The 57,671-nt window shown below is 43.6% G+C and carries 49 protein-coding genes (2 of these 49 only partly in view); 25 read left to right on the forward strand and 24 right to left on the reverse strand.

Annotated features, from left to right (window positions below; all coding sequences use genetic code 11):
• The 3 genes in view from J8L84_RS03675 to J8L84_RS03685 are tightly spaced (at most 3 nt apart) and all read right to left on the reverse strand, a layout consistent with a single transcriptional unit that may run on beyond the window.
• Window positions 1-254, reverse strand: partial view of an ATP-binding cassette domain-containing protein gene (locus J8L84_RS03675; protein WP_211069501.1) — the 5' portion only. Its footprint begins 520 nt before the window's first position; the window shows 254 of its 774 coding nt (coding positions 1-254); the start codon lies at window positions 252-254; its stop codon lies off the left edge, out of view.
• Window positions 251-1,249, reverse strand: coding sequence for an iron chelate uptake ABC transporter family permease subunit (locus tag J8L84_RS03680; protein ID WP_247670543.1), 999 nt, complete (start codon window positions 1,247-1,249; stop codon window positions 251-253). The genes J8L84_RS03675 and J8L84_RS03680 overlap by 4 nt, the downstream gene beginning before the upstream one ends.
• A 3-nt stretch (window positions 1,250-1,252) precedes the next feature.
• Window positions 1,253-1,720 (reverse strand): low molecular weight protein-tyrosine-phosphatase, encoded by a 468-nt coding sequence (locus J8L84_RS03685; RefSeq protein ID WP_211069502.1) that lies wholly within the window; start codon window positions 1,718-1,720, stop codon window positions 1,253-1,255.
• Between the two features lie 94 nt (window positions 1,721-1,814).
• Here J8L84_RS03685 and pepE point away from each other — a divergent pair, with 94 nt between their 5' ends.
• Complete coding sequence (gene pepE, locus J8L84_RS03690; protein WP_211069503.1) at window positions 1,815-2,537, forward strand: dipeptidase PepE; 723 nt, start codon at window positions 1,815-1,817, stop codon at window positions 2,535-2,537.
• Here pepE and bioD read toward each other — a convergent pair.
• The 4 genes from bioD to bioB are packed head-to-tail and all read right to left on the reverse strand — an operon-like array spanning window position 2,508 to window position 6,419.
• Window positions 2,508-3,179, reverse strand: coding sequence for a dethiobiotin synthase (gene bioD / locus J8L84_RS03695; RefSeq protein WP_211069504.1), 672 nt, complete (start codon window positions 3,177-3,179; stop codon window positions 2,508-2,510). The two genes, pepE and bioD, sit on opposite strands and share 30 nt — an antisense overlap.
• On the reverse strand, window positions 3,176-4,051 hold the full coding sequence (locus tag J8L84_RS03700) for a methyltransferase domain-containing protein (RefSeq protein WP_211069505.1): 876 nt from the start codon (window positions 4,049-4,051) through the stop codon (window positions 3,176-3,178). The genes bioD and J8L84_RS03700 overlap by 4 nt, the downstream gene beginning before the upstream one ends.
• Complete coding sequence (locus J8L84_RS03705; RefSeq protein WP_211069506.1) at window positions 4,048-5,301, reverse strand: 8-amino-7-oxononanoate synthase; 1,254 nt, start codon at window positions 5,299-5,301, stop codon at window positions 4,048-4,050. Before J8L84_RS03705 ends, J8L84_RS03700 begins: the two co-directional genes overlap by 4 nt.
• The gene (gene bioB, locus J8L84_RS03710) at window positions 5,301-6,419 is read right to left on the reverse strand and encodes a biotin synthase BioB (RefSeq protein WP_062086808.1); all 1,119 of its coding nucleotides are present in this window, start codon (window positions 6,417-6,419) and stop codon (window positions 5,301-5,303) included. Before bioB ends, J8L84_RS03705 begins: the two co-directional genes overlap by 1 nt.
• 98 nt (window positions 6,420-6,517) lie before the next feature.
• Between bioB and bioA the strand changes: the two genes are divergently transcribed.
• From bioA to J8L84_RS03725, 3 genes are all read left to right on the forward strand, one after another.
• A complete protein-coding gene (bioA, locus tag J8L84_RS03715) occupies window positions 6,518-7,798 on the forward strand; it encodes an adenosylmethionine--8-amino-7-oxononanoate transaminase (protein ID WP_211069507.1) in 1,281 nt (426 codons plus the stop codon).
• A 79-nt stretch (window positions 7,799-7,877) separates the two neighbouring features.
• Window positions 7,878-8,399 (forward strand): DUF2937 family protein, encoded by a 522-nt coding sequence (locus tag J8L84_RS03720; protein ID WP_211069508.1) that lies wholly within the window; start codon window positions 7,878-7,880, stop codon window positions 8,397-8,399.
• 184 nt (window positions 8,400-8,583) lie between these two features.
• The gene (locus tag J8L84_RS03725) at window positions 8,584-8,865 is read left to right on the forward strand and encodes a hypothetical protein (RefSeq protein WP_211069509.1); all 282 of its coding nucleotides are present in this window, start codon (window positions 8,584-8,586) and stop codon (window positions 8,863-8,865) included.
• Window positions 8,866-9,057: 192 nt separating this feature from the next.
• Here J8L84_RS03725 and J8L84_RS03730 read toward each other — a convergent pair whose 3' ends face one another.
• Together J8L84_RS03730 and J8L84_RS03735 are read right to left on the reverse strand one after the other, a co-directional pair.
• Complete coding sequence (locus J8L84_RS03730) at window positions 9,058-10,269, reverse strand: GNAT family N-acetyltransferase/peptidase C39 family protein (RefSeq protein WP_211069510.1); 1,212 nt, start codon at window positions 10,267-10,269, stop codon at window positions 9,058-9,060.
• Between the two features lie 2 nt (window positions 10,270-10,271).
• Window positions 10,272-11,771: a RimK family protein gene (locus J8L84_RS03735; RefSeq protein WP_211069511.1), complete on the reverse strand. Its 1,500-nt coding sequence runs from the start codon at window positions 11,769-11,771 to the stop codon at window positions 10,272-10,274.
• 339 nt (window positions 11,772-12,110) lie between these two features.
• Here J8L84_RS03735 and J8L84_RS03740 point away from each other — a divergent pair, with 339 nt between their 5' ends.
• Window positions 12,111-13,079 (forward strand): calcium/sodium antiporter, encoded by a 969-nt coding sequence (locus J8L84_RS03740; RefSeq protein ID WP_211069512.1) that lies wholly within the window; start codon window positions 12,111-12,113, stop codon window positions 13,077-13,079.
• On the opposite strand, the gene J8L84_RS03745 is transcribed toward J8L84_RS03740, so the two are convergent.
• Window positions 13,072-13,467 carry a hypothetical protein gene (locus tag J8L84_RS03745; RefSeq protein ID WP_211069513.1) on the reverse strand — a complete coding sequence of 132 codons (396 nt, stop codon included), beginning with the start codon at window positions 13,465-13,467 and terminating at the stop codon, window positions 13,072-13,074. The genes J8L84_RS03740 and J8L84_RS03745 overlap by 8 nt on opposite strands.
• A 292-nt stretch (window positions 13,468-13,759) precedes the next feature.
• On the opposite strand from J8L84_RS03745, the gene asnS reads away from it, so the two are divergent.
• Window positions 13,760-15,157 carry an asparagine--tRNA ligase gene (gene asnS / locus J8L84_RS03750; RefSeq protein ID WP_211069514.1) on the forward strand — a complete coding sequence of 466 codons (1,398 nt, stop codon included), beginning with the start codon at window positions 13,760-13,762 and terminating at the stop codon, window positions 15,155-15,157.
• Between the two features lie 145 nt (window positions 15,158-15,302).
• Here the strand turns inward: asnS and J8L84_RS03755 are convergent, their stop codons facing one another.
• Entirely contained in the window at window positions 15,303-16,328 is a 1,026-nt protein-coding gene (locus tag J8L84_RS03755; RefSeq protein WP_211069515.1) for a hypothetical protein, read from the reverse strand.
• Window positions 16,329-16,677: 349 nt separating this feature from the next.
• On the opposite strand from J8L84_RS03755, the gene J8L84_RS03760 reads away from it, so the two are divergent.
• The 6 genes from J8L84_RS03760 (at window position 16,678) to J8L84_RS03785 (ending at window position 25,585) form a co-directional block, all read left to right on the forward strand.
• On the forward strand, window positions 16,678-17,673 hold the full coding sequence (locus J8L84_RS03760) for a paraquat-inducible protein A (RefSeq protein WP_247670544.1): 996 nt from the start codon (window positions 16,678-16,680) through the stop codon (window positions 17,671-17,673).
• Window positions 17,670-19,304: an intermembrane transport protein PqiB gene (pqiB, locus tag J8L84_RS03765; protein WP_211069517.1), complete on the forward strand. Its 1,635-nt coding sequence runs from the start codon at window positions 17,670-17,672 to the stop codon at window positions 19,302-19,304. The genes J8L84_RS03760 and pqiB overlap by 4 nt, the downstream gene beginning before the upstream one ends.
• 54 nt (window positions 19,305-19,358) lie before the next feature.
• Complete coding sequence (locus J8L84_RS03770; protein WP_211069518.1) at window positions 19,359-19,979, forward strand: ABC-type transport auxiliary lipoprotein family protein; 621 nt, start codon at window positions 19,359-19,361, stop codon at window positions 19,977-19,979.
• A 5-nt stretch (window positions 19,980-19,984) separates the two neighbouring features.
• Window positions 19,985-21,094, forward strand: a complete 1,110-nt coding sequence (locus J8L84_RS03775; protein ID WP_211069519.1) for a GGDEF domain-containing protein — start codon at window positions 19,985-19,987, stop codon at window positions 21,092-21,094.
• Between the two features lie 169 nt (window positions 21,095-21,263).
• Entirely contained in the window at window positions 21,264-22,418 is a 1,155-nt protein-coding gene (locus J8L84_RS03780) for an efflux RND transporter periplasmic adaptor subunit (RefSeq protein ID WP_211069520.1), read from the forward strand.
• Window positions 22,419-22,429: 11 nt separating this feature from the next.
• On the forward strand, window positions 22,430-25,585 hold the full coding sequence (locus J8L84_RS03785; protein WP_211069521.1) for an efflux RND transporter permease subunit: 3,156 nt from the start codon (window positions 22,430-22,432) through the stop codon (window positions 25,583-25,585).
• Window positions 25,586-25,767: 182 nt separating this feature from the next.
• Here J8L84_RS03785 and J8L84_RS03790 read toward each other — a convergent pair whose 3' ends face one another.
• Window positions 25,768-26,133 carry a DoxX family protein gene (locus tag J8L84_RS03790; protein WP_247670546.1) on the reverse strand — a complete coding sequence of 122 codons (366 nt, stop codon included), beginning with the start codon at window positions 26,131-26,133 and terminating at the stop codon, window positions 25,768-25,770.
• Window positions 26,134-26,261: 128 nt separating this feature from the next.
• Between J8L84_RS03790 and J8L84_RS03795 the strand changes: the two genes are divergently transcribed.
• Window positions 26,262-27,164: a LysR family transcriptional regulator gene (locus J8L84_RS03795; RefSeq protein ID WP_211069522.1), complete on the forward strand. Its 903-nt coding sequence runs from the start codon at window positions 26,262-26,264 to the stop codon at window positions 27,162-27,164.
• 45 nt (window positions 27,165-27,209) lie between these two features.
• On the opposite strand, the gene J8L84_RS03800 is transcribed toward J8L84_RS03795, so the two are convergent.
• Window positions 27,210-27,839, reverse strand: a complete 630-nt coding sequence (locus tag J8L84_RS03800; RefSeq protein ID WP_211069523.1) for a TetR/AcrR family transcriptional regulator — start codon at window positions 27,837-27,839, stop codon at window positions 27,210-27,212.
• A 156-nt stretch (window positions 27,840-27,995) separates the two neighbouring features.
• Between J8L84_RS03800 and J8L84_RS03805 the strand changes: the two genes are divergently transcribed.
• Window positions 27,996-29,069 (forward strand): efflux RND transporter periplasmic adaptor subunit, encoded by a 1,074-nt coding sequence (locus J8L84_RS03805; protein ID WP_211069524.1) that lies wholly within the window; start codon window positions 27,996-27,998, stop codon window positions 29,067-29,069.
• A gap of 3 nt (window positions 29,070-29,072) precedes the next feature.
• On the forward strand, window positions 29,073-32,117 hold the full coding sequence (locus J8L84_RS03810; protein WP_211069525.1) for an efflux RND transporter permease subunit: 3,045 nt from the start codon (window positions 29,073-29,075) through the stop codon (window positions 32,115-32,117).
• Between the two features lie 111 nt (window positions 32,118-32,228).
• On the opposite strand, the gene J8L84_RS03815 is transcribed toward J8L84_RS03810, so the two are convergent.
• From J8L84_RS03815 to J8L84_RS03825, 3 genes are all read right to left on the reverse strand, one after another.
• Window positions 32,229-32,651, reverse strand: coding sequence for a CBS domain-containing protein (locus J8L84_RS03815; RefSeq protein WP_061997571.1), 423 nt, complete (start codon window positions 32,649-32,651; stop codon window positions 32,229-32,231).
• Between the two features lie 92 nt (window positions 32,652-32,743).
• Window positions 32,744-33,754, reverse strand: coding sequence for an NAD(P)-dependent alcohol dehydrogenase (locus tag J8L84_RS03820; protein ID WP_211069526.1), 1,011 nt, complete (start codon window positions 33,752-33,754; stop codon window positions 32,744-32,746).
• 379 nt (window positions 33,755-34,133) lie between these two features.
• Window positions 34,134-35,129 (reverse strand): zinc-dependent alcohol dehydrogenase family protein, encoded by a 996-nt coding sequence (locus J8L84_RS03825; protein WP_211069527.1) that lies wholly within the window; start codon window positions 35,127-35,129, stop codon window positions 34,134-34,136.
• 110 nt (window positions 35,130-35,239) lie between these two features.
• On the opposite strand from J8L84_RS03825, the gene J8L84_RS03830 reads away from it, so the two are divergent.
• Window positions 35,240-36,157 carry a LysR family transcriptional regulator gene (locus tag J8L84_RS03830; protein WP_211069528.1) on the forward strand — a complete coding sequence of 306 codons (918 nt, stop codon included), beginning with the start codon at window positions 35,240-35,242 and terminating at the stop codon, window positions 36,155-36,157.
• A 103-nt stretch (window positions 36,158-36,260) separates the two neighbouring features.
• Here J8L84_RS03830 and J8L84_RS03835 read toward each other — a convergent pair whose 3' ends face one another.
• The 4 genes from J8L84_RS03835 to J8L84_RS03850 all read right to left on the reverse strand — a co-directional run bounded on the left by J8L84_RS03835 (window position 36,261) and on the right by J8L84_RS03850 (window position 41,477).
• On the reverse strand, window positions 36,261-36,821 hold the full coding sequence (locus tag J8L84_RS03835; protein WP_211069529.1) for a cytochrome b: 561 nt from the start codon (window positions 36,819-36,821) through the stop codon (window positions 36,261-36,263).
• A gap of 417 nt (window positions 36,822-37,238) precedes the next feature.
• The gene (locus tag J8L84_RS03840) at window positions 37,239-39,308 is read right to left on the reverse strand and encodes a catalase (RefSeq protein WP_211069530.1); all 2,070 of its coding nucleotides are present in this window, start codon (window positions 39,306-39,308) and stop codon (window positions 37,239-37,241) included.
• A gap of 349 nt (window positions 39,309-39,657) precedes the next feature.
• The gene (locus J8L84_RS03845; RefSeq protein ID WP_211069531.1) at window positions 39,658-40,464 is read right to left on the reverse strand and encodes an SDR family NAD(P)-dependent oxidoreductase; all 807 of its coding nucleotides are present in this window, start codon (window positions 40,462-40,464) and stop codon (window positions 39,658-39,660) included.
• Window positions 40,461-41,477, reverse strand: coding sequence for an LLM class oxidoreductase (locus J8L84_RS03850; protein WP_211069532.1), 1,017 nt, complete (start codon window positions 41,475-41,477; stop codon window positions 40,461-40,463). Before J8L84_RS03850 ends, J8L84_RS03845 begins: the two co-directional genes overlap by 4 nt.
• A gap of 292 nt (window positions 41,478-41,769) precedes the next feature.
• Between J8L84_RS03850 and asd the strand changes: the two genes are divergently transcribed.
• A complete protein-coding gene (asd, locus tag J8L84_RS03855) occupies window positions 41,770-42,894 on the forward strand; it encodes an aspartate-semialdehyde dehydrogenase (RefSeq protein ID WP_211069533.1) in 1,125 nt (374 codons plus the stop codon).
• Window positions 42,895-43,074: 180 nt separating this feature from the next.
• Here asd and J8L84_RS03860 read toward each other — a convergent pair whose 3' ends face one another.
• Window positions 43,075-43,431 (reverse strand): VOC family protein, encoded by a 357-nt coding sequence (locus tag J8L84_RS03860; RefSeq protein WP_211069534.1) that lies wholly within the window; start codon window positions 43,429-43,431, stop codon window positions 43,075-43,077.
• Window positions 43,432-43,555: 124 nt separating this feature from the next.
• Here J8L84_RS03860 and J8L84_RS03865 point away from each other — a divergent pair, with 124 nt between their 5' ends.
• Both J8L84_RS03865 and J8L84_RS03870 read left to right on the forward strand, forming a co-directional pair.
• Window positions 43,556-45,328, forward strand: a complete 1,773-nt coding sequence (locus J8L84_RS03865; protein ID WP_211069535.1) for a hypothetical protein — start codon at window positions 43,556-43,558, stop codon at window positions 45,326-45,328.
• 49 nt (window positions 45,329-45,377) lie between these two features.
• The gene (locus J8L84_RS03870; protein WP_211069536.1) at window positions 45,378-46,223 is read left to right on the forward strand and encodes a DUF6279 family lipoprotein; all 846 of its coding nucleotides are present in this window, start codon (window positions 45,378-45,380) and stop codon (window positions 46,221-46,223) included.
• Window positions 46,224-46,233: 10 nt separating this feature from the next.
• On the opposite strand, the gene J8L84_RS03875 is transcribed toward J8L84_RS03870, so the two are convergent.
• Both J8L84_RS03875 and glpT read right to left on the reverse strand, forming a co-directional pair.
• Complete coding sequence (locus J8L84_RS03875) at window positions 46,234-47,289, reverse strand: 2-dehydropantoate 2-reductase (RefSeq protein WP_211069537.1); 1,056 nt, start codon at window positions 47,287-47,289, stop codon at window positions 46,234-46,236.
• Between the two features lie 69 nt (window positions 47,290-47,358).
• A complete protein-coding gene (glpT, locus tag J8L84_RS03880; RefSeq protein ID WP_211069538.1) occupies window positions 47,359-48,717 on the reverse strand; it encodes a glycerol-3-phosphate transporter in 1,359 nt (452 codons plus the stop codon).
• A gap of 401 nt (window positions 48,718-49,118) precedes the next feature.
• Here glpT and J8L84_RS03885 point away from each other — a divergent pair, with 401 nt between their 5' ends.
• Window positions 49,119-51,647: a response regulator gene (locus J8L84_RS03885; protein WP_348771802.1), complete on the forward strand. Its 2,529-nt coding sequence runs from the start codon at window positions 49,119-49,121 to the stop codon at window positions 51,645-51,647.
• Between the two features lie 70 nt (window positions 51,648-51,717).
• On the opposite strand, the gene J8L84_RS03890 is transcribed toward J8L84_RS03885, so the two are convergent.
• Complete coding sequence (locus tag J8L84_RS03890; protein WP_211069539.1) at window positions 51,718-52,494, reverse strand: CmcJ/NvfI family oxidoreductase; 777 nt, start codon at window positions 52,492-52,494, stop codon at window positions 51,718-51,720.
• A gap of 323 nt (window positions 52,495-52,817) precedes the next feature.
• Between J8L84_RS03890 and J8L84_RS03895 the strand changes: the two genes are divergently transcribed.
• The 5 genes from J8L84_RS03895 to J8L84_RS03915 form a co-directional block, all read left to right on the forward strand.
• Window positions 52,818-54,587 carry a DUF6152 family protein gene (locus J8L84_RS03895; RefSeq protein ID WP_247670547.1) on the forward strand — a complete coding sequence of 590 codons (1,770 nt, stop codon included), beginning with the start codon at window positions 52,818-52,820 and terminating at the stop codon, window positions 54,585-54,587.
• 11 nt (window positions 54,588-54,598) lie between these two features.
• The gene (locus tag J8L84_RS03900; protein ID WP_211069540.1) at window positions 54,599-55,117 is read left to right on the forward strand and encodes a hypothetical protein; all 519 of its coding nucleotides are present in this window, start codon (window positions 54,599-54,601) and stop codon (window positions 55,115-55,117) included.
• Window positions 55,118-55,834 carry a HupE/UreJ family protein gene (locus J8L84_RS03905; protein ID WP_247670548.1) on the forward strand — a complete coding sequence of 239 codons (717 nt, stop codon included), beginning with the start codon at window positions 55,118-55,120 and terminating at the stop codon, window positions 55,832-55,834. It begins immediately after the preceding gene.
• 161 nt (window positions 55,835-55,995) lie between these two features.
• A complete protein-coding gene (locus J8L84_RS03910) occupies window positions 55,996-56,673 on the forward strand; it encodes a hypothetical protein (RefSeq protein WP_211069541.1) in 678 nt (225 codons plus the stop codon).
• Window positions 56,674-56,815: 142 nt separating this feature from the next.
• A protein-coding gene (locus J8L84_RS03915) for a cell division protein FtsZ (protein WP_211069542.1) crosses the window boundary here: on the forward strand, window positions 56,816-57,671 show its 5' portion. It continues 272 nt past the right edge of the window; only the first 856 of its 1,128 coding nucleotides appear in the window; the start codon lies at window positions 56,816-56,818; the stop codon falls past the right edge of the window.

Consider the following 57,671-nt stretch of genomic DNA (forward strand, 5'->3'; position numbering starts at 1 on the left):
GCCTCACTTTGCTGTGCTAACAAAGTCCTAAATGTTGCTAATGCACTTAAAGGCCATTGTTGAAGAGACTGTTCTAACAGCGAAGCTTCTCCCCGTTCTGTTTCCAACAACCCAGCCATTATCGACAACAGCGTAGACTTTCCAGCGCCGTTAGGGCCAAGAATATGAACGCAATCGCCTTTATTGATATCAAGGCTGATATTGGCTAAACGCTTATTCACACTAATATCGCGCAAAGAAATAACCAGGCTCATCGAAGCTGGCCTTTTAATAGTGCCCAAATGAGCAAAGGGCCGCCTAAGGTGGCAGTGATCATAGACACAGGTAGGGTAATCGCACGGGTTAGTTCAGACATCAGCACCACAATAAGCAATAAACTGGCGCCACATAGCGCGCTTGCTGGTAACAGCAACTTATTATCATGTCCCAGAATAAGCCGAAGGATGTGAGGCACTAACAGTCCGACAAAAGCAATCGCTCCCGCAATAGACACTGCCGCTCCTACCCCCACGGCGGTAGCAATAAGGCTACGCTCGGTAAGTTGTTGCACATGCACACCACTGCTTAACGCAGCTAAATCACCGGCATACAACCTATTAAACTTGGCAGATTGGCGCATTTGATACCACAAACTACCAATAATAAGTGGGCCGCTTACCCACAAAATAGGCCAAGTGGTTTGATACACGCTTCCCATCAGCCAAAACGTTAAATTACGTAGTGATTGGGCATCACTAAACATGTACAACCAAGCAATAACAGCCCCGCTCAAAGTAGAAATAGCGATACCCGATAGAATGACAGCAACTGCTGAGCCCAGCAGTTTTCGAGCAAGGCGATAGATAACAAACGTTGTTATTAACGCACCAATGAAGCAGCCCAAAGGAAGTATGTAATGAAGATAAGGCTGTGCCCACAAGGGTGTAAGCAATAAGAGGGTTGCAGCCACTAAACTGGCGCCGCTGGTGATACCTATAATACCTGGGTCAGCCAACGGATTGCGCAGTACTATTTGAAGCGTGGCGCCACTTACGGCCAATACACTACCTACTAAAATGGCGGTAATGATCAGCGGAATTTGAAGTTGTAATGTGATGTGTTGTTTTAATGCAGTGGGTGAATCGGTTAGCCATACTGTGGCTAACACGCCAACGATGAGCAGAAAGGTAATACTGCAAAGTAGGAAGATGGCTGCGCTTCCTTTTCCCGCACCGTCCTTGACCGCCGCGCCCCTTAAAACCGTGTGCATAGCTTAGCTCTGTTGAATATGTGCAATCAGCCCGTCAGAGGCCTCTTCTATTAAGTCTAACACTAATTCAAAACCCCGTTTTCCGCCATAATATGGGTCTGGCACTTCTTTATCTTCACTGTCAGCGAAGTCTAGAAATAAGTGGATTTTTCCGTGGTGTTCCGGCGCAGACATTTCACGTAGATTGTCTAAATTACTGTTATCCATCGCCAGAATATAGTCGTACTTTTCGAAATCTTTGTCATCTACTCGTCGGCACTTTAAGCCTTTAAAGCTATAACCTCGCTCTACACCAACCGCTTGCGAGCGTTTATCTGGCTGTTTACCAATGTGATACCCATGGGTTCCGGCAGAGTCTATGATTAGTTTTAACCCTGCGTCAGCCGCTTTGCGAATAAACACAGCTTCGGCCGTAGGTGAACGGCAAATGTTACCCAAACAAACGAATAACACCGATGTGTTCTGACCCATATAAAAATTCCTTTAAAACCAATAACGGCACTAAGCTAAACTTTATGTTAACTTTCACGTAAATAACGCCGTTTAAAAAAATTGTGGAGCAGTAATGACCGCACATGTATTAATGTTAAGTAGTTCTCGTCAGGGCGACGAAGCGTACCTTGAACATGCGAGAAGTCTTATTCTTGCACACTTAGGTAGCATTCGCGACCTACTATTTATTCCCTATGCAGCAGTGACACAAAGCTATGATAACTACGTGTCGGCTGTCGCTTCAGCCTTGCCAGAATGTAATGTGACAGGGCTTCATACTTTTGATAACCCTATACAGGCTATCAGTAATGCAAAGGCAAACAATCAAGCTATAGTAGTAGGCGGCGGAAATACCTTCCATTTGATGCATACTATATACCAACAAAACTTATTGGTATCACTTCAACACGCTATTGCTGAAAGCACACCCTATATTGGCTGGAGTGCAGGCTCTAACATTTGCGGGCAAAGCATTCGAACAACCAATGATATGCCAATTGTTGAGCCGAAAAGCTTTAATGCGCTGAATGTAGTGCCTTTTCAGTTGAATCCGCACTACAGCGATTATCACCCGCCTGGTCACAATGGCGAAACGCGAGACCAACGGCTAGCGGAGTTTACGGTGTTAAACCCCAGCACACCTGTGGTGGCCATTCGTGAAGGAACCGCCCTTTCTTTGTCTCCGCAAAAGTTAACGCTAATGGGTGAAAAAGGCGGGTTTATCTTTTTAGGTGATGAAAAGCGCCCAATCGCGCCCAATGAAGATTTAACAGAGCTTCTGAATAGCCGCCTGTAGCGCATCGACACTTGGCGCGCTTGAAAAAGGCACTTCCAGCAGTAATGGCGCTGGCATGACATTTTTAAGCGTAGCCAAATTGTCATCGTATCGAGACATACTACCGGTGATATCGTTAGCTACCCAACCTACAATATTTAGCCCGTCGTTTTGAATAGCTTGCGCGGTGAGCAGTGCATGATTTAAGCAGCCTAGCTTCATACCCACTACTAAAATAACATCCATTTTTAGCTCGCTAACGACATCTGAAAGAAACAGCGTATCGGTTAACGGTAATCGCCAGCCTCCTGCCCCTTCCATTAATAAAAGATCTGGCGTTTCTTGTTGCAGGCGAACTAGCCCTTCAATCACTGCATTACTCGTTAATTCAACACCCGCTTCTTTTGCGGCTATGTGCGGTGCAATGGGCGGGAGAAAAGCAATTGGGTTGATGGTACTAATAGGAAGCTTAATGCTACTTGCTTGTTGAATTTCTGATGCATCTTCGTTTACCCAGTCGTTGCCTACTTTTTCACAGCCTGCCGAAATAGGTTTGTAACCTAGGCTTGTTTTTTGAAAGCTTTCAGCGGCTTTTAGTAGGTGACAGGTAACGTAGGTTTTACCTACTTCGGTATCGGTTCCGGTAATGAAATACTGCTTCATGGTTTCTCTAATCTGAAATGACACACTTTGTAAGTAAGCGGTAGCACGCCATCGACAGCACTACTATTTTTATAGGCTAACGACAACTTTTTAATGTCACTACGTGACAGCGATTGCTGTTTAGCTCCGGTTGCCCCCGCCCCTACGTTTTTGATTGAACGAAGCAAGGAAAGTACATCTTGGTGCTCATCAACATAATCTTTATTGATAAGGCGGCTAACCCGCAGCCCTGCCCCGAGGAACGAATTAAGCCACAACTGCGCTTCGGGCAAACTTGTTACCGCAGCAGGTAATTGGGCAATACTTCTCGCTTTATGAAGCTCAGAAAAAGAACCACTGACCATTATGGCAATTTCCGCCATACCCGAAGGCTTAAGTACGCGGTAAATTTCACTGGCAACAGTTTGCGGACTTGAACACCACTGCAACGCCATGGAAGAAAAAACAGAACTGAAGCTGCTATTGTCGAACGGTAACGACTGGGCTGAACCTTGTTTGAAATTAACATCAGGGAAGCGCGCTTGTGCTTTGTGCACCATACCTGGTGCAATATCTAACCCCATAACGTTTGCGCCACGTTGCTGTAACGTGTGGCTATGAGTGCCCGTAGCACAGCCAATATCAAGTAGTTCGCCATGCAAGGCGTTAGGTAAATTGTTTAACCCTGCCTGTGCAATTTCGCACTGAATATGTGCTTCGTTATCGTACTTATTTGCAGCTTTTGAAAATTGTTTCGCAACAACCGCTTCGCTTATTCCGCTTTCTGATTGAAGACCTAATTGAAGATTCGAATGGTCATTTAATTGCACTGCAACAGCGCCTTGATGGCAAAGCTGCTGAGGCACTTGTTTAGCGAAAGATTGCGGACTCATGCTATCGACTCCATCGCAAGGGCAATAGCATCAACAAGTACATCGATATCTTGCTGAGTGTGGGTAGCGCTTAGTGTTATGCGCAATCGGTCTTCCCCTTTGGGTACGGTAGGATAGCGAATAGCAGGTATCCATATGCCACGAGCTTTTAGCGCATCACTTAATGCTAACGCGCGCTCAGGGCTACCTACAATAATGGGTTGAATTGCACTACTTGAATTCGCCAGTATTAAATCGCCGTTTTGATCATTGCCAATTTGGGCGCCAAAGCGCTCGCGAAAATATGCAACATTGTCATTTAACGCGTCTGTCCGACTGCTATCTGCGGCAATGTGCGTCAGTGAATACAAGGTGGCAACTGCTTGGGCTGGCGGCATCGCAGTGGAATAGACATAATGTTTTGCATAGTTAACCAAGTAATCAATTAGCGCTTGGCTACCAGCAATAAACGCGCCTGCGGTTCCTACGGCTTTACCAAAGGTGCCCATGACTATGGGTACATCTGATTGAGATAACGCTTGCGCTTCAATGCTACCTAATCCGTTTTCACCTAATACACCCATGCCGTGTGCATCGTCTACCATCAGCCATGCATTGTGTTGCTTCGCTATACCCGCCATATCACGAAGGGGGGCGCTGTCGCCGTCCATACTGAACACACCTTCAGTGACTACCAACTTGTCACTGTTATTGGTGGTATCAACCTTTTCTAATAAATTGGATAGGTGAGCTAAATCGTTATGCCTAAAGCGACGCAGCTTGGCTTTGGTTGCCATTGCACCTTCAAGGAAGGACGCATGCATAAGCCGATCTGCGAAAATTTCACCGGAATGTTTAATGCCGGCTGCGGCACTTGGGGTTTGATTACAAGCATCTTGATTATGAGCCCCACTAAACAGCGCCATACATAAGGCTTGGTTAGCCGCAAAACCCGAATTAAACAACAACGCAGATTCCCGATTTAAACCATCAGCGATATACGCTTCTAGGGCTAAATGCGCTTGCGTATGACCCGTAACTAATGGCGAAGCGCCACTACCACCACCAAATTGTGCTAAGCCTTCTACCCAGCTTTGCAGCACACCTTCATGCTGACGCATACCAAGGTAATCATTACTGGCAAAATTTAAATAGTGCTCGCCATCAATGCAGATGATGTTGTCTTTTTCGTACTGCTGGCATACTCGCTTTCGCAGGTATCCTTGCTGAGCCCGCTCACTTAAGCGGGCTTCAAGCCAATCGAAGGCCATTATGCCTCCGCGGGCTGCTGTTTTTGTTTTCGCGGTGCACTAGCATCGTAAAATAAATCGCTGGCATCAGAACCTTGTTCTTGTTGCTGCGCAATTTCTTCTTCTAATACTTGCTGATGCGCTTCATCAGAAAAATCGCGAGTACGTTCTGTGTTTATGCCTAACTTTTTAAACAGTATGACGTCTTCGTGGGTGTCAGGGTTAGACGTAGTAAGCAACTTACAACCGTAGAAAATAGAGTTCGCACCGGCCATAAAGCACAGCGCTTGCATCTGTTCATTCATGGCTTCGCGGCCTGCTGATAAACGCACGTGAGATTTTGGCATCATGATACGGGCTACCGCGATGGTGCGGATAAACTCGAAGTAATCTAAATCTTCCAAACTAGCAAGCGGCGTACCTTTTACTTTAACCAACATGTTAATAGGTACACTTTGCGGCTGTTCAGGCAAGTTTGCTAATTGGATTAGCAAGCTGGCTCTATCGCCTGCGGTTTCGCCCATTCCCACAATACCGCCAGAACACACATTCATACCTGCTGCGCGAACGTTTTCAAGGGTATTTAGTCTGTCTTGATAGGTACGAGTGGTAATAATATCGCCATAGTATTCAGGCGAGGTATCAAGGTTATGGTTGTAATAATCTAGACCAGCTTGTTTGAGTGCGACGGCTTGATCTCGCGTTAACATGCCAAGTGTCATGCAGGTTTCAAGGCCAAGTTGTTTAACCTCTTCCACCATTTTTACAATATAAGGCATATCTCTGTCACGTGGGTTACGCCACGCAGCCCCCATACAAAAACGGGTAGAGCCTACTTGCTTGGCTTCTTTGGCTCGCTCAATCACTTTTTCGATTTCAAGCAAACGCTCTTTTTCTAAGCCGGTATCGTAACGCGCGCTTTGTGGACAGTATTTACAATCTTCCGGGCATGCACCGGTTTTAATCGACAACAAGGTGCTTACTTGTACTTCGTTTGGGTTGAAGTGTTGTCTGTGAACAACCTGCGCTTGAAACAGCAAGTCGTTAAATGGCAAGGCATAAAGCGCCTCTACTTCGGCTTGTGACCAATCGTGACGAATTGTATTATTTTGCGCGTCAGGCGCGAAAGCCAGAGTCATTGACTGTCCTTTACTAATTTAGAATGCTGGCTTAGTCTATGCTCCAAACACGAGTTGTCAACTCTGACCATTTAAAAAGCTTTACTAACGGTTGAATTTTGAACAATATAGATTTTGATAAAAAACATATCTGGCACCCTTATACCTCAGCAACTAACCCACTTCCCTGCTATGAAGTAGTAGGTGCCAAGGGGGTTGAGCTTACCCTTTCAACCGGCGAGGTATTGGTTGATGGCATGTCTAGTTGGTGGGCAGCCATTCATGGTTACAATAACCCTGTATTAAACCAGGCTGCGCATAGCCAAATTGAGGCTTTCTCTCATGTTATGTTTGGTGGTATTACTCACCAGCCTGCCGTTGATTTATGTCGCACGCTACTGGAAATGGTACCTGATGGCCTTGAACGGGTATTTTTAGCCGACTCGGGCTCGGTCTCAGTAGAAGTGGCTATCAAGATGGCCATTCAGTATTGGGCCTGCCAAGGCCGCCCCGAAAAATCGCGCATCGTCGCTCCACGTAATGGTTATCATGGCGATACTTTTGCGGCTATGTCGGTATGCGATCCGGTAAACGGCATGCACAGTTTATTCGAGAGTGTATTAAGCAAACAGCTTTTTGCCCCTGCTCCGCAAACCCGTTTTGGTCAAACGTTCAGCGAAGACGATATTTTGCCTTTAGCTGAACTGTTCGAAAAACATCATCATGAAATGGCGGCGCTTATTTTAGAGCCTGTGGTTCAAGGCGCCGGTGGTATGCGTATTTATCACCCTGAATATTTAAAACGCTGCCGCCAACTTTGCGATAATTACGATGTATTGCTGATTTGTGATGAAATTGCGACTGGATTTGGACGAACAGGCAAGCTATTCGCCTGTGAACATGCAGGTATCTCACCCGATATAATGTGTTTAGGGAAAGCTATTACCGGCGGCTACATGACCTTAGCGGCTACGTTATGTACTGAAGATGTTGCCTTAGGTGTTTGCCAAGGTTCGCCCGGTGTATTCATGCATGGACCCACTTATATGGGTAACCCGCTCGCGTGTGCAGTCGCCAATGCCAGCTTATCGTTAATAAATGAAAATCACTGGCAGCAACAAATCCCTGCCATTGAGAAACAATTACACACTGAGCTGTCAAAATGTGCCAATTTGCCCAACGTTGCCGATGTGAGAGTACTAGGTGCCATAGGTGTGGTTGAAACTGTACACCCAGTGAACGTAGCCGATATTCAGCGCCATTTTGTAAAACAAGGCGTGTGGATACGACCATTCGGTAAGCTGGTATACATTATGCCTCCGTATGTTATTAGCCCAGACCAGCTCAGTAAACTCACCCACGCTATTTACACCTATTTAAGCGGTAATACCGTAGGCTGAAAATAGATATGAATTGACTGGTCTAATGTAATTTCTACGCCGCTTAATCGCTGAAAATAACACTAGGTCAGTCATTTATATGTTCATACGCATTTTTGATAAAGTCGTTTTCGCAACGCTGTTTGTTGCAGCACTACAAGTTCCTATTTTAGCCGATCATTATCGCCAGTATTTGAGTGGCTATTACGATGCTACTCGAGAGGAAGTCTCTGCCATGTCGGCGTTAGCAACGCAACACGGCTATGCATCAGTGGGCGCAATGTTAACGGCGTTAAAGCAGAACAGCGAGGCCGTGGTTAGGGCTGATGCAGAACGTAAATCGGCGCTATTCACCAAGCTTGTCCATATAGAACAAGGGATCAAGACCCTAGAGCACGGTCACTATTATGAAAAAGCTTGGTATATGGTCACTCCATCAAATACGTCCACGCTGCAGAAGGTACTAAGCAATTTCAGCCCGTCGGTGCCACTTACCCCATCATCAATTATTTTCAGCTTTATTACTGCTTTACTGATTAATTTATTATTGTGGAGCCCTTATCTTTGCTACTGCCAAGTTAGGCATTTGAAGCACAAGCCTAAGCACGCTAGCTATCGCTAACGTGCTTAGCTTATAGCTTACCCTCTCCCCTGCCCAAAATGCGCTTTGAATAACTTCTATGCAAATTTGGCACTTTCCATGCAACAACCTTAATACGAGTTTTCTTTATTTAGCGTAAAAATATCGCGCCAATTAAAAAAAAACGTAAATATTATAGTTAGTTAAATAGTAAGGAAGAATAATTATGCCTACTGACGCACAATTACTTATTGGGAAAGTGTTGCAAATAAAAGACAAGATTAGTGCAAAACGTCATTGCATCCCTAACGAGCTACAAACTGAGTGGGACGCACTTAATAAGAAAACAGCTTGCTTTGAAAGCACAGCCATTTTTAAATCTGCGGTAAAAGGCCAACATACCAGTAAGCAACTTGCCTACTCTGGTTCAGTTAAAGAACTATCAGGTTTAGTTAGCCGCTTGAACGCGTTGAATGAAGAAGTAACGATTGCGCAGGTTAGGCACTAAAAAGGCGCTGCTTTTTCCTAGCTCAAGGCTTTTAAACTTAGGCTTTTTAAGTCGACCTTAAGTTTGCGTGCCTTAGCGTTATGAAACAACCGCGCCTTTTATTGTTAGTGTGACCGTGGCTACTCAGTTACTCCTGTATAGTTACAGAGTCTTTAGAAATAAGTTTTCAAGCAGCCGCTTTTAAGCAGAAGTTTAGCTAGCAGCTTTTGTAGACAGTAGCACCAATGTACGAACTTTACGTGTACCGTAACTGGCTAAACGAACAAAGTCGTCTCGTGCCACCGGAATGTGTTGAAATTCAACACGTTGACTCTCGTTCTGGCTATCGCCCTCGTCGGCATCTGGATCGTGCAAATAAAAGCATTGCTCATCGTAACTCGTAATAGCCACCCAATGTGGTGCTTTTTTCTTATCAAATGCATAAGTGCTTATTAGGCACAACACCGCTTTGCCAGCATCTAGCGCTTGCTCAATGGTTTCAACTCGCCACTCTTCGGTAGTAATAGCCATTTTACTTTTTTGCGCCTGACGCAAAAAATCAGCTTCTACTTGCCCAACAATATGCTTTTTGTGCTCACTTCTTACGCCGTCTGTAAATAATGGTAACGGTTGGTTGATTAACACTTCTACCGTAAACCCTTCTATTTGCGCTGCCAGCGCCAACCCAATAGGGTGGCAACCACCATGGCCTGACGTCATAAATATTGTGGTCGCTGTTCGCCAAATCGACAGTTCTTTTTGTTGGTTCATTACATAGGTATCTTGCAAGGAACACATGGCCATCATTAATGCCGATGGCCCGCAGGTAAATTCAGTCGTTTGCTGATACCAAGGGTATATAGCTTGAGACAAGGCTTTCGATGGCACTAACACCTTTTGCATACGCAATGCGTTTGAATGATCATCGTAGTAATCTACGTACATGCCAAACTGTTTGAAACTTAGACGTTGGTAAAGTGAAATAGCGCCCTTATTGTCCGCAGACACTTCTAGACGCATAAAGCGCTTTCCCTTGGCTAACGCCTGCTCCCCTAGTCTTGTTATTAACTTTTCAGCTATTCCCAAACCACGGGCTTCTGGTAACACGGCAATTGAATACAGCCGAGTGAGTTGCGTGCCTCTACGAAGTAACAATAATCCATAACCCGCTAGGGTAACTCCTTGCGCGGTGTGATGCTCGGCAATATAAAATTCAGCATGTTTAGCCGTAACGTAAAAACGAAAGCGACGAACATTCAGCTTATCGCTTTTAAAACACGTGTTTTCGATGTGCTGTATTTGTTTCACATCCTCTAACGTGGCTTTTCTCAACTGAATGGTTATAGCTGCATTCATTTCAGCCTCACGATCACTTTTATATTCATGCGCCAGCCCACTGCTTTCAAACGCAAGTGCACTTTTCATGCTTATCGCCCTCGTCGCTCTAGTCTGTCCGCAAACTCCTGCATAATTAACTCATACAAGGCTTTGCCCAAGTATTTATCTTCCACCCCAACATCTATACTTGGGTTGTCGTTAACTTCAATCACGTATACCTGATTGCCTGAATGTTTGATGTCTACACCGTATAAGCCATCCCCCACAACTTTCGCTGCTTTAATGGCTGCCTGTAACACGGGCTTAGGAACTTCAAAGGTTGGCATTGTTGTAAAGCCACCGGATGAAAAACGCTCGCCTTGATGGTGATAAATTTGCCAATGATTACGCGCCATAAAATACTGACAGGCATAAATCGGCTTACCGCCCAACATACCAATACGCCAATCAAATTCGGTAAATATATACTCTTGAACCAGTACTAAGGCCGATTCAGCCAACATTTCAACCAAGCGAGCTTTTAACGCATCGCGGTTTTCTGCTTTGTGCACACCACGAGAAAACGAGCTTTCCGGTAACTTCAATACCAAAGGTAAGCCGAACTCTTCAATAAGCTTATCGCAGGTTTCATCATCAGAATTCGACACAAACGTAGCTTTCGGTGCCGGTACTTTTTGATACGTAAACGCATCTTGTAAAAACACTTTGTTGCAACAGCGCAATATAGATTGAGTATCATCCATCACTATCACCCCTTCTCGTTCAGCCGCTCTGGCTAAACGGTAGGTGTGATGGTCTATTGCCGTAGTTTCACGAATAAATAATGCATCATAGTGCCCCAAATTTTCAGGCGACAAACGTGAAACCACATCGGCTCTAAACCCCATCTTTTCAGCGGCTTTTACAAAGTGGCGAATCGCTTTTTCATCGCTAGGTGGCGTCGACTCATCAGGGTTAACCAAAATAGCCATATCCCAACGAGTGCGCTTACTTGCTTTAGTCGCACGCCATTGTTTCGTGGTGTAGCTTTCTAATTGTGCAATACACAACTGCTGTTGTTTGCTATCTAGCGCAGTAAAGGGCTTAGCCGCAATGTCAGCAAAGCCAACCACGTTGTGTTTGCCACTTACCTTTTTACTGTCCTTTTTGTCCGCAAGGGAATCAGTCGCAGTCAGAGTAAGTAGCAAAATCGGACATGGATACTTTTCAAACGCTTGACGCGCTACACGCTTAAACCGCTGATCTTTAACTTCACCAAAAAGTACCAATAAAGGCGCAGCAGGAATGTCAATATTATCAACGGGTAATGACAACGCAAAAGGCAGTCTATCCACACTGCGTGCTTCTGCTAGTCGAAGGTCGTTAATGGTATTTACGCCGGGCAATACCAAGTGATTGCGCGCCTGTGCTAACAATGAACAGTAATACCCTTCGCTTAAATAACGGGTGGTGTCACACAGGTTTATTACCCGTATTTTCGGTTCATTAAGTTTCGGAAACTCCGCCAAGTAATCTTGAAAGGTAAGTACCGTTAACGCTGTTTCGCTAAATGGCGTAACATCGTCAGCCACAATCAACGTATTGTGCATGTAATTCGCTTCTAAATAATATTAAGTAAGTTACAATTCGAGTAGTGCAGCATGAGGAATAATACTCACCACCACTCAAGTAAGAATGGCGCTGAGTTTACGCCTAAAGTGAAAATTGCAAAGTGAATTGAGCACGGCTTTTTTTCATCGTTAAGACAACAAAAACTAATCTATCTCGCAGGGTTATTTGTGGCGAAGCGCAGTCGCTTGTTAGAAAGCGCTAGGCGATGATTCAAGCTCAGCTAAAATAAGACGATAGCCGAAGATAATTGTCGTTTTCACTTAGCTTTTTTATAAAAAAACTGCGAACAGATTTCAGAAAAACAAGTAGGAGATTGTATGTTATTAGCCAGTTTAGCCATTCTTATTGGGCTACCGGTTTTGCTATGGAGTGCAGGGAAATTTGTAGGTGGCGCAGCATCCGTCGCCAATCACTTTGGGTTGTCTCCGCTTCTTATAGGTATGCTCATTATTGGTTTTGGAACATCAGCACCTGAAATCATTGTCTCAATCTTCGCAGCCATTCAAGGTAACTCAGGTATTGCGCTAGGTAATGCCTACGGCTCGAACATCGCTAACATACTGCTTATTTTAGGACTAACCGCGCTTATCAGCCCTATAGCGGTTAAATCGAACATTATTAAAAAGGAAATTCCTGTATTGCTGGGCATTACCTTTTTCGCCTCATGGCAGGTGCTAGACCAATCGGTTTCAAAGGATGATGCTTTTTCATTACTTGGCCTTTTTGTACTGCTCATTTCGTGGAGTATTTGGCATGGTATGCAAGGCAGTAAAGACAAACTTGCCGATGAATACAGCGAGGAAATAAACGCATCTGAAGGTACAATCAAAACCCATATAATATGGCTTCTTACCGGTCTATTACTGCTAGTAGCCAGTTCTCGCATGTTGGTGTGGGGCGCTGTTGAAGTGGCTACCTACTTTGGCGTTAGCGATACCATCATTGGCTTAACCGTTATTGCGATTGGAACCTCGTTACCTGAACTTGCTTCATCGCTTATTGCAGTGAAAAAAGGTGAACACGATTTAGCATTAGGTAATGTTATTGGCTCTAACATGTTTAACACATTAGCCGTGGTGGGTATTGCAGGTACTATTCAGCCTATGACCGTAAGTGCTGACTTCTTATATCGCGATGTGGTCGTGATGTTGGCAGCAACCGTAGCACTGTTTATATTTTGCATAGGCTACAAACGCCAAGGGCGCTTAAACCGAGTAGAAGGCGGAGCATTTGTGGCAGCTTATGCCATTTACACCTATTGGCTCATTAGCATCGCCTTTATGTAGCGACTCTCATGGTAGTGGCCAGCGTAATAAGGCTAATAACAGCGATGCTGGCCAATACGAATAAATTAAAACCAAACTGATCACCCTGCCGCCTGCTGCGGCGGGCGCGCATTACAATACTAACCAAACTTACCAACAAACATACTTGCAGCATGATTTGCATGGCTTTTACATATTCAGCCGACCATCCTGTGTCGCCTTCAATGCCCCAATATTCTTGAACACCGCTGATAAAATCGGGGCGAGCAAAGTGAAATAGAACCAAGGTGACTACTAGTGCTAACCACCCTATTACATTGAGGGCCAGCATCACGCGAAAGAAATTCGTTTCGGTTCTAGGTCTTGAACGTCGCTCTTCGACACCGTACGGATTATATTTATTTCCCATTTGTCACTCTGTTCTCTGGCATCCCGCTTTAGGTTGAGTATACTAGCGTGCTATTGGATTATGCGTTATTAGCGGTATTTATTTTTAGTCTTCTCGTAAACGCCACTCTCGCGTTTTTGAAATGACTAAGTGCTATCTCGCTTTTTCAGGATGAAAATTCTAAAACATGCTGAATTATCGGCAGAAAATCCAAAAGATTGACGTAAAAACCATTATTAGTGCAAATGCACATTGTTGTTGCTTGTGGACAATGACACAAAACAGCATAAATCAGTGAGACGGAGAAATTAACATGACGCATGCGCCCGTTGTCGACGTACTTAAAGGTAAGTACGCAGTTGGCGAATCGGTAACCGTTAAAGGTTGGGTAAGAACACGCCGCGACTCTAAGGCTGGGTTATCTTTTATAGCACTACACGATGGTAGTTGCTTTGACCCTATTCAAGTGGTGGCACTGAGTTCTCTGTCAAATTACGCTGACGTACAGCGTTTAACAGCAAGTTGCTCACTATCAGTGACTGGTGTGGTAAAAGCCTCTCAGGGCCAAGGCCAATCAGTAGAAATTGAAGCCACTGAGGTTGAGGTATTAGGTTGGGTAGAAAACCCAGATACTTACCCAATGTCAGCGAAGCGTCACAGTATCGAGTACTTAAGAGAATACGCTCACCTGCGCCCTCGCACTAATGTAATTGGTGCGGTAACCCGTGTGCGTAACTGTCTATCACAAGCTATACATCGCTTCTTCCATGAGCGCGGCCATTTTTGGGTATCTACTCCAATTTTAACGGCAAGCGACACAGAAGGCGCTGGTGAAATGTTCCGCGTATCTACATTAGATATGATGAACCTGCCATTAGACGACAAAGGTAACGTTGATTACTCAGAAGATTTCTTCGGTAAAGAAACCTACCTTACCGTTTCGGGTCAGTTGAACGTTGAAACCTATTGCACAGCCATGTCTAAGGTTTATACCTTTGGACCTACTTTCCGCGCTGAAAACTCAAACACCTCTCGCCATTTGGCTGAGTTCTGGATGATTGAGCCGGAAGTTGCCTTTGCTGATTTGAGCGATATAGCTCAGTTAGCGGAAGACATGTTGAAATATGTGTGTAAAGCCGTGCTTGAAGAACTGCCAGATGACATGAACTTCTTTGCGCAACGCATCAAGAAAGATGCCGTTGAACGCTTAGAAAAGTTAGTGAGTTCTGATTTTGTTCGCATGGATTACACAGACGCTATCGATATTCTACAGAACTGCGGCAAAACATTTGAATTCCCTGTTGAGTGGGGAATTGATTTATCTTCAGAGCACGAGCGCTATTTAGCCGAAGAACACGTTGGCGCGCCTATTATTATGCAAAACTATCCTAAGGATATTAAAGCATTCTATATGCGTATTAACGACGATGGCAAAACCGTTGCCGCTATGGACGTACTTGCACCAGGTATTGGTGAGATTATTGGTGGTTCACAGCGTGAAGAACGCCTTGATGTTTTCGACGCCCGTTTGGAAGAAATGGAATTGTCGAAAGAAGACTATGCATGGTATCGCGACCTTCGCCGTTATGGCACCGTACCGCACTCTGGTTTCGGACTGGGTTTCGAGCGTTTGGTTGCTTATGTTACTGGTATGCAAAACGTGCGTGATGTTATTCCATTCCCACGTACACCAGGTAATGCTAGCTTCTAAATTGCGGTTGATCTTGTGTATATAAAGCCAGCACTTTGTGCTGGCTTTTTTATTATAAGCATGCATCGTGTCTTGCGTTGAATCGTTCCCTGCTTGCCTATTAAAGCCTATCTAATGGTATAGCTAAGGACTATTTAAGGACTGGCTAAGGCGTAACGCTATTACCAATGGCCGGCGAACGACACGGTACTACCGTATAGGTATAGCCAACCTCATCATTTTCCAAAGGCCTGATAGTTAAAATTTCATAGTCGTTTAATTCCACAATCCGTGTACCTTCTGGAATAGCGCAACGAGAAAACTCATCACTTTCATATTTAAAGATAAACTCAGCCAGCAATTGCTTTTGCATAAGTTTAAACTTCGCACCTTGGGCAGCAAGGTCAAAGCTAGTCTCTTTTTCTTCTTCCGTTGTAGCTGGCGAGGCAGTTTCTGGTAGTGCTGTTGCGTTATCGAGTTGGGCAACATTTACACCTCTATCTCCTACTTCTAAGTTTGTTGACACGACCTCAGAGGGCGTGTCTGAGAAAAGGCTTATCGGCCCAGACACCATCGACATCTCATCTATTATTATCAACACCACTATCATCCATACATAGCGAACTAAAGCAGTGGTGAACACAAACCGGTAGTCTGGCGCATGCCACAAGCCATGAACACCAAAAGGCTTCAGCAAAAGTAATACGAGTAAATACAGCGGCATGAGCAATTGGGCAAACACTAGCGCTAATAGCGTGGTAAAGAAAAACCAACTAGGAAACATGAGGATAATGGCAAAATTATGACTGTACGGTAGTGATGCGGCGCTTACCCCCGAAACACTATTAACTAATCCACTTGCCGAGGCCAACGCAAAATTAGCAATTATGGCGTAAATGAAAAGAATTAAGGCTTTGCCTGGCAAGCTATTCCATACCAACATGAACCTTGGCCAGAATTCATAAAGAATGGCGATCGACACCAATACACCGATTACGACATTAAAGAAGACCCCCTGAACATCAAAGAACAGTGCACTAAAAAATACCAAGGTTGCAGCAGTATAACAACGCTGCGCCAAATTCAGGCTTTTCCAAAACGTCGCTACCCTTGGAACTCGTGCTAACAAGCCTCGCCTCATTATGCGCTTGAACACCCCTAGGCGGCGCTGGATTTGAATTATTATGCTCATGTAATGTCTTATATTGTGATTATTTTTAGTTGTAATTATCAGCGAAGCTTCCCGCTAACCGTGGAATACGCTATTCTGTTAACAATTACATTTCAACGGTTTAACCGTCGTTTTTATAGTTTGGGTTTACAATCCAGCGCTAAAGCTCGGTTCTACAGTTCAATGTTTCCATTTAGAATAAGGCGTTTGTTTTTTTACCCCTATGGCTGAAGGTACTAGGTTAACCCTCGTTTGCGAACAATGCCATCATCGCGTTGTTTTGCCAGAGTTAAATCATCGGGAACGAGCAATATGTCCTCGATGCCATCATACCTTGCTCACATTTAAGAGAAATGCGAGCGAGCGGCTTTTGGCATTTTCAATAAGTGCGTTTGTTTTTCTAGCCCTATCCCTACCTTTTAACTTTTTGACTTTTAAATCAAGTGGTCAGAAGCATAGTATCGATCTTCCCGGTGGTCTTTCCGTGTTAATGGAAAACGACTATTTATCCTTGGCCATTATTACCGGCCTAGCGACATTAATTTTACCCGGCATGGTGCTTTTAGGTTTTATTACCCTTGGGTTAGCACATTTAAACAATGCGAGAACGCCATTTATTAAGCGGATGTTTTATTGGGTGAGAGCCCTGCTACCGTGGAGTATGGCCGAAATATTCTTAGTGGGAACATTAGTTAGCTTGATAAAAGTCACCGAACTAGCCGATGTCGCTATTGGTATGTCTTTTTATGCGTTTATTGGCTTCACCGCATTTATGGCTCTATCAATGTCTAACTTTGACAGTACAGGGTTTGCATTGTGGCTACACGAAGGCGAGTTACCACCGCCAAAACCTTTAGAAGAAAAACAAGCCAGTGGCAGTATACAACGCACTTGGGCACTGCTGCTTACCGCAACTATTTTGTATATCCCCGCGAACGTATTGCCCATTATGCGAACTGAGTTTTTTGGTCAAGAAACCCCAAATACCATTATTGGTGGCGTGATTACACTGTGGGAGGGGGGCTCTTACCCCATCGCTATTATTATTTTAGTGGCAAGCGTAGTGGTGCCAGTAGCCAAAATTATCATTCTTTGTTGGTTGAATTTAAGTGTTCAACTTGGCCGAACGGGATCTACACAATTACGCATTCGCTATTACCGCATAACCGAAGCTATTGGCCGCTGGTCAATGATTGACGTTTTTGTGGTCGCGGTATTAGTTGCACTAATTCAGATGGGCAATACCCTTTCTATTTTTCCTGGCCCCGCAGCGCTTGCGTTTTGTGCGGTGGTCTTCACTACGATGATAGCCGCTATGACATTTGATTCACGGCTTATTTGGCAGCACTGGAAACAACTACCATGACAGAAGAGGCAAAAGTTACGTCTACAAAATCAATCTCTCGCATATGGATTATTCCCATATTAGTGGTAGTGGTTGGTGGCTGGATGGTTTATCAGCAATGGAAAAATCAGGGGCCTCTGATCACCATAGAGTTACAATCTGCCACTGGCATTGAAGTTAACAAAACCCCCATAAAAGTACGGGATTTAGATGTAGGGCAAGTGAAAAAAATCACGCTAAAGCCCGACTTAGATGGTGTACTAGTTACGGCTCGTATCGATGCTAATGCCTCTCACCTTCTTACTGATAAAAGTGACTTTTGGGTAGTTGCCCCGCGGATTAGTTTTTCAGAAGTATCAGGCCTAAACACCTTACTCTCTGGAAGTTATATCGCCATGGCTGCGAATGACAGCGGTAAAGAACAACTTAATTTTATCGCCCTTGAACGCCCTCCGGTAACACCAGCCGGCACCCCAGGGTTACATGTGATTTTGCAAAGCGATGATGAATTTGCTTATAAACCGGGTGATCCCATCATTTATAAAGGTTTCAAAGTGGGTGAGTTTGAAGATGCGGTGTTTAATATTGAAGAGCGTGTGGTCTACTACGATGCATTTATTGAAGCCCCTTACCATAAGCTTATTACCGAAAATACGCGTTTTTGGGATGTGAGCGGGGTAAAGCTTAAGCTTGAATCCAGCGGCGTCAAAATGGAAACAGGCAGTTTAGAAACTCTGTTAGCCAACGGTATTACCTTTGGTGTTCCTGAAGGGGTTCAAATCGGTGAACGTGTTGTTGAAAATGCCTTTTTCACAATTTACGGAGATATAGCTACTGCCTCAAATGCCCGCTACAAACTTGCCGCTGAATACGTGCTTTTGGTTGATGAAAGTGTTCGCGGGCTTACCGTCGGCGCTCCCGTCGAATACCGAGGCATTGAAATCGGTAATGTAACGGCTATTAACTCGTTTCCTGCCGTGGAAGGCAACATACTTGAACGTGATTATCCTATTCCCGTCATCATTAATATCTACCCTGGAAAGGTGAGACAACCTGACACCGAAGAAGGCCTAAATGCCATTAAGCAAACCATGCGTAATTGGCTTCGTAAAGACTTAAGGGCCACCCTTCGAATGGGTAATGTACTCACTGGCGGCCTTTTTGTAGACTTACAACATGTCTCAAAACCCGATGACAGTGACGAGATAGCGGTGCTGAATGGTTACGAAGTTATTCCAACCGTGTCTAACGAGTTTACGCAGATTACGCAAAAAGCAGATGCTATTTTAGACAAGATAAATCAATTGCCGTTGGGTGACATGGTATCGAATGTGCTATTGGCTGTAGAAGACATGAAGCTGGCAGCCCAATCTGTTGAAACGGCAAGTGATGACTTTGATTTGCTTATTGAAAATGTCGACACCGAGCTGCTCAATACTAATTTAAATCAAGTATTGGTAAGCTTGGACAGCTTGTTAAAGAATTACAGTGAAGGTGGTTTGAGCCAATCTGAAATTAAAGAAACGGTAGATACGATGCAAGATACCATGCGTAATCTTCAGCCTTTATTATTGAAGCTAAATCAGTCACCGAATAGTTTAATTTTTACTGATAGCAATAGCTCTGGTATTGAACCAAAAGCAAGAAATTAGCGAATGGTTAAGCTCGTAAATAGCAAAGTAGTATTTAAGTACTATAGGATAACAATGAACAATTTTATTAATGACAGGAACGCGCTCATTAGCATTGTGAATAGAACAAGGTTAATACTTGCTTTACTCGTTGGCGCTTCGCTAATAGGCTGTGCATCATCTGGCAGTGCGTTGCAATATTACTTGCTTCATTCAACAACATCGCCTTCTGCGACTCAGTATGCATCTGCCCCACATCGTTTATTAATAAACAAAATTGTCCTACCCGATTATTTAAAACAACGAGGCCTTGTTTATCAAACCAGCTCTACGAGTTTACATATCGCGACAGAGCATCTCTGGGCTGAGCCCCTTGATGAGGGTATTACCAAGTCATTAAAAGCAGCGCTACGTACCCAGGGTGTAATGTTAGTTACCCATAATGTGAATGCTAAAGATATCAATGACTATTTAACCCTACAGATAGATGACTTTATTGCTACATGGCAAGGCGATATCATTCTGCGCGGGCAATACATTATAAAGCATATCAATGACTCACAGTCTGCTAACGATTTTGAGTATATACTTCCTCTCTCAACCGATGGTTTCCCAGCCAGTATTGAAGTTATGCGAGAAGCTATTAATGCTCTAGCAACAGATATAGCTAACAATATTAGTTCGGTACAAAAGTAACACTTATGCTTAACCCGATAAGAAAGTTTATAGAATTTGGAACTCATAACTCGTTATCTGATGACGTAAATCGTCGGATCAGAGTAGTAAATATGTTTTCAGCTGTAGGTATGGGGTTAACTTTTTTCTTGGGATTAAGAGCGTTATTTGCACAAGATACTCTGCTCGCTTGTGTGTTGTTGTCGGCCAGTATTCTTTTTGCTATTTCACATAAAATGCAATCTATGATAGGCGCCAAGCAAGGCAGTATTATTTCTGCCATGGTAATTATTGTATGCCTGATGTCTCTGATGCTCATACTTGTTATCACTGGCGGCAATGCGGGTACTGGGCCCCTATGGATTTTTACAGTGCCTCCAGTGACCATGTTTTTTACTGGCTTTCGCCGTGGACTCTTTGCTCTGACAGGGTTTATCACTTTAGTTATTGTTATATTATTTACCCCTGATAACGCGTTGCTAGCTACTGAATACTCTTACGAGTTTAAGACCCGACTCATTTATTCATTTATCACTATCTCTTTTCTGTCTGCTTTTTACGAATACAGCCGCCAACGCAGTTATTCTACCGCATTATATTTGAGTGAACAGTTCGAACGACAAGCCCGCTATGACCCCCTTACAACATTGCTAAACCGCCGAGGTGGTCAGCAGCAGCTTGAGCAAGAACTCAGCAGGTTACAGCGAAATAAAAAGCCGTTTTCTATTGCGCTCGCTGATATTGATAGATTCAAGTCTATCAATGACACCTTTGGGCATGACGCCGGTGATGAGGTATTAAAACAGGTAGCAGATGCCTTTCGCCGTCGATTACGAGTACAGGATGGACTCTCACGATGGGGCGGCGAAGAGTTTTTGTTTATTTTCCCAGAAACTGATGAGCAGGATGCTAAAACGGTTATCGAGCAAATAAGAGAAAATCTAAGCGCAAAAGCGATGCTGGTTGATGGCAAGTCTCATCGAGTCACATCAAGTTTTGGTGTATGCGAAATTACATCGTCAATGACCCTCACTACTGCGTTAAACTTAGCTGATCAGGCGTTATACCAAGCAAAAAATGACGGCAGAAATAGAGTGTGTAGCGCATCAGAGCTTAAACGCAAAACTAGCTGCTAGCGCACCATCAACTCACGTTGATCCCCTTCCAAATCCTTTTTAAGTACAGGTATTCCTCACTCTGAGTCTTTACATTTATTGACTCACGTTTCGTTACAATTGATGAATAACTTAGACACAATTTGGCGTTAAACTACACTCCGCTAATTTTTTCAAAAAAGACCCGACTATGAAATGGATGAAATTCATACTTCCCGTTGCCATCTTGGTAGTAAGTTATTTTATAATGAAAGGCATTGAGGCCTCTGCCTCAGATTCAGCCATAACAGAAGCGGTAGACACTCGTCCTACCGTCACTATCGAGCAGATAGATGTTGAAAGTTCTGTCATCACATTATCTTCTTACGGCGAAGTGCAACCGCTAGAAAGTACCAATCTTGCTGCTCAGGTGTCTGGTGAAGTCGAGTCTTGGAACCCTAAATTTGTGAGTGGCGGTTTAGTTCGTCGCGGTGAATTGTTGTTCTCGGTAGAAAAGGATGCCTACGAGGCGGCGTTATTACTTGCGCAAGCTAACCTTTCCAGTGCCCAAGCCCAATTAATTCAAGAACAAGCACAAGCGGATGTAGCAGCATTAGAAGCTAAGTCTATGCCCGATGCGCGCATCACCGACTTGTACCTTAGAAAGCCACAGGTGATGAGCGCACAAGCATCGGTTAAATCGGCAGAAGCCCAACTTAAGATTGCCAAGCGAGACTTAGATAACTGCGAAGTGACTGCACCTTATGATGCTCTCATTATTTCCAGAGAAATCAGTACCGGCGATTATGTTACCCAAGGCACTACCGCTGCGGTGATCAATAATATTGAGCAGGCAGAAATCACTTTCCCAATCGCAGGCTTCGACCGCGTATTTTTAGATGAAAACACCTTGGGCAAAAAAGCCATACTTACCCTAGATGATTTAAGTAAAACACAAGTTACCGCCACTATCCACCGCGATACGGGGGTTATCGATAGTGCTACCCGCATGACGCATTTTGTGGCCAGAATTGAAGATCCTTACGCTTTAAATGCAACTAAGCCTATCGTTAAATTCGGCACCTATTCCACAATTAACTTTGAAGGCAAAAGGTTAGAAGATGTATACCGTGTTCCTCAAGAGTTAATCACCAATCGTACGCTTTGGACAATAAATGACGAAAGTAAGTTGGTCTCGCAAAAAATTCAGGTTATTCGTGAAGATGGCAGCGATTTTCTTATACAAGGAACTTTTAACCCTAACAAAGTGGTGATGTCTTTACCTGAATACCCCCAAAATGGCATGGAAGTAAAAATTATCGATAATAGCGCTGATATTGTGGCAAACAGCGACACCGCTGAATAGGAGCGCCGCCAATGAATAAAACGAATTCTGAAACCGGCATCATCGCGTGGTTTGCTAATAATGCAGTGGCTGCCAACCTTTTAATGATATTTATCATTTTAATGGGCTTGGCCAGTTACTTTACCATTCAGCGCCAAATGTTCCCTAACATCGAAATTAACTACATTACGGTGTCTGCACAATATCCTGGTGCTTCTCCCCAAGAAATAGAAGAAAGTATCCTTGTTAAAGTAGAAGAGTCGTTGAAGGACGTAACCGAAATTAAAAAAACGGTAGCCCGTGCTTTTCGAGATTCAGGAACAGTGACATTGGAAATTGATACCGATGAAGAACTCACTGATGTTCTTGATAAAGTAAAACTAAGAGTTGACGGTATCGCCACCTTCCCTGCCGGTATGGAACCGGTAAATATCTCTCAAATTGAGTTCCAACAAGACGTTATTGAAATGCCTTTAGTGGGCGACTTGCCCCTTCCTGAACTTAAAGTTATTGCCAAAGATATTGAAGATGAGTTACTTCAACTAGGTAATGTTTCCTTGGTAGAAATATCGACACCTGACGATGAAATAGCGATAGAAATAAAGCCGGAAATGCTGCGCAAATACAGTCTTAGTATTGGCGATGTTAGCCAGGCAATAAGTAACTATTCAACGAATATATCGGCTGGGCAACTACGTACTAACGCCGGAATCATTTCTGTTCGAGTAGAAAACCAGTATTACAGCGGCGCTGAGTTTGCCCAAATTCCCGTGAAGATAGGCACAGCGGGTGCAAAAGTTACCTTAGGTGACATAGCGACAATTAAAGATGGCTTTACCGAAGGGGAACGCTACTTCAAATATAATGGTAAAAATGCCATTTATATGTCGGTAAGTGCAACTAAATCTCAAAATACTATTCCTGTTGCGAACACCGTAAAAGCCTATATTGAGCAACGGAATAAAACTCTCCCAGATGGAGTGAGCTTAGAAATACTAGTAGATATGACCTACTACTTGAATGCTCGCTTAGACATGATGCTAAAAAACCTGTTTCAAGGCTCCATTCTTGTGGCCTTGATGCTAACCCTATTTTTACGCTTTAAACTGGCGTTATGGGTAATGGTAGGCTTACCTGTGTGTTTCTTGGGCGCGGTTATGTTGATGCCTATATTTGGCATCAGTATTAATATTCTTTCGCTATTCGCTTTCATTATGGTGCTAGGTATTGTGGTAGACGATGCCATCGTCATAGGGGAAAGTGCCTATACCGAAATAGAAAGCAAAGGCGGTGGTATTGATAACGTAGTACGCGGCGCAAAGCGTGTTGCTACGCCAGCCACATTCGGTGTGTTGACCACCATTGCGGTATTCGCCCCGTTCACGCTAAGTAGCGGCCCTGAAGGAGCCTTCTTCTACAATATCGCTATTGTAGTTATCTTTTGCTTAGCGTTCAGCTTGGTTGAATCAAAGCTAATACTACCGGCGCATATTGCCCATACCCACTTTACTCCCATTAAAAAAGGAAGCTGGCGGGATAAGTTTAATACCCGATTCTACGGCTTTGTAAACGGGCCTTATAAGCGGACGGTAGAGCGCGCGCTAAAATGGCGTTGGGCGGTGTTTTTTCTCTTCTTTGGTATTTTGATGATCAGCATTGGGCTAATCAACGCGAACTACGTTCGTATGGTGCCTAACCCGAAAGTACCGCATGACTTCCCTAGCGTTCGCATCGAAATGAATGAAAACGTGTCGGATGCAACTACCATTAGCGCGTTAAAGACCATAGAAAAAACCATCTTAGATGTTGAAGCGCAGGTTATTGATGAGTTTGGCACCGGTATGATTCGAGACAGGCTTGCCTTTAACAATGAACGCACCCAAGGGCAAATTCTTACGCCTTTAGTGCACGAAGATAAGCGCCCTATTGATACTTTTGAATTAGCAAGACGCTGGCGTGAAGCCATACCTGAAATTCCTGGTATGAAGTCGTTCACTGTCATCGATGATGTTAATGGGGGTGGCGAAGATGGCGAGTTTGGCTATCTTTTATTTGGCTCAGATATCAATACATTGAACGCGGCAGGATTGAAGTTTATTGAAATGCTGCAACAGCAAGATGGCCTATTCGATGTTAGTTCAACCATAGATCCTGCCAGTAAAGAAGTGCAACTGGTTATGCTGCCCGTAGCCTATGATTTAGGTTTAACGTTATCTGACATCGCCTCTCAAGTTGGGGCTAGCTTCTATGGCGGCGAAGCCCAACGGGTTATTCGTAATGGCGAAGAAGTGAAGGTAATGGTGCGATACCCTGAACTTACCCGAGAGCGGTTTGCTGATTTAAAATATACCGTTATTAAAACACCTCAAGGCCGTGATGTCTTACTTGGCGACGTAGTATTGTTGGAAGAAAAACCTGGAATTAGTTACATTCGCCGTGAAGGTGGTTATCGCAGCGTGTATGTGTGGGGAAATATTGACGAAGAAGCGGTAGAGCCGAACGAAGTAGTCGAAGAAATTCGCGAAAAACTACTTCCACAACTTCAAGAAGAGTTCCCATCGGTAATGACTGAGTTGGGCGGCGATATTGAAGAACAACAAGCGCAGCAAAGTGAGCAATTATTGTTTTTCTTAGCGGCAATGATTATGGTTTATATCCTTTTGGCTGTGCCGCTTAAAAGTTATGGGCAACCGCTTATCATCATGTCGGTTATTCCGTTTAGCTTTACTGGGGCTATATGGGGTCACTTCTGGCTCGGTTTAGATTTAAGCATGATGTCTACTTTTGGCCTGATAGCCGCCGCAGGTGTAGTAATAAATGATTCCCTCGTTATGACGGATTTTGTCAATCAACGCCGGGCACAAGGTTATAGTGTAAAAGAAGCAGTAACAGAAGCAGGAAGTGCTCGCTTTAGGGCTATCACACTGACTTCTATTACTACCTTCGCCGGTGTATTGCCTATTATGTTTGAAAGTAGCCTACAAGCTGCGTTCGTGGTGCCCATGGCGGCCGCTCTTGGTTTTGCCGTACTTTACGCTACGCTGGTAACGCTGATATTAGTGCCGTGTTTATATTTAATACTACTCGATTTAACCATTCCGTTTTCTTGGATAAAAAGTCGGATTTTCAGACAAAATCAGGTGTTAAATATGGATGTTAATACTGAGATTGGAATGGAAAATAAATAGTACCGCCGCTCATTTTGCAGTACGTGGACTGCGCGGTTGATTACTATCAACCGCGCTTTTTAAAGAGTGTTTATTCTTTCAAAAACCGTATCAGCTCACTATGCCTAGGCTCTCCCAATAGTGGCATAGGACCGCTACCATAAGGAATATAGGCCACAGGTGTTAAGCGATTCGCTGCAGGTCTAGCTTTTGCTGGAATGAGATTCGCCATTGCGAACCACAAAAATATAACTCACCAGTATCGCTAATATTAAAGCCGGTATTACATTCGCGACAGCATCATAAACAACATGAAAATAAATAGCGCCAAGCATAATAATAAACAAACCGACACACGCATAAATGCTGGTTCGGCGTAACCATATCCCCACGGCACCGGCAACTTCACATGCCCCAATAAAATAGCCGAACCACAACGGCAACCCCATTGCTGCGAACGACATGTGCATCTGTTCTACACCGGCTAATTTTGCTAAACCAGCAGATGCAAACGCCGCACTTGCTAAGCCTAAGCTCACCCACATTCCTACTTTCTTTGCTTTGCTCAAGACCTTCTCCATTAAAATTCATAGTTAATTACTATTAACTTGCATAAAGCTTAAGCAAATAAATTAATAAATAATATTGAATGTATTTTAATAACTAATAAACTTAAAGTTTATGTTTTGGACCCAGCATGAAACTTGAACAATTAACTATGTTTCAATCTGTAGCTGAACTAGGCTCGCTCAGCAAAGCCAGTGTTAGGCTACATAAAACCCAACCTGCAATTAGTCAGAGTATTAAGCAATTAGAAACCACGTTGGGCATTACTTTGTTTAATCGGTCAGCCTATCGGTTAACCTTAACAGACGAAGGGAAAGTGCTATATCAACAAACTTTGCGGGTTTTAGATGAAGCCAACTCATTGCGTAATATCGCTCACAATATTGCTTCGGGTAACGAAACCAGTATAACGTTAGCAACCGAGGCAACTTACAATTTAAAAGGTATTGTTCCGATACTCGCCAATGTACAAAAGCAATTCCCTAATACACAATTGATCCTTAAACAGGAATATTTAACTGGTGCACTTGAAGCTCTACTTCAGCAAAATGCCACCTTTTGTTTATCTCCGTTAACGCCAGATCTCCAACAAAACAATCAAATAGATAGGCACATGTTAAGTTCAGGCCGACTCGTTAATGTGGCATCACCGCAACTCATTGCAAGACATCCTAGGTTGCATACAAGTACTGAGTTAATTAACGAGTATCAAATCGTGGTGCAAGATTCAGGGAAAGGTTCACTGAATAAAAGTTGGGGTGTACAAGATGGGCAACGATGTTGGTACGTTAATGACTTCGCGACAAAAAAGATGCTTATTGAAAGCGGCATGGGCTGGGGGAAATTACCCGGACACCACATTCAGAGAAGTATAGAAAATGGCAAGTTGGTACAATTACAACTAAGCGATACCGACAATTCAATAACTTTCGATTATTACATTATCAAAAATAAAAAACAGTATTTGGGCCCGGTTGCACAAGCTTTATGGGAGCAATTTAAAAACTATACTATTAACACCTTGGTTCAATGACACGCTATTAAATCAACTCACGTAATTTCTAAATGATGGGAAAAGTTATGCAGGTTGTTGCGAGCTAACCTCGTACCGACACAAAATAAGTGCGGCCGTACTTTTAGCAATATCTAACTTTCGGGCATCAGTTAAAGGGTCTTCTAGCTTAAACAATTGAGGCCAAAAACATTGCCCTTTTACCAGGCTATCCAACTCTTCAACCACTTGGTCAATGTCATCAAAATCCATACGGTTATCTTTTTTAGCGGCTTTTAACCACCGATATATGGCTTTTTCTTGTGCTTGAAGTTGAGCAACTTCATCTTTTAAACGGTTGGGCTCATAAAAAAAGTGACCAATAGCAACGCGGGCCAACTCTAGGTGTTCATCATCGCTCATAAAGTTTATGTCGGCCATAATAAGGTCTGTGAGTTGGTCGGCGATTAATATTTCTGCGTTATAGGGTGCACCTATATCAACAAGGGCAGATTGCCACTGCTCTTTAATGAGATGCATCACCAACTCTTCTTTCGCTGAGAAATGGTTGTAAACTGTTCTTTTAGACACGTTCGCTAGCTCAGCCAGTTTATCCATGCTGGTTCCGTTTACGCCAAACTCTTGAAATGCCTGCTTTGCCGCTTGAATAATGGCATCTCGCTTAACATCGCTTCGGGTACGTGTAGTACTAGTCATAGTTTTTGCTGTCTAAAAATATTATGCGACCATTTTACACTGCGCAGTTTACTTTTCAATGGATGATCTTTAAAATGCACCGCACAGTTTACTTTAATTATGGTGAATATAGTCGTCTATACTGTGTTCACCACAAATACGGATCGAAAAATTCTTATGCCCATTTCGCGAATTCGTCACCTTGTTGCGTTTACTGCTTTGTCTGTTCTCACCCTTGCTGGGTGTACAACAGAGAATGACACTCAAGAGAAAACCATCGCCCCCCGCTATGTGAAACTTGCCGAGGTGAGCACTGTTCCTGCCTTTGATGAATTTACCTTTCCGGCAGTGGTTTCTGCGGTGAAAACGGTAGATCTTAGTTTTGAAGTGTCAGGTCGGTTGGTACAAACCGATTTAACGACGGGTAACGATATTGAAGAAGGAAAGCTGTTAGCCACCATTGACCGACAGCCCTTTGAGCGCCGAGTTGATGAACAACGCACTCGCTTAGAACAATCTAAACGCGAATTAGACCGTATTGAAAAGATGTATGCGCAGAAACTGGTTGCCCAAAGCACCCTTGATACTGCAAAAACCACCTACGAATTAGCTGAAATAGAACTAAAGACGGCGAAGCAGGATTTAAGTTACACCCAATTATATGCTCCTTTTGATGCCAAGGTGTCTCAGCGTCTTGTTGAAAATAATAGCTTTGTAGCGGCGGGAACACCTATTGCTCGCTTACAAGATGTGTCTAAAATTTACTTCAATATTAATGTGCCAGAAAGGCTACTCACCGCTAACCTTAATCGTGGAATAGAGCAAGCTAGTGCATCGTTAACAACAGAAGAAACCCAGTGGTACCCGGTTAACTATGTAGAACACAGCACCCAACCTGACCCTGTGTCGCAAACCTATGAAGTCGTGTTTGCTATGGAACCACGCTCAGATTTACCCCTTACGCCAGGTGCACGTGCCGTGGTGAAAGTAAGCTTACAAGGCTCGCCATTCCCTGATGGTGTTGTGGTTCCAGTGCAATCGTTAGTGGGCGATAAAGCTTCAGGTTTTGCTGTTTGGGTTTATAACGAAAGCAGTAAGTTGGTAAACAAAGTCAGTGTAACCGTTGAACATATTCATGAAGATTTCGCGGTACTAAGTGGTTCATTGACGCTGGGTGAAAAGGTTGTTGCAGCAGGCGCAACTAAAATGCGAGCAGACTTAAAAGTTCTTCCTTACGAGGGAGAAAAGTAAGTTATGGATATCGCTCGTTATTCAATTGATAAACCTGTAAATGTATGGCTAATGGTGGTGATACTGCTGCTTGGCGGTATTATTGCAATGACCAATATTGGTCGTTTAGAAGACCCCGAATTCACTATTAAACAGGTTAAGGTTTATACTAGCTACTCTGGCGCCGGTGCAGAAAAAGTGGAGCGGGAAATTACCGAACCTCTTGAAATTGCTATCCAGCAAATGCCACAACTTAAAAAGCTCACATCAATTTCTTCGCCCGCTTTATCTGAAATTACCGTTGAAGTTAAAAGCAACTACGATAGCAATGAGCTTCCACAAATTTGGGATGAACTTAGAAAACGCTTACGAGACGCCGCTACATCCTTGCCGACCGGAGCACAAGACCCTGTCGTTTTCGATGATTTTGGTGATGTTTACGGGCTTTATTACGCCCTGAGTGCGCCTGATTTTACCACCAGTGAGTTACGGGAATTTGCGCGTTTAATTCGAAGAGATTTGTTAACCACTGAGGGCGTAGCGAAAGTCACTGTTAGCGGTGTGCAAACCGAACAAATCGTTGCCTATGTGAACCCCTACCAGCTAGCCGGGCTAGGTATTTCATTTCCTGATTTAACTTCGCTATTTGAAGATAACTTGCGCCCTTTTAACGGCGGAAGAGTCTTGGTAGACGAGAAGAACGTACGTTTAATCGTAGAACGGGCACCAGATAAAATTAAAGAAATTTCTAACCTTTCATTAGTGATCCCTGGTACGAACCGCTCTATTCGTGTTTCCGATGTAGCCACCCTTAAGCTAGAGCCTGCTGATATCCAGTCACAGCTTATTCGTTATAACGGTGAAGAAGCCTTAACCGTATCGGTTTCGGCGCTATCTAACGTGAACATTGTTGATGTAGGCACTCGGGTAAATGCCAAAGTCGATGATCTACTTAATACCCTTCCGGTGGGTATTACCCTTACCCCTATTTACGATCAAGCCTCGGTGGTTGATGAATCGGTAGATGGCTTTATAGCGAACTTAGTGATGTCGGTCGTCGTTGTAACTCTAACATTATGCTTGTTCATGGGTTGGCGCTCTGGCGTGGTAGTGGGCATGGTGCTGCTAGTTACCGTGCTAGGCACTATTCTTATCATGTGGCTAATGGATATTCAGCTTCAGCGTATATCTCTTGGTGCTATGGTTATTGCCATGGGAATGTTGGTAGATAACGCCATAGTTGTTGCCGAAGGTATGATGCTTCGAATGGCTACCGGCGCGTCGGCCAAAGATGCAGCAAGCTTTATTGTGAAACGAACCCAGTGGCCTTTATTAGGCGCAACAGTAATAGGTATCGCAGCCTTCTCGGGCATTGGTTTATCTGATGATGCCACCGGTGAATTCTTGTATTCCTTATTTGCCGTTGTATTAGTGTCTTTGATGATGAGTTGGGTGCTGGCCGTTACCTTAGTGCCTGTGCTTGGCGAGTTAGTGTTCCGCAAAGGCGTGAAGCAAACCGACGGCAATGAGCCAACATTGATGCAGCGCTGGTTCACCAAAACCCTCACTGGGGCTTTGAAATTACGCTGGGTGACCATGGCCGTGTTGTTCGTGATTACCGTGGTAGCCTACGGCAGTTTCGGTATGGTTAAACAAGGCTTTTTCCCACCTTCAAACGCACCGCTGTTCTTTGTGCATTATTGGGGCCCTCAAGACCGTGATATTCGGGCTACCGAAAAAATCATTAAAGAAGCTGAACAACGTATTTTAGCGCAAGAAAATGTAACGGCTGTAACCACCATCATTGGTCAAGGTGCAGATCGCTTTACGCTTACTTACGCGCCAAAAAGCGCCAATGAAAACTATGGCTTTTTCATGATACGCGTTAATGAATTAGAAAATATTCCCGCCGTTCAAGAAAAGCTTTCGGGTTTGCTCGACAATATTGATCTTGATGCCGATTTCTACCAAGAACGTATGCAATTTGGCCCAGGCTCTGGCGCCAAACTTGAAGCACGTTTTTCTGGCCCTGATGCAGAAGTTCTGCGAACCCTTGCCGAAGAAGCCAAAGGCATGATGTTAGCCGATGGCAATATCAAAGATGTTCGACATAATTGGCGTGAAAAAGGTGTGGCCATCAATACGCAGTACGATAATTACAATGCTGGTATTGCGGGCGTTTCTCACTCTGATTTTAGTCAAACCGTACAATATGCCAGTAGCGGATTGCGTTTAGGCAGCGTGCAAGACGGAGACTATGCCTACAGTATTGTGGCAAAAATGGGGCATCCCGATGACACCGCCATTCAATCGGTACGAGAAAGCCAAGTATGGTCGTCTCAACAACGTCAATATGTGCCATTTACGCAGGTATCAAGTGGTTTAGATATTGTGACAGAAGAGCTACGTATTCATCGACAAGATAGATTGCGTACCATCACGGTAGAAGCTGAACCTGGTGACAATGAAACTGCCGCGAAAGCATTTGCTCGTATTCGCCCTCAGATTGAAGCGATGGACATTCCTGCTGGTTATGCCCTTGAATGGGGTGGTGAGTTTGAAAGCTCTAGCGATGCACAAGCTGCATTAGGCGCAGGATTACCCGTGGGTTTCTTAGTGATGTTTATCATCTCTGTGCTGCTATTTGGCCACGCCCGTCAACCGCTGATCATTTGGTTAGTGGTGCCTATGGCGATAGTTGGTGTAGTGACAGGGCTTCTGTCTACCAATATGCCATTTGGCTTTATGTCACTTCTTGGGTTCTTGAGTTTATTCGGCATGTTGATTAAAAATGCCATCGTGCTTATTGAAGAAATAGACCTACAAATTGAAGAAGGGCTAGAAATTAGAAAGGCTATAGTGGAAGCGACGTTAAGCCGTTTGCGCCCTGTGACGTTGGCGGCATTAACCACCATATTAGGTATGGCGCCACTGTTATTCGATGCCTTCTTTGCAGATATGGCAGTGACGATTATGGGTGGATTAACCTTTGCCACTATTCTTACGCTTATTGCCGTACCTGTACTGTATAGCATCCTGTTTAAAGTGAGTTATCGAAAAGCCAGTTAACTTGTTCACTGTAAACTAGGAAAGGATCAAAAAAGGTGCGTTTATACGCACCTTTTTTATTGATGTAACCATCGTTGATTATATGGTTTTCACAACGTATAGCATGAGCCTCTACCCTTTCTTAGCATTCACCCTTGCTTCCATAAAGCGCATGACATCTCGCCAAGAAACAATGCCCACAGGGCAGCGTTTCTCATCAATAATGGGAATGCAGGAAATCTTGTTTTCGTTGAATAATGAAATTGCGCTAACAATAGAGTCGCTTGCAGAAAGGGTTAACACATTTCGCGTCATAATTTGGTGCGCTTTCTTTTCCAATGTCGCTTTGTCACGAAAGCGCTCATTAACCGTATTTGCAAAAGGGCTTGTCGCCTTTAACACGTCGCGGTCTGAAATGATGCCTTGCAGTTGATTCTGATGCACGACGACTAAATGATGAAACCCCGTTTCGGCGAACAAGGTTTGTATCAACTCTAGGCTATCATCCATGTGCACACTGACCACACGAGTAGACATAATATGGGACAAGCTCATGGTATTCCTTTTACTCTTACGTTAATTCTAGCGATTCCTGCTTTGCTAAATAAGGGCGCAGCGTGCGATATTGCTGCCCCCCAACTCTTAGCTTAAATGCTCACGCAAATTTTACCAAAGTGTTTACCCGATTCCTCAAAAGCAAACGCATCAGATAGTCTTTCAAGGGCGAATGTAGTATCAACCACAGGCTTAAAGTTCATGCATTCCAAGGCACTGACAAAGTCCCACTGGTCTTTATTACTCCCCACAATGATGCCAGTTAACCTAATTTGCTTTCGCATAAGGGTAGCCGTTGGAATATCGCCCTTAATACCGGTTAAAACACCAATAAGTACAATACTTCCCCCTACTCTACAGGCATGAATAGATTGGCCTAAAGTGGCTGGCCCACCAACTTCAACCACGTGGTCGACACCTTTTCCGCCAGTCCATTTGGCAACGGTTTTGCCCCACTTTTCGTCCGTTTTATAGTTAACTGTGAAATCTGCACCCAAGGCCTTTGCTTTCTCTAATTTATCATCTGAGCTTGAGGTTATTGCTACTTTCGCCCCCATTGCTTTGGCAATTTGAAGCGCATAGATAGACACACCTCCAGTGCCCAACAACAGAACCGTATCGCCTGCTTTCAAGCCACCTTCAACCACTAGAGCCCGCCACGCAGTTAGTCCTGCTGTTGTAATAGTAGCCGCTTCTTCGTGAGACCACCCTGAAGGTGCTTTAGTAAACCATTGCTGCGGCTTTACCACGACCTCCTGGGCGTAACCGTCGATACCATCTCCGGGGGTGCGACTAAAATCACCCACCGTTGGTGCGCCGCTTAACCAATCAGGAAAGAAGGTAGAAACCACATGGTCGCCTGGAACAAACTGTGTAACGTCTTCCCCTACTTCTACAACGACGCCCGCGCCGTCAGACATAGGAATGCGGTCACCCTCTGTGGGAATAGCGCCTGTCGCGACGCTGTAATCATGATAATTTAAAGAGCTAGCATGGATCCTTACTTTAATTTCGTCATTGCCGACGACGGTTGGCTCTGTTTCGTTTGCGCAGTAGAGCGACGCTAAGCCTTCACTGTTGTCTTTCAAACGCATTACTTTCATAAGATTTCCTTCCTGATTAGCAAGTGAAGATAGTTTAGGGGATGTTTACAGTTGCGAGTACAAAATACCAATAGCGCTAAAAAAGGCGCAACGCAACAAATGAACATAAGTAAATATGACCTCTTGATTAGTACAAACATGAGGATATTGACGATTAATTAAAGGCGAGAGGAAAAATAAAAACCCCTTGGCGAGCATAAGTGCCAACGCCAAGGGTAAAAGTGCGCAAAGGGAAAGCACTTAGGAGAGCACTTAGGGAAAGTAATGGTACAAATTTAAAAGTTAATACAAAAACTTATATTAGAGCTGATGTAATTGCTTATACATAAACTCTTACAAGCTCTCGTAGAATAGCTAGGTCAAAGCCAGTCACAAGTGCTTAAGAGGCTACATCAATAACGATTTTGCCCATAGCCTTGCCGCTTGCTAAGCGCGCATGTGCATCACCCGCTTGCTCAAGGGTAAACGTCTCGCTATCTAATACTGGAGTTAACGCGCCTGCATCAACAATACCTGTAATAGCGCGTAATATCGCTCCGTGATTTTCACGTTTGTAGTTGTGGATCATAGGGATAAGCATGAACACAACATGTAAACTCAAGCCTTTGAAATGCACAGGGGTAAGATCTGTTTCAATAAACGACACCGTCGTCGCCACTTGCCCGCATAATTTTGCCGCTTCAAAAGAGTTGGGTAAGTTACCGCCACCCACAGAATCATAAACCACATCGAAACCAGCACCATCGGTATGCTTAGCGACGTAATCAGCCACTTTTTCTGAGCGAAAATCAATGTAAGTCGCACCGAGCTTTTCAATCAGTGAAGCTTGTTCATCTGAGCCGCCAGTAGCAAATACAGTCGCACCAAAGTGACGAGCCATTTGAATAGCAAGATGACCTACGCCGCCAGCGCCGCCATGCACTAATACGTTTTGCCCTTTTGCGGTTTGCGCGCGGGTTAAGCCCTCATACGCAGTAATGCCAACCAAAGGTAGGGCGGCTGCTTCACGCATCGACAACGATTTAGGCTTAGGTGCAATAAGACGAACATCGGCTAACATTAATTCAGCTAAGGCACCTTGCAAGTCGGCTAGACCACCTGCGCAACCATAAACTTCATCACCTACGCTAAAGTTATCTACGTCTTCTCCAACGGCTTCAACTGTACCGGCGAAATCCATACCCAACACACCGCCGGGTAGTTTAGGAGAAAATGGTAGGTCTTGACCCATTTCACGTATCATGGTGTCTACTGTATTCACGCTGGTTGCCGCAATACGCACAATGACGTGTCCCGCTTTAAGTCGTGGTGCACCTATCTCAGCTGCATTAAATACTTCAGGACCGCCAAATTCGTTAATAACCATTGCTTTCATGTGAGTTAGCCTCGTTGCGTTAAGTTCGAGACTAATAATAGCCACTAGCCAGGCATATGATAATTGGGTTATAAACACATACAGTTTTTAGATTTTATTGATAATCCATTATGAACATCGATCACCTTAAGCTTTTTGTACGTATCGCCAATACCAATAACATCAGTGTGGCTGGACGTGAATTGAATGTTTCACCGGCCGTGGCCAGCGCTCACATCAATAAATTGGAAGAAAATTTGGGTGTGCGACTTATTCACCGCACCACGCGTAAAGTGTCGTTAACCGATGAAGGAAAACTTTTTCTACCTCACGCTGAAGAAGTGTTATCAAGTATTGAAATAGCCCAAGCTGCCGTTGGGGTTGGCTCGCAAACGCCACAAGGTACATTGCGAGTAACCGCGCCAGCTTCTTTTGGTCGCCTACACTTGGTACCTGCAATGGAAGAATTCTTAGCAGCGTATCCGCAGTTAAATATCGATTTTAGATTCAGTGACAGTATTTTAGATTTGATTGAAGGTGGGTTTGATGTAGCTATTCGTGATGCGGTGCTTAAAGACTCTAACCTACACGCAAGAAAGCTGGCTGATGACAAGCGAATTATTGTAGCGTCACCGGATTATATTAAGAAGTATGGCGAACCGAAAACCCCGCAAGAAATAACAGAACATGCAGCTGTCAATCTTATGGGTTTAGAAACATGGGAGTTTAATACCCCACAAGGCGTAGTATCAATAAAGCCCAAAACGCGAATTCGTATGGACAATGGTGAAGCGGTTCGCGACGCAGCCATTGGCGGTATCGGCATAACCCTTACGGCCACCTGGTGTAGCTACCCGTATCTTCAAAGCGGACAACTGGTTCAAGTATTAAAAGATTACCCATTAACGGCCGAGTGCGCACTGTGGGCAGTATATCCAAGCAACCGTTTATTAGCACCCAAAGTACGCGCCTTTATCGACTTTCTAAGGGAACGATACAGTGGCGAACCTTACTGGGATAAAGCGCTACGAGAAGCGGGTCTTTCATAAAAAACAAAAAACCACAGTATATACACTGTGGTTTTTTTAAACACGATGGAAGTGTTGCTAGCCTTTGTAGATAGCCTAGGGCTTAAAGCTTAGGCGTTAACGTCTAGATGCTTTTGCCCAACATGCGTTTTAACGTGCCGTCTTTGTCCATAATATGGTGCTTTAATGCGCCGGCAACATGAAGTACAACGGCTCCAATCAATACATACCCTAAATAATGGTGTACTGTGCCGCCGAGTTTCGATAGCTCGTAGTTTATTGGCAATGTTTTCTCAGGATCTTCTACGCTGAAATTCTGTGCAAACACTTCTAATCCAAATACAGATAAACCATGGCCGCCAAGTACTGAAGTCATAAGCCCTGATATTGGCATAAGCAGTGTGCTAAGAATGAGTACCCAATGAATCACTTTAGCCACGCCATGTACTAATTTAGAGTAATTTCCTGCTGCCGTGGGCCAACCATTTTTTAACCGCCACGTTGCTCGAGCCAATGCAATAAATAGCACAATAAAACCAAAAGACTTATGCCATGAAAATACCCAATAAGCGTTTTCTTCTACCATATAAACGCCAGAGGCCAGCATGCCAATAATGATTAAGCCAACAAGCCAATGTAGAAATATGGTGGTAGGTGAAAACTTTTGATGTGAATCGTACTGCATATTTTCCTCGGGAAACACGACGGTTAATAATGTACTTCAATATAGAAGAATTTTGTAATTAGATACTAATACCTTTCTAGAGCCTTACTATTTTTTCAACGCAAACGGTTTTGCATGAATGCGCAAATTGCTATGGGAAGCTCATAGGCCTTTTTAGGTATTCTAAATTAAAAACTTAATTTAGCACGGGGAAATTTACTTGGATATGGGGGGATACGCGAATAACGCGCTCCCCCGTGCTGAATAATAAAGACATAACCCTATCGCTTAAAGCAACGTTGATCTCGCAAAGTTGTTTTAGAACGCTATCTTGGAATAGTTTTCTAGGAAGACTACCCTAGAAGGCTATCTAGGAATAGTTTTCTAGGAAGACTACCCTAGAAGGCTATCTAGGAAGAGCATGCCGTATTGACGTCCTTAGCCTCGAGCCCAAAAACGTATTTCACGAAGCTTTTCGATAAACGCATCGGATTTCATATTTGCGATATCAAGCCATCCATCATCCATAGCGTCACCCAGGCCAGCCGCTTTAATTAAAGGCATTGCCTCAGCGGTGTAACCTACAAACTTTTGATGAGCCTGTGCATCTGAAATAAAGTCTTTTGCTTCAGGTTTCATTGATAGAGATTTTGCACCATCTTCTGAAAGTAACAATAGTACTGCATCGTAAAGCACCGATGGCCCACCATCTATTTTTTGATGCGCCGCGATATGCTTGCCTTTGCTACATGTCACCCCGCCTACTTTAGGGGCCACTAGTTCGAACATCGCCCCTTCGGCAATAAGCGAATCGATCACATTTGAAAGCGTATCTCCATCAATACCATCTGAAACAAGAATACCTAATTTGCGTCCTTTGAACGTGCTTGGCGGATTTTTCAAAATACTGAGTGCATCAGAGACTGGTAAGTCTTCTCTGGTTGGCATAGCCGCTTCTGCAGGTTCAGGCATCTCTAAAAAGCCAAGTTCTTGTGCAACGCTCTCTGCTAAGGCCTTATCAACATTCAGTAAATGAGAAACAACACGCTCACGAATAGCTAACCGCTCAACCTTCGACAATTCAAATGCGAATGCATCGCGCATATGTTTTTGTTCTGTGTCAGTCTGGCTGATATAAAACTGTCTTGCTTGACTGTAATGATCCGCAAAGGTTTCTGAACGATAGCGTGTTTTACTGCCTTCCATCGGCTCCGCATGAGATTGATAGCCCGTCTCGGGACACGCTCTAGGGTTGCTTTCATCAGCATCCCACGAATTGGGTTCGTAGTTAGCCCGGCCTTTCGGATTTTGCATCGCCATGTGCCCATCTTGCTGAAAATGGCGCATAGGACATTTGGGTGCATTTATAGGAAGCTGCGTGAAATTTGTACTGCCTAGGCGTTTTAATTGGGTATCTAAGTAGGAAAAATTTCTACCTTGAAGTAAAGGGTCGTTCGTGAAGTCCATACCCGGCACGATATTTTGGGTACAAAATGCAACTTGTTCGGTTTCTGCAAAGAAGTTATCTACCACTTTGTTCAGCACCATTTTGCCTATTATTTTCACAGGTACCTGCTCTTCTGGAATAAGCTTAGTGGCATCCAATACATCAAATTCAAAATTATCTGCAAAGTCTTGGTCAAATACCTGAATGCCCAGCTCCCATTCAGGAAAATCACCAGCCTGTAGCGCATTCCACATATCTCGTCGGTGAAAATCAGGATCTGCACCGTTAATTTTCAGTGCTTCGTTCCATACCACCGATTGCAAACCTTGCTTCGGTTTCCAATGAAATTTAACGTATTTCATTTCACCTTCGGCGTTAATAAACTTAAAGGTGTGCACACCAAAGCCTTCCATGAAGCGGAAAGAACGAGGTATGGCGCGATCTGACATGGCCCACATCAACATATGGGTAGATTCTGGCGATAAGCTGGTAAAGTCCCAAAAGTTGTCATGGGCAGTTTGTGCTTGAGGAAAGCCGCGGTCAGGCTCTTGTTTTGCAGAATGGATCAAGTCAGGGAACTTGATGGCATCTTGGATAAAGAAAACGGGAATATTATTACCCACTAAATCCCAGTTACCTTGTTGAGTGTAAAATTTTACGGCAAACCCGCGTACGTCTCTAGCTAAGTCTGGTGAACCTTTATTACCAGCAACGGTAGAAAAGCGCGTGAATACAGGCGTTTTTTCGCCTTTGCGCTGGAAAATATCTGCTGAGGTAATATCTGACAATGATTCGTAAGTTTCAAAATACCCGTGGGCCCCAAAGCCTCTAGCATGCACCACACGCTCGGGAATTCGCTCGTGATCGAAGTGAAAAATCTTTTCTCTAAGTACGTGGTCTTCTAAAACGGTAGGCCCTCGCTGGCCCGCTTTAAGAGAATTTTGATCGTCGTGGACGGGGCAACCTTGCGCCGTCGTCATAGTAGGGTGTCCATTACCCGCGGTTTGATGCAACTCTCCGCCTTTTCCTTTCTGTCCTTGGTATTTAAACGATTCAGCCATTTCAGTTCCTTATAGAGATAACCTAATTGATTGCGTTGTAACAACGGCTTAGGATGAAACATGCATGTTTCAGAACTGTATGAAGCAAGGAGAATTCCACATTAAAATTATTAAACAAAATTAACAAGTTACGTGTTCACCCACTTTTAATCGTTAGAATAATTACAAATAGAGGGAATATTTTACAGGGGATATAGGAGGCGATAACAACCCGAGTGAGATGGCAATGGCAATAGCAATAGCAATGAGAATAAAGAGGGAGAAAACTAAAGTAAAAAAATGCCGAATAGGTAAAACACACCAAGTAACCTGATGTGCTCTACTCAAACATGCTGATTTTAGATAAATTTTAACTAAAGTGACTAGCTACAATAGATTCAATCACGTTAACTAATTGCTCTCTATTTGCTGAGTTTTCACCAAATGGATGTGCAGGCGCAAACTGATTGTTGTCATTATCGAAATATTCACCTTTCACGTTAGCAAACCTATCACCAAGCGCAGCTTCCACAAATATTTTCGCACCAATTGCCAAATCGCCACCGGCTACCCCATAGGCTTCCTTCACCATTTTACTCCCAAGCAAAGATTTAGGGTTAACAGATACAAACAATGGCCCTGTTGTCTCATATTTTTCGGCAAAAAAGCGTGTCCACATGGTAATAGCAAGCTTGCTTTGTGCGTATGCCATACCATCACTCATAGAAGGACCTTGACTTAGCAGGTCAAAATTAACAGGGGCTTGGGCTGCAGATGACACGTTTACTACTCGCCCACCACTTGGCATAAGTGGTAACAAACGTTTGGTAATGATGAACGGCGCAATCGTATTTACCATGAAGCGTACGTCTAAGCCTGCGCTTGTTTCAATTGCAGGAGAATGAAACACCCCAGCATTGTTAATAATAACGTCTATAACTGAAAAAGCGTCTGCCACTCGAGAAGCAAAATTATCTACTGCTTTAAAGTCGCTTAAATCTGCCACGAACCCAGTAACCTGTATTGCAGGATAATCGGCACATAGCATTTGTTCTACATGCTTTAATTTGTCGGCACTTCTTCCGTGAATGATCAAATTATGCCCTTCGTGAGCTAATAATTTAACGGTTTCAAGACCAATGCCGTCGGTCGCGCCTGTCACTAATATTGTTTTCATCCGTTCATTCCCTCTTTTTTCAAACTAGTTTGATGACTAAATTCGTCAGAATGGAAATGCGGTAACACCATTTCCGACAGTTTCTGTAACGTTTCTTCAACTGGTGTGCGATTAAATCTAAGGTTTAGCGCTACGTGGTTAACGCCACTGTCTCGCAAGACTAAAAGATAATCTAATAAGCTGTTTATCCCGCAGCGAACACCTAAATGTATTGGTGATACCGGTGAATTATCGTTTGCGTCTACATCAATATAAAGCGGTTGCATTACCGGCTTGCTTCGTTTGGTAAAGGTATTTACACGTGAGCGATAACTATCAACCACGTGAGCTTGAATTTTTGGGCTTCTGGGGTAAGTAATTAACCCGTCTAGATGCTCTGCTCCCCAATTCGGCGATTGTTGAGAGCCCCCTGTGATCATCATAGGAAAGCGTTCTTTGTGTGGCTTAGGCAGTAAATCCAAGGTGCCATTTACATGACCAAAGCTGTTGTTGATTTGACCGTACCCCTGCATCATGCGTTTAATATATTCCACACTTTCACGGAAGCGTTCGCCCCTGTCATCAAACCCTCGGTTAATAGCAGGGTATTCTTCAGGTCTATCTCCTGAGGCCACACCTAACACTAACCGCCCGCCGCTGAGTACATCGATACTTGCCGCAGCCTTAGCAACTTGTGCGGCATGACGTTGAGGAAGTACTAAGGATGCTACACCCAGCGTAATTGTTTTAGTTAACCCTGCAAGCACGCCAAGATATACAAAAGGGTCGTATACCTGCCCTGCATCGCCAAAGGTTGGTACATTAAATAAAACATCTCTTATCCACACGGCCTTGAAGCCTAAGTCTTCTGCAAGCTTCACTCTTTTTATATGGTCTTGCATAGTGGGCACAGGCCCATATGGGTAAGATTCGATTGGCACAACTAAGCCTATCGACATACGACCATTGTTAAAGACATTGCAAAAGCCATTATTTATGTTCGCAAAATTAAGCGCGTTTGACTCGGTACTCATTTAGGCTGCTAGGGTCTGAAAAACTGTTAGGAGAAGACTACCTTCCTATAGCATGAATGATAATTAAGCATTTTAAGAATTAGTTTCAACAAAACATTGATAATGTGCTTACCAAATGTGATTCACTTATATCTATAACGTAATATTTATAAAAACATCCTAGCCAGCGTTTTAAATTGTTTATAGACTGCAGGCATAATAATGAAAATGCGACAGGTATAGGGTTGGCAGGGTGATATCACCGTTAGTTCAACATGAATACACAGTTTAGTTTTATAGGGTTCTCAAGTTAATGTCTCAACAAAAAGTAGGTTTAGTGGGCTGGCGCGGTATGGTTGGCTCAGTGTTAATGCAGCGCATGCAAGAAGAGCAAGATTTCGCGCACATTGAACCCACATTTTTTACCACTTCTCAAAAAGGCCTTCCTGCGCCAGACTTTGCAGGTGCTAACGCAGGTGTACTAGAAGACGCCTTCGATATTCAAGCGTTAGCTAAGCAAGATATTATTATTACCTGCCAAGGCGGTGACTACACCAAAGAAGTGTACGCTTCACTGCGCGATACGGGCTGGAATGGATACTGGATAGACGCAGCGTCTGCGCTTCGTATGGAAGACGATGCGGTCATTATTTTAGACCCTGTAAACCGTAAAGAAATTGATGCTGGCGTAGAAAATGGCATTCGCACTTTCGTAGGTGGAAATTGCACGGTATCGCTAATGTTGTTAGCGCTAGGCGGCTTGTTCGAGAAAGACTTGGTTGAGTGGGCTTCACCTATGACCTATCAAGCTGCTTCAGGTTCAGGTGCTAAGCATATGCGTGAACTTATTAGCCAAATGGGCGCTATTCACACGAATGTAAAAGCAAATTTAGATAATCCAGCCTCTGCTATTTTAGACATCGATAAGCAAGTTGCTGAATTTATCAGAAGTGATGATTACCCTTCTGAGCAATTTGGTGTACCGCTAGCAGGCAGTTTAATTCCTTACATTGATTCACAGTTGCCATCTGGGCAAAGCCGTGAAGAATGGAAAGCACAAGCTGAAGCCAACAAAATTATGGGCTTGTCTGAGCAACCTATTCCAATTGACGGAATTTGCGTTCGTGTAGGCGCGATGCGTTGTCACAGTCAGGCTATCACCATCAAGTTAAAACAAGACTTGCCGGTTGAAGAGATTGAGCAAATTCTTGCTGAGCATAACGAATGGGTGAAAGTGGTCCCTAACGACCGTGATGCCACTATGCAAGAACTCACGCCAGCGAAGGTGACGGGAACACTGTCTATTCCTGTAGGTCGAATTCGTAAATTGACCATGGGGCCTGAGTATATTTCAGCCTTCACTGTTGGCGATCAATTACTATGGGGTGCTGCCGAGCCGCTTCGTAGAATGCTGCGTATTGTTCTTGGTAAAGCTTAATCAGCCAACGCTTAAAATTACAATGATGTAAACACCTCAATAAATAACTACCAAAGCCCAGCTTTTTCTAAGCTGGGCTTTTTTATGCAATGCTTTTTGTTTAGGTGGGTCCGTTTTTTGTTCAGAGGTTATCTATAGCAGCCTAATTATGTACCCGTGCTTCTATTTCTTTTCAGAGCGCTATTCCTTTTCAGACCAAACGGCAAATTCATTACCACCAGGTTCAATGAAATGAAACCGGCAGCCCCCTGGAAATTCAAAAATAGGCTTATTCACGTTGCCACCAGCGCCTTCTACCTTGCTTAACGTTTGCGTAATATCAGCACTGTAAAAAACTAATAACGCGCCGCCATTTTCTGTAATGCCAGCATGCTCAGCTTTAAAAAAGCCCCCGTCTAATCCTTGGTTAGTAAATGCCGTGTATTCAGGCCCGTAATCGGTAAATGCCCAACCAAATACGGTTTCAAAAAAGCGTTTAGTACTGTTGATATCCAATGTACCGAACTCAACGTAGTTTAGCTTTTCATGTGTTGCCATGGTTTTTCCTCATCTATTCAGGTAGATATGGTGAATACTGTAGTGTTAGCGGCTAATATTCCGTATTATTAACGCGTTAATGTACGTCATCTTCAATAATATAAAAGCCACATGGAAGTATTAAATGCAAGCTCCTGATTATTCAAACTACAGCCTTGCCGAACTTGAAGATGTGTTAGCCAACATCGACAAAGAGCAATATCCCGATAGAGTGTCAGCCGTGCTCAAGGAAATAGCCTTAAGACAACCCTTAACAAGCAAAACCGAAACGTCTCAACATCAAGATAGTTCTGATCCTCAAAATACTGCCAATCACAACCCAGCATTAGCGGAAAATAGTTACGATGACGAAGCATTGCATGCAAACTGGCTAATTCGTTTTTGGAAAGGCCAAGTATCGTTACCTATCAGTTATTGGGTGGTTGGCATTTTAATAACACTTGGTGCACTTGCGCTAAGCTCATTTGTTGAACTTAAAATAGAAAGTGCATCTTCGCGAGCTGAGCTTGGTATATACATGATGCTTTTGTACGTGGTGTTAACACCCGTGGTTATCTGGCAATCGGTTGGCGTAATTCGCTCTGCCATCCGTCACCCTCATCGCGGTGGCTCTGCTGGTTGGGCAACAATGGCGATAATAATGACAGTAATAGGAATGATAAATTTCACTGTAGATTTCTATCGGTCAGGGGTACCCATCATTACTGAAAGTGTCTCTTTAATTGGCGCTGAATCCACCTATCCCTCTACCAAGTTTAGGGTTTTAAATAATGGTACCGAGCTAGAACTTTATGGCGGTATAGAAATTGGCTCCGAACTACTGCTGCTAGATGTACTGAAACAGAATGAAAACATAACAACAATACACTTACACAGTATTGGCGGAAGACTTATCGGCGCGACTCGTCTTGCTGCTGTAGTCAAAAAATATGGGCTTAACACATTTGTGAAAACCTCGTGCTCTTCGGCATGCACTATTGTGTATTTAGCGGGAAAAGAAAGGCTATTGGGTGAAGACGGCGTGCTGCAGTTTCACGCTCCCGCATTAGGCGGCAAGTCTATGCATGACAACACAGAGTTAAGTTCCGCGTTTGACCAAGCGTATAAAGATGCCGATGTTCCGAATTGGTTTGCGAAAAAAATACAAAATACGCCGAATACTGAACTTTGGGCTCCTTCTCACAAAGAACTTTTACGAGCAGGTATTGTCAGTAAAGTAGTGGACAGTAGCGCCTACGGGTTCAGTGGCTATGAAGACGAAAGCGAAATAAACACGCAAGCAGTAGAGTCTGGTTTATTGACTCATGCCTACTTGGTTGCCATGAAAGACAAAGATCCAGATACCTACTATCGAATTGTCGCTATCAATGAAGAAGGTTTACGGGAAGGCGCTTCTATTAATGCTATTGCAACTCGAGCACGAGCGGTGTTTGAAGCAAGAATTACGCATTATATCGCTCATGGTAGTGATGCCGACATCGTTAATTATTGGCATGTGATGATAAAACAAATGCAAGAGCTTCAAGGGCAATATCCCCTTGCCTGCGCCGCATTTGTGTATCCCGATGAGGTGCCACTAGAATACCATGCCGGGAATGAGGTTCAGCTATCGAGCGAAGTAAAGGCACTTGAGCTTGAGGTATTGGCAAAGCTAATTGCACATCAGCAGGTAAGTCCCTCTTTGTATTCTGATGAAGAAAGTGATGACATCATCACAAATTTAGTTAAAGACATGCAGGATAGCAGTAATGCACATTTTGAGGTGGTAGTAGCGCCTCAAGATTTTCTTGAATCACCAGATATCATGTGTGGCGCTGCCATAGAAATTCAGCAGCGATTTATCGATTTTGAAATCCAAAAGGCGGCTAAATTACTAAGAACTATTAGTGCTCAGTAATCAATTTATATATCAGTAGCTAATAGCTACATCTACAACGGATTAAAAGATGAAAAAGTTATGGCTTGTTATTGGCTTCTTAGTACTGACAGGGTGCTCGTCTAAGCTTGCATACAATAATCTTGATTGGCTTATTTATTGGTACATGGACGATTATGTAGAGCTTAACGATTCACAAGAAGCTATTTTCGATATTAAGCTTGAAGGGTGGATTGATTGGCACAGAGAAGAACAATTGGCTTTATATTTGGCCCAACTAGAGCAGATTACCAAAGAGATAAAACAAGATAAATTAAACAAAGCTGTTATTGCCAATCATCTAAATCAGGCTAATGAACACGTAATGACCTTACGTTCAAAACTAGCGCCTGAGTTAGCAGAACTCGCTTCCCGCTTAAGTGACGACCAAGTTATTTATTTGTTCGCTGCCATCCAAAAAGAAAACGACGAAGAGCAAGAAGAGCTTGATGAGTACGACTCAATGTCTGAAAGTGAAAGGCTTGAAAAGTTAATTGAGAATTTTGAGGAAGGTTTTGAAGAAAATTTGGGTGATTTAACTGACGAGCAAAAAACAATGGTGGCGAACGCCGCACCTCACTTTGCCCGTACCCGTGGAAACTGGCTTGAATACCGAATAACCATGCAGGATGAAGCCCGCCGACTATTTGCAAGTAAGCAAAACACAGAAGCATTTCAGCAGAAGCTAACCCATCTACTGACTCACCCCGATGACTACCGCACCGAAGAATATTTAGCGCGCAGAAAGGCAAACCGAGAAGCTTATTTGTCGTTGGCCGATGAATTGGTTAAGACAATGACCGCTAAACAAAAGTCACACCTTTTAAAAAGGCTCAACAAGATTATTGACGACATAAAGGATCTTCAAGACGATTAATAGCGATTGGCTAGCTAACTGCTATCGCTTGTTGTAATGCGGCTGCGCTTAACCTCGGCGAACCATTATTTGCACTTTCAGCCGCTTTAATAAGTTTTAAAATTGCGGTATTGGCGGGGGTGCTCACGTGATGGGCTTCACCTAACGCAATAATTTCGCCATTAAGGTAATCGACCTCTGTTTTTCTATTTAGCGCTAAATCTTCATACATAGATGAGCGTGCCTGAGGGTCAATCTTTAACGTGGCAGCAGCCACTTTTTTAAACAAGAAGTTAGGCAATGACATAATGTAAGGCATAAGCTTCGGGACGACCTTCCCTGTTTTAGCAGGTTCAATACCAGCCGCTTTCATTGTCGCTAATGCCTCTTTTAATACTACCGCCATTATCTTTCGATAGGCACTGTCATTCAACTGCTCAAGCAACGGCCTACCAGAAAGGGCATTAACGGCGTTATTTAAGTTCATAAGCAGCTTGCCCCACTGCACGCTGGATAAATCCTTAAACACCTTCACCGGTAAATTAGCCATTTCGAGCAGTCCGACTAAGTCTTTCGCTTGCCCTGATTTATCCTCAATACACAAATCGCCTTCCGTGCCGCAATGAAAATGCCCGTCGCCCTGCCCCAGCACGTTAAATGGAACCATGCCTTTCATGACCGTATGATTCGGTAAGCATTCTGATAGCACTCGTCCGTTTCTTACCCCGTTTTGAAAGCTGATGACAACCGGATTATCCTTCAACGGATCGCTATTTTCATATTGCGCAATAAGCGATGCGGCCTCTTGAGTATCACCACTTTTTACGCACACTAAAATATAATCAGCGCGCGCCATTACCTCAGCATTTTCAGTAAAGCTAATATCAGCCGGTTTAAGTTTGGTATTCCTGCCCCGCCAATCGGTTAACGTTAAGCCGCCATTCGCAATTTGATCTTTAAGCCTTGCACGGCCAATTAAGGTGACATTCGCGCCAATAGACAGCAAACAACCTCCTAAATAACACCCAATGCTCCCAGCGCCCAATATAACGATATTCGCTGTGTTTGCTGTTTCTATCTTGCTCATGATTAACCTGCTGCCAGATTTAAATACAACTAAATACTACAATATCACGCGATAGATAAACCTTATCACCTAGCTTACTGAAGACGTTTCTTTACTTTTTAAATGCGCAATCTCATGTTTAACCGTAAAGCCGATTAGCACAATGGCACAAATACACCCACCAGTAAGCAGTATAAACCCGCCATTCCAACCAAAATAATCGACGGTAAAACCTAAGGCAATGTTAGCGATAACAGCACCACCAAGGTATCCAAATAACCCGGTTAGTCCTGCCGCAGTACCTGCTGCTTTTTTCGGTACCAATTCTAATGCGTACAAGCCTATTAGCATAACAGGCCCATAGATTAAAAAGCCGATAGCCATTAGCGCTGCCATGTCGACTGTGGGGTTACCAGCAGGATTAAACCAATACACCAGTACCGCAATCAGCACTAATACCATGTACAAAATAGCCGCTGGTGAGCGACGACCTTTAAACCACTTGTCACTGATGTAACCGCATAACAACGTACCTGGAATGCCCGCCCACTCATACAAGAAGTACGCCCATGAACTATGCTCGAAGGAGAAGTCTTTCACCTCTGACAAATAAGTAGGTGCCCAATCTAAAACACCATATCGAATGAGATAAACAAACGCATTTGCGATAGCGATAAACCACAGGAGTTTGTTATTTAATACGTAGGTAACAAAAATTTCTTTAGCACTGAGTTCTTGCTCATGCTTTTCTTCATAATCGAGGGGATAGTCGTTGCGATGTTCTTCAATAGGCGGCAAACCACAACTTTGCGGTGTATCTCGTAAGGTCAAAAAGACAAAACCGGCGATTAATGCAGCAAAGGTTGCGGGTACGTAAAAAGCGCTATGCCAATCATTAAACCACGCCATTCCCAAAATAAATAAGGGTCCAATAAGTCCGCCGCCAACGTTATGCGCAATATTCCAGACCGAGACAATTTGCCCTCGTTCATTCCCCGAGTACCAATGCACTATAGTACGACCACAGGCGGGCCACCCCATACCTTGCACCCAGCCATTAATGAAAAGCAGCAGAAAGATAATCGCGATGCTTTGTGTTGCCCATGGAACAAAACCAAAAATAAACATGACCAAGGAAGACAGTAGTAAGCCTGTCATTAGAAAGTATCTAGGATTGCTTCTATCAGAAACATTGCCCATTAAGAATTTACTCAACCCGTAAGCAATAGAAACCGCAGACAGTGCAAAACCCAACTCGCCTTTTGTGAAGCCTTGCTCTTCAATTAAATAAGGCATGGCCAGTGAAAAGTTCTTTCTTACCAGATAGTAACCCGCATAGCCCACAAAGATACTGAGGAATATTTGCCATCTAAGCTTTTTGTAAACTGGATCTATATCTTCCTCGGGTAACCGAGTTTTATGTGCTGCAGGTTTAAAAAATCCAATCATAAAAAGCTTCCAACTATTTGGCGAATAAACTATTTTTTTGTGGCTGTATTCTGCTTTTAGAAAGTTAATAAAACAAGCATATATCTGAATTAATCATTGAGGGGTGCAATGTAGCTGATACATAACATTCGTTCGGTAAACCAGATTGAATTTCAACCATAATTTTCATGTTGTAGGGATATCAGCCATGGAAGGTAAGATGACAACGCAATGCTTTAGCGTAACATAGAACAACTAAGCTAAACTTATTAGACTAAAGTCTGAATTTTGAATGACCCGACGGTTAATTCCCCTAAATTCAGGACATGGCGTTTTATCTCTGCTAATTTGCAAGAAGTGAATTTAGTTCGTTGGTGTTAGCTCAAGCCTAGCAGCCACCTAACAAGACGTAAGAAAATACTGTGCTATCCATTACCAAATTTTCTCTTAGAGTTCTAGCAATTGTAAGCCTTTCTGCCTTTAGTTATATGGCGTGTGCCGATGTACTGGCCGAACTTGAATCGTTAGATTCACGGGTTAACACCGAAATCCCTATGCCCATTGGCGAAGTAATATCGAAGCTAGAAACACGATTACTCACTTCCGACTTAACGTTGCCCGAAAAAACTAAAATCGCGGGTAGATACGTTCAACTAAAACTCAAATTACATCACACAGCGCCCGATGATGTGATGACAATCCTTGAATCTTTAGTCGCTGAAACGGAAGATGGATTAATCATTAAGTTAGGGCTGGCAAGGATGGTTGGCATTAATGCAAATTATGACCTGTCTTATCAGATGTTCGGTGAAGTCATTCAATCTCCCGCTGCCAGCCCGTCTGTTAAGGCTATGGCGATTGCGTATCTCATCCTTTCATATAATGAAGGGCAAGTTTTCGCTTCAAGCGTTAACTTATTAAACACTCTTAACGAACTGGTTCATGAGAATAACCTTGCCTATGCTAAAGCTCTTTACCACTACATGGCCGCAGATTATTACCACTCAGTTAAGTCGTTCGATATAGCCTTTGAGTACTATGAAAAATCGTTAGCAGAGGCCAAAACGCTGAAAGAATGGCCACTTGTCAGTGACAACCTGTATGCCATTGGTATTTTGTTTAGAAATATGGGCAACTTTGATAAGGCAATTACCTACTTTGAGCAGACCATTGAATCTGACAGTAAGATAGACATTAATTACGCAGAATACATTGCCGTATATGGAATGGCGTCTACCTATTTTCGCACTGACAATATTGAAGAAGCGTTGAAACTGGCTGACAGAGTTACTTCTCACCCGCTCACTACCTCTTTTTACGATAGCGAAATTTATAGATTAAAAGCGAAGGCGTTGATGGAACGCGGGCGTTTAAGCGAGGCGAGAGTGGCGCTTGATCAGTCTCGCAGCACCTATGATGATTACCGCGTAGGTGAAAAGACCACATGGCGGGCCGAACTTGAAAAGCTCGCATCACAAATTACCGCTAAAGAAGGTGACTTTGAAACGGCATACAAAGAGTACGAGGTTTACCATAATGAATATCTTGAGGCTAAAAAGTACGAAGATTTAGAACTATTAGAAAGCGCAAATTTAGTTTATGAAATAGAGCAGCAAAAAGAAAAAACTACACTACTAGAAAAAGAAAACCGGGCTATTTCAGAACTACTTAAAGCCAGAGAAGCAGCTCAGCAAACACAAAAGCTCTTCACCCGCTGGCTTGTAATTTTTATTGTGTTAACACTTGTTACCCTTTTTATTATTTTAATTCTGCTTAAAAAGGCACGTAAGACTAACGCGCTCTATATTTCTGCTAAGGAAAAAGCCGAACTTCATAGCAGGCTTAAAACAGAGTTTATTTCAAACATAAGTCACGAAATCAGAACCCCATTGAACGCCATCATTGGTTTTGGGCAAGTGCTAACAGACAAGTTAGAAGATAGACAAACTAAAAAGCTAACAAGCCAAATTGTTAACTCATCTGAAATGCTTCTGCAGCTTATCAATGACTTACTAGACTTCTCTAAAATTGAAGCCGGCAAGCTAATGCTAGATTACGGCCCTTATAATTTACGTCAAAGCATACGAAAGCTACTTGATATATTCCACGCGCAGGCAAGCAATAAGGGGTTAACCATTAAGCTAAATATCGACAAAAATCTTCCCAAAGAAATGATTTTTGATGAACTTAGACTTAAACAAGTGCTTGCCAACCTAGTCAGTAATGCGATCAAATTCTCAAGCGCAGGGATTATAGAAATAGGTATAAAAGTTAAACAGAAAGACGGCACCCACTGCCTATTCGACGTATGGGTACAGGACAACGGTATTGGCATTAGCGAGTCTCAGCAGGAAAACCTGTTTCAACCATTTATTCAAGCTGAAAGCTCAACCGCACGAAAGTATGGTGGTTCAGGGCTAGGTTTGAACATTTGCAACAAACTATTAGAGCAAATGAATTCTAAACTTCATGTGGATAGCGACATGGGCAAAGGTGCCCGCTTTTACTTTACGTTAGAATTGAGCCATTCCATAGGTGACGAATACATCCACAACAAAGAAGCCGCGCAGTTAATTACCCAGTTCAAAAAAACACGGGTGCTATTGGCCGAAGACAATGACATAAACGTTGAGGTTATAACGGCAATGCTAAACTCCACAAACCTACAAATACTTCGAGCTCCCAACGGAAACGACGCTATTCACAAATTATCTCAACAGCCGTTTGATGTTATTTTAATGGATATACAAATGCCGGAGATGGATGGATACGAGGCCACTCGGGTTATACGGCATCAAATGAATGTCACCTTACCTATTATTGCGTTAACAGCAAATGCTATGCAGCAAGACATAGATGCCTGTTTACATGCAGGCATGGACGACCATGTCAGCAAACCTATTCGAAAAGAAAAATTGCTAGAGGTGTTAGATAAATACCTCAACGATTAACAAGGTATTTATCTCGAATTATACATCATCCGCTTCTACATTATGCGTGTCCGCCCTTGTCAAAAGCGATCTAATACCTAACAAGGGTTCGCGTTTCAATACTCTTACGAGGCTTAGTTGCAGTAGTATCGCCTTCCATATCGAGTGCACTATGCGCCAAATGTGGCCTGCCATGATTATCGTAAATATTAAATATAATCGCTTCTTCAGGGGTCATTTCTGATTGATAAAACCACTTATGCGCTTTGTTTTCAGCCACCCCTAATATTTGCCCTTTTCGGTCGGGGTACTCTAGCTCTATGTTCATCCAATCGTCTGCTTGCATCGAACGTGGACAAATAAACCCTAATGGAGAAGAAGGAATTTTATATTCTACCGGCCGCCAAATATTTACAAAGCCAAAGTGCCCTTGTTGAAACTCTCGGGCTCTTTGCGCACCTATAATATCCACTAGCCGTTTCGCAACTCCTCCCTCACTGTAATCGTTGTGAACATTGCGGGCAGGTCTTCGCGTAGCATTGGGATCATCAATACGTACCGTATGGTCAAAAACAATCACTTCTTTTGCTTCTATCTGCTGCTGCAGAATGACGGCAAGCTCACTTTCATATTCGCTCGCCCACGCTTCAGACTCATCAAATGCATTCACCTGTGTCGGTGAATTTATAAAAATGATCCCGTCTTCATCGAAGTTCACTGAACACGTTTTTTTTCGTATGTCAGTAACGGGCACCTTAACTGAAACTAATTCTGGTGAAATCAAATTTCCAACAACGCCGTCTACATCGAAATGAAATGCCTGAACGTCGTTACTTTTGACATGATAGTTTACTGTGGCTGTGGTCATATAAAAGCACTCCTTAAAAACGGTAAACGGTATAGATTTCCCCGATGCGAGGGAATATAGGTTTTTAAGGGCGATAGATAAATGGGATACAGGTATAAACAGAATTCTGAAAATGAAGATAATAGACAACCACAGTGGCTGATAAACCTCTTGAACTTTACCATGACTGACCTCGGAAACCACTTTAAGGCATTACTTCTGGAAGTATTTAACCAGTCTTTACATTTCCTCAATGGCGAGCGTTGAGAGTTTACTTTATGATCTTTACATTACTAGCATGACTGCTTTTTTCATCGATATTCAGTCAGCGAGGAACTGCTCGCATGACGAATTTTTTTAAGTGGGAAGGATCAACATCAATGTGGAATCTACGATGCCTATGTGTACTTGTAGCGCTTATTATACCGAATGTGGCCTTTGCCCATCATGGAAGTAGTGGGCAATTTGAAACCAATAAAACGATTGAGTTGTCTGGCGAGATTACTCGGGTACGATTAGTAAACCCGCATGCCTATGTGTATTTCGATGCTACGAACGACGATGGCAGCGTGACTAATATGCGTTGTGAACTGCAATCAGGCTCGTTACTTAAACGTAGAGGTTGGAACACCGAACAATTCAAAACAGGCAGTGCTATTACCCTAATAGGCTCTCCAGATAGGAACGACCCAACTACCTGTTACATGCAACAAATTACTTTCGAAAATGGGATAACAGCCACCCGCAATAGTGTGTTTAACGATGATGGTAGTTTGGTGGCCAGTGATGACGGTAACGCTTCATCACAAACTCAAAGTGAAATTGTTGAACAACGCTCTATTACTCGCACAGACGGTACGCCTAACATTGAAGGAAACTGGGCAATGGTGCGAAAAGAAGGCAGTAGACCGGGCGGTGGCGGCTCTTTCGCACAGTTAACCGAAGCCGGTGCTTTGGCGGTTGAAGGGGCAACGCAAGATGAAAACCCAAGATATCAATGTGAACCCACGAATATCATCATGGATTGGTGGTTTGATCTTATGGTTAATAAGATTGAGCAATCAAGCAACCAAATACACTTAACTTACGGCTTTATGAGCCTTGAGCGCACTATTTACCTAGATGGCACCGCAATGCCCGCAAATTACGAGACTAATCGCGCAGGGTTTTCAACCGGTGTATGGGAAGGAAATACATTAGTGGTAACCACTACAGGGTTTGACGAAGGATGGTTGATGGCTCCCATGGGCGGCAACCCTGGCGGCAACGCCCGCCCTCCTCGTCCTGAAGGCGCGCCCGATGGAAAAAGTGGCCCACCAGGAGGCCCAAGAGGCAATGGCGGGCCACCCTCACCGGCTAAAAATAGCAGTGAGCTCGTGATTGTAGAACGTTTCTCTCTAAACGAAGACGGCACGGTATTAAAACGCGAATATACCATTACCGATCCGCTTTATCTCAAAGCACCTATGACAGGTTCAGATGAAGTGACCTTTACACAAGACAGCTATCAGCCTTATGACTGTGACGACCTTACTGCCGAACGAGGCTCTGGCAATCTTGATCCCAGCGCCACAACACCTGACAACAAAGCTACAGGTAATGATGTTTCAAAAAGAGACGTTTCAAAAAGCGGCAACGTAAACGGTCAATCTGTAATGAGCACCCTTTACAAGCTTGAAGATTCAAAGGTAGGTCAAACCATATCGAGTACACAGTGGGGCTACCCTATTGTGCTGTCCTTACACGCAATAGGCATGGCTACCATGGTCGGCATTGCGCTTATGTTGACCCTTCGCGTGCTAGGCTTCGCTTCAGCCATTCCGGTTACCGCAATGGCAAGCTACTGGAATGTTGCTTTAATTGGGTTTGGCATTAATTTAGTTTCAGGTGTGGCGCTATTTCGTGGAAACGCTTCAGAGCTTTATTTCAACTGGGCATTTCGCATTAAAATTCTTTTGGTTATTGCTGGCCTTGTACTTACATGGCGGTTAGTCACCATTTGTATAAAACAAACTGACAAGGTGTCGACTAAGCACAAAAGGCTTGCTGCTATTGCCATGGTCAGTTGGGTGGCCGCTATTATTGCTGGCCGTTTAATCGGCTACATGTCTTAAGGAGGTTACCTATGAATTCATTACTTTCGTGGGTTATCGACACCCTTAATGCTAGCCCTATCAGCGGTTTTGTTATGGACAATGCCGTCGTGTTCCCAGTTTTAGAAATGGCACACTTTTTAGGGTTGTGTTTACTTTTTGGTTCACTGCTTGTTGTTGATTTGCGAATGGTGGGCTTTGCCAAGGCTGTGCCCATCAAGCGGGTAGACATATTTTTACGTTGGGCGTTAATCGGTTTCGCTATCAATGTGGTTTCGGGCTTGCTTTTTGTTATAGGTGACTCTGACAGATACCTTGTGAATATTGCATTTGGGGCCAAAATGGCCTGCATCTTATTGGCGGGCGTTAACACCTTGTACTTTATAAAATGTATTAAACCGCAAATGGCCAGTATGCCCATGTCTGCTAGCGCGTTGAACACCCCTGCGCAACTAGGTAAAAATGCCTATGTGGTAGCCTGGTTATCGCTGTTCTTGTGGACCAGCGTTATTATTTTAGGCCGCTTTATTCCTTATGTGGAAACGCCCTAATTGGCTAGGTTGAAGTGTGCACCGGCTCTGTCAGCCTTTTCTTCAACCTTACTGCCAGCCTTGCTTTTAGCTGGCCTCGTAGCTTGTCTGTTAGCGTCACCGGTGGCATTTGCCCATGGTGTAGCACAGCAAGATCAAGGCTTTATAGCCAATGCCTTCGGTGTTCACGTTTGGCCTTTTATGTATTTGGGTGCCAAACATATGGTAACTGGATACGACCACCTGCTTTATCTTGTGGGGGTCATTTTCTTCTTATCGAAATATCGCGATATAGCCATATTCGTAAGCCTTTTTGCTTTAGGACACTCCATTACACTGTTGGTAGGTGTGCTGTCTGGTCTTCAGGTAAATCCCTATCTTATTGATGCCATTATTGGCATATCTATTTGTTATAAAGCACTGGAAAACCTAAGCAAGTTTCGTTTTTTAAACCCTAAGATAGCCGTATTTGGTTTTGGGTTAGCTCATGGTTTTGGGCTTTCAAGTAAACTACAAGACTTAGCGCTGTCAGCGAACGGACTTATACCTAACATGCTGGCATTTAACTTGGGTGTCGAAATTGGCCAATTGTTGGCCCTTGTAATTCTGCTTAGTAGCTTATCTTGGTTACGTAGGCAGCCCCACTACCCAGCTATTTCAAACAATGTGAATATAGGGCTATTTGGTGCAGGGCTTATGTTTTTCGGCATGCACATTACCGGCTATTTGTTGCGCTGACATGTATAAGACACGCATGAGTTATGCCTAGGGTAATGCATTTGGGTAATGCCAGTGGCATAAAAGATGCCATGAAAAATACATAAGAAAGATTACAGATAGAGTCTAAAGAAAGCATTAATACTGCGGCAATAGAAACCGCAGTGAAGGAAAAATAAATAATGACATTGTTGAACAAAATAATACTCACCACCGTCGCAGCTGGCGCTATTTTAGTGGTGGCTATTTTGCCCGCAGAGTATGGCATCGACCCTACAGGTTTAGGCAGTAAACTTGGCCTTGTGAACATCGCTAAAAGTGATGCTTTAGAAGCTGAGCTTTCACAAGATAAAAACGCTAACCGTTTTGATGTACAAGACTTAACGTTGTCATTTAACATTGGCGAATATGATCCCACCGCCGAGCGTATAAACGAGTCGGTACAAGGGCTTATTCATCTTGAAGATACGCCGTTTAAATCAGAAACCTTTGATATTGAAATTGACGACTACGGCGAAATAGAACATAAATTCATTATGCCCGCTGACAGTACATTCGTTTATAGCTGGGAAGTACTCAATCCTAGTGGCGAAGGCCTGTATTATGATTTTCATGGCCACCCCTCAAGCCAAGATGCTACCAACTACCCTGAAGGGTTTGAAATGGCCTACGCCAGAGGTGAAGGTACTAGCCAAAATGGCGCTTTCACAACACCTTTTCCTGGCTACCATGGCTTCTACTTTATGAATATTGAACAAGGCCCTATTACGGTTAGGATTACCGTGAGCGGCTACTGGAAAGAACATAAAGAAATGTTTCGTGCGGTAGATGGCAAAGTGATAACCAAAGTGCCTTTTTAGATAGTGCGTTTTAGGTTCTATGATCCTGCGCTTTGCCACAACAACCATACTATTTTGCTAAGGTAAAGACTGGGTGCGTCAGTTTTTACCGCATCACTACATCACCCTTAATACTCTACTTCGGCTAGTTTAGGTGATGGTCATGTTGGAAAAAGACGCAACAAAAATAAATATTCACGTAATAGGCGTGGGTGGCTGTGGTGGTAACGCCATTAGCAATATGTCTTCCGATTCGGGACACAGCAACATTAGGTTTAGCTCGATTAATACAGATATTTCAGCGTTAAACCAGTGTCAGGGTTTTTCGCGTGCGCATTTACATGAGCATTCACGAGAGCACTCACAAAAGCATGAAGTAGTGTTGATAGGCGAGCACACTACCAAAGGTTTCGGCGCAGGCGCTAACCCTGAAGTAGCGAAACATGCCGCTGAACATAGTATAGAACTGTTAAAAACCCTGATTGCCGACGATACCCTCATTATTGTTATAGCAGGGCTTGGTGGAGGTACCGGCAGCGGTGCTACTTCCGTGTTGTTAGATTTGGCAACAGAAATGGGAATAGATGCACTTTGCTTTGTTACCCTACCCTTCAAATCTGAAGGGGATAAACGTAAAGAGATAGCGTGTCACGCTCTTGAAGAGATTAAGCGTAAAGCCAACGCAACATTGGTGCTGTCAAACGACGCACTAATCACTGCGCTCGATGCAACCGTAGGTATTATTAGCGCCTTTCGGCACTGCGACACACAAATGCAGCGAATTGTTGAATCCATCATTACCATGCTAACCAGCACGGGTTACATCAATGTAGATATCAACGATTTCAGCCACATTCTATCACTTGAAGGTGATACCGCCCTTGGCGTTGGCGTGGCTCAAAGTGATGAAACGCTTTGTGATGCATTAAGTCATGCTTTGAAAAATCCATTGGTACAAACCAGCCACATTAGAGGCACGCAAGGCGTGATAGTACAGCTAACTTGTCAACAAGAGCCCA

The sequence above is a fragment of the Alteromonas sp. MMG017 genome (assembly GCF_018100795.1).
Taxonomy (GTDB): Bacteria; Pseudomonadota; Gammaproteobacteria; order Enterobacterales; family Alteromonadaceae; genus Alteromonas.

Bases quoted from the DNA above. Each gene is read 5' to 3' on its own strand.
- J8L84_RS03680 (WP_247670543.1), bottom strand. From the start codon at position 1,249: ATGCACACGGTTTTAAGGGGCGCGGCGGTCAAGGACGGTGCGGGAAAA.
- J8L84_RS03685 (WP_211069502.1), bottom strand. From the start codon at position 1,720: ATGGGTCAGAACACATCGGTGTTATTCGTTTGTTTGGGTAACATTTGC.
- pepE (WP_211069503.1), top strand. From the start codon at position 1,815: ATGACCGCACATGTATTAATGTTAAGTAGTTCTCGTCAGGGCGACGAA.
- bioD (WP_211069504.1), bottom strand. From the start codon at position 3,179: ATGAAGCAGTATTTCATTACCGGAACCGATACCGAAGTAGGTAAAACC.
- J8L84_RS03700 (WP_211069505.1), bottom strand. From the start codon at position 4,051: ATGAGTCCGCAATCTTTCGCTAAACAAGTGCCTCAGCAGCTTTGCCAT.
- J8L84_RS03705 (WP_211069506.1), bottom strand. From the start codon at position 5,301: ATGGCCTTCGATTGGCTTGAAGCCCGCTTAAGTGAGCGGGCTCAGCAA.
- bioB (WP_062086808.1), bottom strand. From the start codon at position 6,419: ATGACTCTGGCTTTCGCGCCTGACGCGCAAAATAATACAATTCGTCAC.
- J8L84_RS03720 (WP_211069508.1), top strand. From the start codon at position 7,878: ATGTTCATACGCATTTTTGATAAAGTCGTTTTCGCAACGCTGTTTGTT.
- J8L84_RS03725 (WP_211069509.1), top strand. From the start codon at position 8,584: ATGCCTACTGACGCACAATTACTTATTGGGAAAGTGTTGCAAATAAAA.
- J8L84_RS03730 (WP_211069510.1), bottom strand. From the start codon at position 10,269: ATGAAAAGTGCACTTGCGTTTGAAAGCAGTGGGCTGGCGCATGAATAT.
- J8L84_RS03735 (WP_211069511.1), bottom strand. From the start codon at position 11,771: ATGCACAATACGTTGATTGTGGCTGACGATGTTACGCCATTTAGCGAA.
- J8L84_RS03740 (WP_211069512.1), top strand. From the start codon at position 12,111: ATGTTATTAGCCAGTTTAGCCATTCTTATTGGGCTACCGGTTTTGCTA.
- J8L84_RS03745 (WP_211069513.1), bottom strand. From the start codon at position 13,467: ATGGGAAATAAATATAATCCGTACGGTGTCGAAGAGCGACGTTCAAGA.
- asnS (WP_211069514.1), top strand. From the start codon at position 13,760: ATGACGCATGCGCCCGTTGTCGACGTACTTAAAGGTAAGTACGCAGTT.
- J8L84_RS03755 (WP_211069515.1), bottom strand. From the start codon at position 16,328: ATGAGCATAATAATTCAAATCCAGCGCCGCCTAGGGGTGTTCAAGCGC.
- pqiB (WP_211069517.1), top strand. From the start codon at position 17,670: ATGACAGAAGAGGCAAAAGTTACGTCTACAAAATCAATCTCTCGCATA.
- J8L84_RS03770 (WP_211069518.1), top strand. From the start codon at position 19,359: ATGAACAATTTTATTAATGACAGGAACGCGCTCATTAGCATTGTGAAT.
- J8L84_RS03775 (WP_211069519.1), top strand. From the start codon at position 19,985: ATGCTTAACCCGATAAGAAAGTTTATAGAATTTGGAACTCATAACTCG.
- J8L84_RS03780 (WP_211069520.1), top strand. From the start codon at position 21,264: ATGAAATGGATGAAATTCATACTTCCCGTTGCCATCTTGGTAGTAAGT.
- J8L84_RS03785 (WP_211069521.1), top strand. From the start codon at position 22,430: ATGAATAAAACGAATTCTGAAACCGGCATCATCGCGTGGTTTGCTAAT.
- J8L84_RS03795 (WP_211069522.1), top strand. From the start codon at position 26,262: ATGAAACTTGAACAATTAACTATGTTTCAATCTGTAGCTGAACTAGGC.
- J8L84_RS03800 (WP_211069523.1), bottom strand. From the start codon at position 27,839: ATGACTAGTACTACACGTACCCGAAGCGATGTTAAGCGAGATGCCATT.
- J8L84_RS03805 (WP_211069524.1), top strand. From the start codon at position 27,996: ATGCCCATTTCGCGAATTCGTCACCTTGTTGCGTTTACTGCTTTGTCT.
- J8L84_RS03810 (WP_211069525.1), top strand. From the start codon at position 29,073: ATGGATATCGCTCGTTATTCAATTGATAAACCTGTAAATGTATGGCTA.
- J8L84_RS03815 (WP_061997571.1), bottom strand. From the start codon at position 32,651: ATGAGCTTGTCCCATATTATGTCTACTCGTGTGGTCAGTGTGCACATG.
- J8L84_RS03820 (WP_211069526.1), bottom strand. From the start codon at position 33,754: ATGAAAGTAATGCGTTTGAAAGACAACAGTGAAGGCTTAGCGTCGCTC.
- J8L84_RS03825 (WP_211069527.1), bottom strand. From the start codon at position 35,129: ATGAAAGCAATGGTTATTAACGAATTTGGCGGTCCTGAAGTATTTAAT.
- J8L84_RS03830 (WP_211069528.1), top strand. From the start codon at position 35,240: ATGAACATCGATCACCTTAAGCTTTTTGTACGTATCGCCAATACCAAT.
- J8L84_RS03835 (WP_211069529.1), bottom strand. From the start codon at position 36,821: ATGCAGTACGATTCACATCAAAAGTTTTCACCTACCACCATATTTCTA.
- J8L84_RS03840 (WP_211069530.1), bottom strand. From the start codon at position 39,308: ATGGCTGAATCGTTTAAATACCAAGGACAGAAAGGAAAAGGCGGAGAG.
- J8L84_RS03845 (WP_211069531.1), bottom strand. From the start codon at position 40,464: ATGAAAACAATATTAGTGACAGGCGCGACCGACGGCATTGGTCTTGAA.
- J8L84_RS03850 (WP_211069532.1), bottom strand. From the start codon at position 41,477: ATGAGTACCGAGTCAAACGCGCTTAATTTTGCGAACATAAATAATGGC.
- asd (WP_211069533.1), top strand. From the start codon at position 41,770: ATGTCTCAACAAAAAGTAGGTTTAGTGGGCTGGCGCGGTATGGTTGGC.
- J8L84_RS03860 (WP_211069534.1), bottom strand. From the start codon at position 43,431: ATGGCAACACATGAAAAGCTAAACTACGTTGAGTTCGGTACATTGGAT.
- J8L84_RS03865 (WP_211069535.1), top strand. From the start codon at position 43,556: ATGCAAGCTCCTGATTATTCAAACTACAGCCTTGCCGAACTTGAAGAT.
- J8L84_RS03870 (WP_211069536.1), top strand. From the start codon at position 45,378: ATGAAAAAGTTATGGCTTGTTATTGGCTTCTTAGTACTGACAGGGTGC.
- J8L84_RS03875 (WP_211069537.1), bottom strand. From the start codon at position 47,289: ATGAGCAAGATAGAAACAGCAAACACAGCGAATATCGTTATATTGGGC.
- glpT (WP_211069538.1), bottom strand. From the start codon at position 48,717: ATGATTGGATTTTTTAAACCTGCAGCACATAAAACTCGGTTACCCGAG.
- J8L84_RS03890 (WP_211069539.1), bottom strand. From the start codon at position 52,494: ATGACCACAGCCACAGTAAACTATCATGTCAAAAGTAACGACGTTCAG.
- J8L84_RS03895 (WP_247670547.1), top strand. From the start codon at position 52,818: ATGACGAATTTTTTTAAGTGGGAAGGATCAACATCAATGTGGAATCTA.
- J8L84_RS03900 (WP_211069540.1), top strand. From the start codon at position 54,599: ATGAATTCATTACTTTCGTGGGTTATCGACACCCTTAATGCTAGCCCT.
- J8L84_RS03910 (WP_211069541.1), top strand. From the start codon at position 55,996: ATGACATTGTTGAACAAAATAATACTCACCACCGTCGCAGCTGGCGCT.